The organism is Psychrobacter sp. UBA3480, assembly GCF_002377945.1.
Classification (GTDB): Bacteria; Pseudomonadota; Gammaproteobacteria; order Pseudomonadales; family Moraxellaceae; genus Psychrobacter.
Genome location: NZ_DFQV01000009.1, coordinates 57,672 through 102,931, shown reverse-complemented (window position 1 = coordinate 102,931; position 45,260 = coordinate 57,672). Strand labels below are relative to the sequence as shown.

The following is a 45,260-nucleotide window of genomic DNA, read 5'->3' as shown; positions in this document are numbered from 1 at the left end:
TGCTCACCTGTCTGCATGTCTTTAATACTAATCGTATTATCATCCAGCTCTTGCTGGGCGATGATGACTGTCAATGCCGCGCCTGACTTGTCTGCCTTCTTCATTTGCGCTTTTAGACTCGTGGCACTGGCCATCTTTACTCGTACATCTGGACGACTGTGACGTAAGTTCTGTGCATAGCTTATACCAGCACTATACACCTCAGGATGGGCCACCACGAATACATCACAAGCAGGTATGTCAGCAATCGGCGCTACCGCTTCTATCAGTAATAATAGACGCTCAAGCCCCATTGCAAAACCAACACCAGGCTCAGATTTGACTGGTTTATTGCCATCTGTACCGATTGATTTCAATTGCCCTACTAGCCCGTCATAACGACCACCCGCACAAACAGTAGCTTGGCTTCCAAGCTTATCTGTTACCCACTCAAATACCGTTTTATTGTAATAATCAAGGCCACGTACTAAGTGCGGATTGATTTCAAAATCAATATTAAGCGCAGTCAAATAGGCTTTGACTTGTTCAAAATGCGCCACACTCTCTTCACCCAAAAAGTCAGCAAGCTTTGGCGCATCTGCTAATACTGCTTGCGTGCTCGCCTCTTTACTATCTAAGATACGTAAAGGGTTAGTCGTTAAACGACGTTTGCTGTCTTCGTCTAGCTGGTCTTTTTTATCAGTCAAGTAAGTGACCAATGCTTCGCGATAAGCATAGCGCTCATCCAGCTCACCCAAACTGTTTAGTTGCAAACGCATCTCATTGTTGAGGCCTAGCTCTTTCCACATCAAATGAGTCATCGCAATCAGCTCAGCATCAGCATCTGGTAATGCACTACCGAAGCTCTCGACACCTAACTGATGAAACTGACGATAGCGGCCTTTTTGCGGGCGCTCGTAGCGGAACATTGGGCCGATATACCAAAGCTTGGGCGTGTCACCGCGTAGCAAGTTGTGCTCGATAACTGCGCGTACTGCTCCAGCCGTGCCTTCAGGACGTAACGCCAACGGCGTTGGCGGCTCAGATTTATCAGTAAAGCTGTACATCTCTTTTTCGACGATGTCAGTCGCGCCGCCAATAGCACGGGCAAATAGATCCGTCTGTTCAACGATAGGCAAGCGAATATGCTCGTAACCGTACCTACCAAGTACATCAGCCAATATCGTTTCTAAATGCAGCCACTTTGCTGATTGGTCAGGCAAAATATCATTAAAACCTTTGATAGCTTTGATCATGGTACGGTCGTATCCTTAAATGTTTAACAGGTATTCTATTATTGTTTTCTATATATTCAAATAAGCGCTATATGTGATTGATACTGTGACGGTATAGCCTAACGTATCAATCTATTCTATGGCTTATTTTACGCGAATGATTTCATTCTCACGTTTTTTCGCCAAATCTTCTGCATGGGCGCGAACCATACCTTCTATTTCATCAACCAGATTACCTGTATCGATAAGGTGGCTTTTTTCACCCATACGATAGACCAGTGATCGAGGGGCAGCACCAACGATACCGATATCGGCCTCTTTTGCTTCCCCTGGACCATTCACCTTACAGCCGATCACAGATAGGTTCATCGGTTCACGAATATCTTCTAAGCGAGACTCTAACGCTGTCATCACTTTAATCACATCAAACTCTTGACGCGAGCAGCTTGGACAGGCGATAAAGTTTACACCATTCGAGCGGATATTAAGCGATTTTAGAATATCAAAACCGATCTTAATCTCTTCTTCAGGCTCAGCGGCTAATGAGATACGAATAGTATCGCCAATACCATCTAGTAATAATCCACCTAGCGCAATAGCAGATTTGACAGCGCCCGTTCGGTAGACACCCGCTTCCGTCACGCCCAAATGTAATGGGTTATCAATTTGCGCTGATATTAAACGATAAGCATCCAATGTCAAAAACACGTTGCTGGCTTTAACAGATACTTTATATTGGTCAAAGTTAAGACGCTCTAAAATATCAATATGGCGCATTGCCGATTCAAGCATTGCTTCGCCAGTTGGCTCAGTATACTTGCGCTGTATGTCTTTTTCTAAAGAGCCAGCGTTGACGCCAATACGAATAGGAATATTATGATATTTGGCGCAAGCGACCACTTCACGTACTTTGGCATCGCTACCAATATTACCCGGATTGATACGTAAGCAGTCAGCGCCCGCTTCAGCAACGGCCAAAGCGATTTTATGATCAAAATGTACATCAGCGATCAAAGGCACGCTTACCAATTTGCGAATTTCACCAAAGGCTTTAACGGTATCCATCGTTGGCGTTGACACGCGCATCAAATCTGCACCTGCTTCGACACAACGCTCGATTTGAGCGACAGTGGCTGCTACATCACAGGTATCAGTATTGGTCATGCTCTGTACGCTAATTGGTGCATCACCACCAACCGCGACATCACCGACATAGATTTTTTTGGTCAGACGACGATTAATAGGCGATGGCATTGACATACATAAATCCTTGAATCAAAAATAGAAAAGCCCTAGGCCTTTGTACATATAATATAAACTAGCTGAATCGGCAAACACATATGCGCTTTATTCAAATTTGGCGCTTATGCAACTGGCTATGGTGCCAATTCGAATGTGGCTTGCTTATCTGTTGCATACGTATCTAACGCAACTGGTTGTTGATTGAGCATCAAGCTAACATTATCAATATTATCAATTTGCACATTGAACGGTGGCATACCTGACAAGTCATAGTTACCAGCAGACTGAGAACCATTTATTAAACTGTTTCCATAAGCATCCGTGATACTAACCACAGCATCGCTTGTCAATACAAGGTTTAAGGTAGCAGTCGTTGCAGCATCACCTAGATTCAATGCAGAGCCAGAAGCACCAACGCCACTCGCGTCACTATTGATGGCGGCACCTTGGGCTTGCTCTATCGCTGACATGTCTTCAACAGCTGATACAGGCTCTTGGGTGTTTTCTTTGCTAGCGTTACTCACCATGCGGAATAGGAACACCGCCAAGATAATCAATCCGATAACGCCTATGATCAATAGAGGGTTAAAGCGGATGCGGTTATGAGTATCACGCTGCAAAGTCCCCATTGGGCGCAGCGGCGTATCGATATTACTGGCTGATTTGGCCTTTAGCTCATTAGGATAAGCGGCATCGAAGCTACTAGCGATTTTTGCTGAATCTAAGCCCAAATATTTGGCATAGTTAATCGCAAAACCACGAGCAAATGCAGCCTGTGGTAGCTCAGCAAAGTTTTCGCTCTCTAGCGCTTCTAGATGACGCTTTAGAATAAACAGCTCAGCCGCCGCTGCTTCTAAAGTTACTTGCTTGTTTTTGCGGGCTTGCTGCAACACGGCACCAAATGATCCCTGAGCGTTAGATTGAGTGTTAGATGATGGGGTGATCATTTCCATGGTGCCTCTGGATTGTTAAGCCAAGTCTTAAGTTGTTTTGCTTCATCACTTAGCGGATAAGCGGATAAAAGCTGCTGTGCCAATTGCTGGCGCGTTGTTATATTATTTTGTGCTGCTGCAAGCTTGATACCTTGTAAGAGCAAGCGCGGGCTAATACCCTGCCCCTGCACCAATATCAGCGTCTCATCATACAGTCTCTGTGCCTGCGGTACACGCTGTTGGTTGAGCAGCAAATCTACCAGTTCGATATGAGCAATAATACTATTACGATTGCCATCGAGTGCCCGTAAAAACGCTTTTGAAGCAGCACTATTATCGCCTAACTGCAGATAAGTACGACCTAGGTTTTCTAGCGCGCCAATACGGCCTTCATAGCCTAGCGTCGCCCCTGCAATCTCAAACTGTTCTGCTGCTTCACGGTAGCGCTTTGTCTGTGACAGATACACGCCATAATTATTGTGTGCTTGTACAAAGTCTTTATCTAGCGCGATTGCTTTTTTGAAGTATTCATCAGCTTTGGCTAGATTGATACGGCTGCCTTCTTGCTGCAACAAAACGCCCATCATATCATAGGCTGGCGCATAACGGCTATCGGCAGCAAAGGCTTTTTCGAGCTGCTGCTGCGCGGTATCTAGCTCATTTTTTCGGATGTATTGCGCGGCAAGTGAGGTACGCACACGGGCAATTTCCTGCTGATCTAAATTTCGATCATTGCTAGCGCGCGTAGATGTTTGATAAGGAGAGTTACCTAGCAAATCATTAGTCGGGGTGGTCTGACAGCCACTTAATACAAGAACGCCAAACACTGCTGACAGCACTGCACGCTTTGGCAAAGCGGTTTGGGCAGCACTGATACTCGACTGCTTATAAAATTTAGAAAATGATTTTTGATATTTGAACTGACAAGAATTTTTAGAAGTCATCATAGCCGCCATCATAAAACTGGGATTCAATGCGTTCGATCTTCGAGGCCTCAGTTTAATAGATTTAACCCCTATAAGTACAATTTAGTTGTTATTAATTGCCATGTTCTGCAATCTTGACAGTCATTGCTACATTTTCTTACCATTGCGACAGACAAAAGACAGCTAAAACGCTATACCAGTCGAATATAACGTTTATCTTCTAGAGAACTACTAAACGCTTTCACGATCTTTGATGCTCTGCTGCCACGCGGCTGAGCGTCTAGTACGATCGGCAACTTGTCCAACTAACTGACCACAGGCGGCATCGATGTCATCACCACGTGTTTGACGAATCGTACAAACAAAACCCGCTTCGCTCAATATGTTACTAAACGCATGAATACGGTTATTGCTTGATTTGTCATACGGTGCATGTGGAAACGGGTTAAACGGAATAAGGTTAATCTTACTTGGTAACCCTTCTAATAGAGCAACCAACTGATGGGCATGCTCATTGCTATCATTGACCCCATCAAGCATCACATACTCAATCGTAACGTGCTTCTTATGACGTGGATTGACATCATAGACATAGTTTTTTGCCGCTGCAATCAGCTCTTCTAACGGATATTTCTTGTTAATTGGCACCAACTCATTACGCAGCTCATCATTTGGTGCATGCAGTGAGATAGCCAATGCCACATCGATGTCTTGTGCTAGCTGATACATTTTCGGGACGACACCAGAAGTCGATAACGTGACGCGACGCTTTGACAATCCATAAGCATGATCGCTTAGCATCAGCTCCATTGAGCCTACCACAGGCTTATAGTTCAATAGCGGCTCACCCATGCCCATCATCACCACGTTGGTGACGTTATTTTCCCATAGGCTATGGTCAACGTTTTCTAAACTTTCATTTTCATCTGTCATATATGACGCATTAGCGACCCATAACTGACCGATAATTTCAGCTGCACTTAAGTCACGCTCGAACCCTTGCTTGCCTGTACTACAGAAACTACAGTCTAGTGCACAGCCTACTTGAGAAGACACGCATAATGTCTTACGGCCATTTAACTTGCTATCATCTGCAGGGATAAGCACTGTCTCAACCAACGAACCGCCAGTAACTTCAAATACCCACTTACGTGTACCATCATCACTGTATTGACGATGAATTACTTTGGGCGGTATCACACAGGCATTAAGCGATAACTTGTCTCGTAACGACTTACTCAGATTAGTCATTTGCTCAAAATCTGTCACGCCATGCTGATAAATCCACTTAATCACCTGAGTTGAGCGGAACGGCTTTTCGCCAATACTCTTGAAGTAATCAGCCAGTTGCGCTTGCGTCATACCCAATAGATTGGTTTTGGCATGTGCCTCATCTACTAGCTTAATGCTATCAGTAATCTTAGCAGGTACGTGCTGAGTAGGTGCTTGAACAGTTGACATAATAGGTAACCTTTTTGCAGAAGCTTAGATAAGCGGTGCAATTATTTATATGGGCTTTGCCATACATACATGGGTGCATGAGCAATCCGCTATGAGCGCAGTTTTTCGAATTAATGAAAACATGCTGATAAGGGATTGATAACGCTAAGTAAAATTAATAATGAGGCAAGTCACTAAGAATTTCAATGAATAATATAATTATAGAACTCTAAAGCGGATACAAGGCAGCCGATTGCAGATTGTACAAGTAGTACATCTGATGAGGGTGACGCCCTAGCAGTTTAGTAATTCTTGGACTATAGGATGATTATAATAGCTAAAACGGCCTATACCCATAAGATATAAGCCGTCTCGCAAACCAATTATAAACAATCAATGTTGTAAATAATTCGTCTATAGTCAATCAAGTATAAAACTTATACAGGTAAGATCAGTTTAAATCGTAGCTGTCTTATTATAGCAGTTACCTCAAACAAATCGCACGCCGTAAAAGCTTATAGTTTATTTACTATATTAGCGTGTACGTGCACAAACTTCATCATCGCTGAAGAAGTAGCTGATTTCACGTGCTGCTGATTCAGCTGAATCTGAACCATGTACTGCGTTTTCGTCGATGCTGCTAGCGAAATCAGCACGGATAGTGCCTTCGGCAGCTTCTTTTGGGTTAGTTGCACCCATGATTTCACGATGCTGAGCGATAGCGTTTTCGCCTTCTAATACTGATACCAATACTGGACCTGACATCATGAAAGATTTTAGGTCGTTGTAAAATGGACGCTCAGCGTGCTCAGCGTAAAAACCACCTGCTTTTTCATCATCAAGTTGTAGCATTTTAGCTGCAACAATTTTTAGACCAGCTTGTTCGAAACGGCTGTAGATAGCGCCGATGTGGTTGCCAGCAACTGCGTCAGGTTTGATGATAGATAAAGTACGTTCGTTAGCCATGAGAAGCTCCTAATAAATGATAAATTCAATAAAATATGAAAAAATAATGCGTTGCTTTAGCTTTAGCCACAATGTTGACTTGGACTGTTTTACACAACTCATGGTATATCAGTGTATAACCATAAGCGCCAACATCGGATTGCTGCCTATTATAATGATTAAGGCCATAAATGATAGGGTTAATTTATGACCATACCTTGCATAAAAGTAAATTTATTGTGCATTAGTCGTTGATAATGCTATAAGTTCTAACAAAAGCAAAAACCCCAACGCTCAGCATCGGGGTTTTTTTATTGATACTAAAAACTATTTAATCAAGTTTGTAGTAGAAACTAAGCGTCGTACGGATCACGCAATACGATAGTCTCTTCGCGATCAGGACCAGTTGAGATAATATCAACTGGGCAACCAATCAGTGCTTCGATACGTTTGATGTATTTTTTAGCGTTTTCTGGAAGCTCATCATAGTTAGTGATACCAACGGTAGACTCACTCCAGCCTTGCATGGTTTCGTACTTAGGCGTGACTGACTCATAGAATTCAGCATCATGCGCGCCTGCACACTCAGTCTCAGGTAGGTTATAACCCACACCGATTAGCAACTCTTCAAGACCATCTAGTACGTCAAGCTTGGTCAAGCAGATACCTGACATAGAGTTAAGTACTACTGCACGGCGTAATGCTTCAGCATCGAACCAACCACAGCGACGTGCACGGCCAGTTGTCGCACCAAATTCATGACCGACTTTGGCTAAGTGAGCACCAACATCATCGAACAATTCAGTTGGGAACGGACCACTACCAACGCGCGTGGTGTACGCTTTGGTAATACCAAGCACATAGTCTAAATACAATGGACCGATACCTGTACCCGTTGATACACCGCCAGCTGTTACGCTTGAGCTGGTTACAAACGGATAAGTACCATGGTCGATATCAAGTAGCGTGCCTTGAGCACCTTCAAACATTAGGTTTTTGCCAGCCAGACGTAACTGATTTAGGTCTTCAGTTACATCAGTAACCATACCTTTAATCTCTTCTTTCCACTCTTTACAAAGTTTAAGTGTCTCATCAAAATCAATCGCTTCAACTTTATAGTACTCAGTCAGTTGGAAGTTGTGATATTCGATTAGGTTACGTAGTTTTTCTTCTAGATCTTCACGGAACAAATCAGCAAGTTTAATCGCACGGCGTGCTACTTTGTCTTCGTATGCAGGACCGATACCGCGACCTGTTGTACCGATTTTACCAGAACCACGCTTGGCTTCACGAGCTTGATCAAGTGCCACGTGATAAGGCATGATAAGTGGGCAATTAGGAGAGATACGTAGACGCTCACGTACTGGTACGTTGTTGTCTTCTAGCTCTTTCATTTCCTTTAGTAGTGCATCAGGTGCTAACACCACGCCATTACCGATAAAGCAAGTGACGCCTTCACGCAAGATACCTGATGGAATCAAATGCAAGACAGTGGTTTTGCCATCGACAACCAACGTGTGACCAGCATTATGACCGCCTTGGAAGCGAGCTACTGCTGAGGCTTTTTCGGTAAGTAAATCAACGATTTTACCCTTACCTTCGTCGCCCCATTGGCTACCCAAAACTACAACATTCTTACCCATGATCAATCCTTACCTTTATGTATTGAGGTGTGTGCAATAAAAGCTGAAAATTAAAATGATTTTCTTAGCTATATCTTTTTATCTCAGTGATTTATGAAATAGAAACACTGAGATATCTAACGAATAATTTTGCGTTCTCATAATGTGTACTGAACACTTTTGGCTGCGTGAGCCATTCAATAGCCTACTATTAGACAATTAAACAGTTTGTAGCTGCCATTGGCTGTCATCAGCCATGCTCAAACGATGCGTCACATCATCTGGACTGTCCTGTGCATCTAACGGCATAGTGACGCGATAGCCTTGCTGACGTAGACTCTCTACTTGTTGCAGTAGCGTCTGCATCTCATCTGTGTTTGCATTGGTCAAAGCGGAAAAATCAACCAAGACAACGGTTGGCGCATCTAACTGTGTATGAGCCAACAATCGGCTGACATCCATACTAAAGCCTGTGGCCGCGCGTAACGCTTGCGTCTGGCTTTGCATACCGTCGAAACGTCCACCACGTACGAGTGGCTGCGTTTCGCTATTGATATAACCATTGAAGACGATGCCAGTATGATAGTGATAACCTGATAGCTCAGTCACATCGATACTGACTGGGCACTCCCATTGGTCTTGTAGATAGTTTTTCAAACGCTGTAGCTCATCGATCGCCGTTGCGATTTGGCTGTCTTGCTGCGCCGCATCCGATAATTTGGCTAATAGGTTTGCGATATCGTGACCAAAGCGTGCCAACACATAAAAATCATCACCCATTGGCAAAGCGCGGCAAACACGCTTGAGCTCTGGTAGGTTTTTATTGGCATATAAGTACATCAATTGTTCAGTATCACTGTCTGACAATTCAGCCAACTCAGCCAAACGTTTGAATATCGCTACATGACCCAAATCGATATGGAGCGCTGCACTCATATTGAGTTTATTTACCATCGTAAATAGCACATCTATCAGCTCAATATCTGCCGCTAGTGACGCACAGCCAAATATCTCAGCACCCAACTGTAGCGGCGTACGTGAGCCAAACAGTCCTGATGGCAAGGTATGAATCACATCACCAACGTAGCAATAACGCGCAATACCCGTACCACCATGATGCGCATCTATACGCAAAATCTGCGGGGTAATATCAGCGCGGACGCCCATTAGGCGACCGGTCAACTGATCGATAATCTTAAAGGTTTGGCGTTTCAAATCTTCTGACGCATCACTTAGCAAAGACTCAGTAAACTCGATCATCGGCGGACAAACTAGCTGATAACCATGAGTAATAAGCTGCTCGATTAACTGATGTCTAAGCACTTCTTGCTTATGCGCATCTTCAAACAGGACATCAACCACCCCATCAGGCAATAGCCAACTATTGGCAACATCACTGCCAAAGTTACTCAAATATGGCATGCGATTGGGTGCAGCACTGTTTTCGGCAGGCTGAGACACTGTTTCGTTGGTAGAATTTGGCTGGGCAGGTTTTGCAGAATCAGAACTAACAGACACAATAAATCCTTGTTTGGCGTATCGCTTACCAAAAACGCGGTACTGATGCGGTACTTAAAGGGTGATTTGCCGGGTATTGACGCTGTGTGTGTTTATTTTTAACGCGCAACATCATTGACCCAATTATTTATAAACAAACCAGGTAACCGCAAAAGGGTGAATAATAAGTATAATTTAGAATGATAAGACGAGTATCTTTATGCGCTAAAAAATTGCGACAAATAATCAAGGCACTTTATGCTTTAGTTTAGCATAGCACTCAAGGTTCGCCTAGTGACAATTAGCCACAATCACTATCTAATTACAGTTCAATTGCTGCTTATTAGCTTAGCAGATGTAACAGTCATCGTTGATGTATTTGGCTCAATATTGGGCGAATAGCCGAGAGGTTTATTTTTTGTTATCCATAAGATAATGAGCGCGATTACGGCAGCGTCATCAACACAGACTCATGATACACTAACACATATTTTTATCTCGGAAGCCTTATGTCATCTGATTACCACCCAAACCCTGCCATCAACCAAACCAACGTCTTAGGCACCGCACTTGCCAGCTGTTGTTTCGATCCAATTACTGGCTACTATCGCAATGGTTTTTGTCATACTGGCAACCATGATGTCGGTCAACATACCGTCTGCGCCAAGATGACCAGCGAGTTTTTAAACTTCTCTGCCAGTCGCGGTAATGACCTGATTACCCCACTACCTGAATACAACTTTCCTGGTCTCAAACCTGGTGACTACTGGTGCATCTGCGCGTTACGTTGGGTTGAAGCATTGGACTTTGATATTGCACCGCAAATCAAACTAGAAGCGTGTCACGAAAGCCTATTGGCATTGGTAGATATCGATACGCTAAAAAGCTATGCCCTATAGAAACCTATGCCCTATAGATAGTATTGGCACACGATAAAACCGTAGCAGCGTTCACAGTATATTTGGATTATTGAAGTTTTTTATTATATGACAGGAAAGTATATGGAAAATGATAATAATCAATTGATTAAAAAAACGGCTCATATTGCGCCTGATTCCAATATGAATCATATCTACGCCAATATGAATGACAAGCATCTCTATTTGGACGATGATGATAGCTATATCTATGGTGATGTGGACGCCACTACTGAAGATACTATTGAGACCATGACGGTCTACGATCCTGACTCTGAGCGCTATGAAGATATTGATTCATCAAGCGCAGGTGAAGTGGTCAATTGCTACGCTTACTCACGTAAAACAGGTGAGAACCTTAATAGAGTGGCGCTCAATGATGTGAGTCGTACGCTAGGGAACAACGGTCAATTTATTTGGCTTGGGCTATATGATCCAAGCTTAGAAACCATGGTCAAAGTAAAAGAAGCCTTTGACCTGCATGAGCTAGCGATTGAAGATGCCTTTGCTGATCATCAACGCGCCAAGGTCGAAAACTATGATAATGACATGGTCTTTGTGGTGCTACGTACGGCCAAGCTCGAAGACAATGTCATTCGTTATGGTACTACTGCGATATTTATGGGTAAAAACTACCTCATTACGATTCGCAATGGCCCGTCAAACTCTTATGCGCCAGTACGTGAGCATTGCCATCGCCGTCCTGAAAAGCTACGCATGGGGCCTATATTTGTATTACACGCTATCCTCGATTTTATCGTTGATAACTATATGCCAATTACCGATCGATTGGGCCGTTACTTGCGCGAGCAGGAGCGCTATGTATTTACCTCTGAGTTTGATAAAGGCACGCTAAAAAACCTCTATGAGCTTAAATCGCAACTGGTACATATGCGCGCCATTATCTTACCTGTGCAGGACATCTGTAGCTTTTTTATCAATCATAAAAAAAGTGAGATTGTCTCTGGTTTTTCTCAAGCCGCTAAGCCGTATTTTCGCGATGTCAACGATCACCTCTTACACTCACTAGATGCTATTAATGGTCTCAATGAAATGCTGAGCGTGGTGATGAATACCTATATGGCGATGGTCAATATGGGTCAGAATGAAGTGGTGCGTAAGCTTGCGGCATGGGCAGGTATTCTGGCAGTGCCGACAGCTATCGCTGGTATCTATGGCATGAACTTTGACTTTATGCCTGAGCTGCATTGGAAGTATTCTTACCTTGTTATAATGGCCATAATTATCGCCTTATGTAGCTATCTGTACTACAATTTTAAAAGATTGAAATGGTTGTAATGTCAAACGATAGGCATAAAAAAAGAGCGACCAGTGGTTGCTCTTTTTTTATGCCTATCGTTTTGTATTGCTATCTAATTATTCACGGCGATGCTTATTATTCACGGCGATGCTTGGTATGGCTATCAGGCGCTTGAGCATTATCAGGCAACAATGCTTTAACCGTTAGGTTTGCATGCTGCTTATCAAGATTATCCTCTGGACGACCAAACGTTTTTGCTGTCCAAGTCAGGATTACAATAGAGCCGCTTAGTAGCATGATGGCCACGGAAATTGTCGCTAGCAGCCATAAATGAAAATAGTCTGAAACAGCCTGCACATCAACCACCAAATGTCGTGACAAGGCCGTTATAGCAATAAATATCAAAAACTGTACTGGCAGTCGGTGGGTTTTAAAATAAATCCCTATCATAGCCAGTAGCTCAAGGTAAATAAATAACATCAATATGTCTTTTAGATCCGCTGAACCCTTTTGGACAATATAGATAAACTCTTTTCCTGCGGTCCAAACGACAACCACACTGATTAGAAATAAAATAACGTAATGACAGATATCGACAAACTCTCTACCAATACTTTGTAGTCGCTCATGAACACCTACGTTTTTTTTAGCCATGTTTAGGTCCTATCAACTGAAATGTGGTTGATTTAGCCTGAGTCTATGTTATCTCAGGCCCCTTATATATCGGCAATCAGTATTCGTATGACTATTTTTTTAGCCTTTATTCAAACCCGCTGATTTTTCAGCAGCATCGACCGTTTGGCGAATAAGCGTGTTAATAGTCATTGGGCCAACGCCGCCTGGTACTGGCGTATAAGCGCTGGCAATGTTTTCCATACCTTTCATTTCGATATCACCAACACCGCCATCATCTGTAGGATGGAAGCCTGCATCAATGACAACCGCTCCTGTTTTGATCCACTCCGCTTTAATCAGCTCAGGTACGCCTACCGCACCAACCACGATATCTGCACGCTTAATATGTGCTGCCAAATCTTGAGTTCTTGAATGGCAGATCGTAACCGTACAGTTAGCATTCAATAGCATCATCGCCATTGGCTTACCTAGTATAGCACTACGCCCTACGACCACTGCTTCTTTACCTGATAGCTCAATATTATGATGCTCTAACAAATGCATGATGCCCTGCGGTGTACATGATCCATAAGCTGACTGCTGCATGGCCATACGACCAAAACCAAGACAAGTCACACCATCGACGTCTTTTGCTAAGTCAATCTGCTCAAAACAAGCACGCTCATCAATATGCTCAGGAACCGGATGCTGTAGCAAAATACCATGTACATCTGGATTGCTATTTAACTCATCTATCTTTGCCATGAGCTGCTCAGTGGTCGTAGCACTTGGCATCTCAACGCGTATAGAGTCCATGCCAACACGCTTACAGGCGTTGCCTTTCATACGAACATAAGTAGCAGAGGCCGGATCATCACCAACCAATATCGTCGCTAAGCTTGGGGTGCGGCCAGTCTTTTCCTTAATCGTATCTACGCGCGTGCGCAGATCCTGTTCTATTTGTTTGGCAAGTGCTTTGCCGTCCAAAACGGTGGCGGATTCTTGGGCAGTAGACATAGTAACTCCAATAGAGGGTACGATATAAAAAAATAAAGACAGCGCGCGCAAATACTTTGCATGCCTGTCCTTTGCTTCGTCAATCTTTGACTAAGAGTAATATTGTACCTGTGTACGCTACAAAATCCTAGCGTAAGATAAAGCCTGCACACTGATAATTTTTTATAATAAGTGAATTAAACAGTATTGTTTATATATAGGCAAATGCATCTTGTGCTTTCATCAAGAATAGCATCGACTGAGGGATGACTTCCTAAAAATAATCATTCATTGCCATTTTATTCGACTATCGAACCAAACACACTATCGATCGCCTGTATCGTCAGTTCAATTTCAGCCGCCGCAAGCGTAGGATGAACCAAAAACATTAGACTACTCTCTCCTAGCTGCTTTGCCATTGGCAATCTAATGCTTGGACGCAACCCAGTATTATCAAAGGCCTTCTCCAAATAAACCTCTGACGCAGATCCAGAAAAGCAAGGCACACCTTGATTGTTAATTGCTTCAATAATACGGTCACGTGTCCAGCCATCAGGTAGATTATCGGACTGCACATAGATATATAATTTGTAGTAAGCATGGTTAGTATTTGAGAACTGCGCTAAATGCTCTAGTCTCGGCACACAAAGGTAGCCTTTGGACTCCCATTTGCTACAGGCCTCTAGTATGGCTTGCGCATTAGCAGTCCGTTTGGCTGTCCACTCACTCATTTTTTCCAGTTGAATACGCCCCAGAACACCTTGCATCTCAGTCATACGCCAATTGGTGCCAAAGCTCTCATGGAGCCAATTGTAGCCAGATGATTGCTCCATTTCATAGACTGCCGCATAGCTCTTACCATGATCCTTATACGCCCACATTTTTCGCCATAGCAGCTCGCTATCAGTGGTGACCATACCGCCCTCACCTCCTGTGGTCATAATCTTATCTTGGCAAAAACTCCATGCCCCAACATGACCAATACTGCCAACGCTTCGCCCTTTATATCGTGAGCCATGAGCTTGCGCGCAATCTTCAATGACATATAGGTCATGCTCATCTGCCAGTGCCATAATGCTGTCCATATCGCATGGCCAGCCAGCTAAATGGACGCACACGATACCTTTCGTCTTGTCGCTTAATACAGCTGTGATGGTCTCAGCGGTGATATTGCCAGTTGCTTTATCGACATCTGCAAATATGGGCGTCGCACCTGCATTGACGATTGATGAAATACTGGCAATAAAGGTACGCGGTGTGACAATGACCTCATCACCTGCACCTATATCGAGTGCTTGTAACGCGACATCCAATGCCAAGGTGCCATTACCCAATGCTATTGCGTATTTACTACCTGTCCAGTCAGCAAACTCTCGCTCAAACTGACGACATTCTTCGCCTGTCCAATAATTGACTTTATTAGATAATAGCACTCGACTGACAGCATCAGCCTCATGTTGCGTAAATTTTGGCCAAGGTGAAAAAGGGGTATTTAGCATATGTTCCTCTATGGTACTTATGTCTAATGTTGTGTCACGCTCTACAATAAACTGCTCACTATGTTATTAACCTTCCTATCTATTATGACTCTCTTGATGCCTAATATCTTTTGATTAACTGTATTGCTATCAGCAAAGAGTACTTTTAAAGCATTTCTTCATTAATACTATTGCCCATGAATTTACTCATAGTTGCTTCGCCCTCAGCACTGATGCCATCTTTAATAATAACTTTTTTCACTGTTTTAAATAAAATCTTGATATCCAGCCACAGCGACTGATTGTCCACATACCATGTATCTAGTGCAAACCTCTCATCCCACCCGATAGCGTTGCGACCATTGACTTGAGCATAACCTGTAATACCTGGACGAACGTCGTGTCGGCGCGCTTGTTCATCATTATATAAGGGCAAATATTCCATCAATAATGGTCGCGGGCCCACTAGACTCATATCGCCTTTTATGACATTCCAAAGCTCAGGCAACTCATCAAGGCTGGTGTTACGCAGCGCTTTACCAAACGATGTCAATCGCGCGCCATCTTCCAAAGGATTGCCATCTGCGTCTATATCATCCTTCATTGAGCGAAACTTTATCATCTCAAATGGCTTGCCATCCAGACCTGGACGAATCTGACGAAATAGAACAGGCGCGCCAAGATTTTTACTCACCTTGTAGGCAGTTGCAGCATAGACAGGAGATAGCACTACTAACGCTGTTGTTGCACCTACAATGTCAAATAGTCGTTTTATCATTTATAAACCCAACATATTTATTAGTCGTTTATTGACTTTATCTGCATCAAATTTCTCTTGTGCTAGCTTGTAGCTTTCATCACCCATCTCTTTAATTTGTTCAGGATGTTCTATAAAGTAAATCATTTTCTCTGCCAAAGCTTTTGGGTTCCATTTTTCTACTAAAAACCCATTTACTCCATCAATAACCGTCTCACGGCAACCAGGTACATCAGTAGTGATAATAGGTCTTCCAATTGCCATCGCTTCCTGAGTGCTGCGAGGCACCCCTTCACGATAAGACGGCAGTACAAACACATGATGATTTGCAATCCAGTCTTTTACATTATCAACATGACCAGGATAGTTTACGATGTTCGATGCAATCAACTCATCTAACTCTGATTTCTGCAATGCACCCATATTAGAAGCATCTATCTCTCCTAAAATAGTGAAATATGCTTCAGGATATATTTTCTTTACTATTTTTATAGCGGAAATAAGATCATGGACACCTTTTTCTTTCAATAAGCGACCAATAAATAAAAATTTGATAGGTTCTTCGATATTTATTATGGATTGATATTTGTACTGGCTTAGATTTAAGCCGATACCACCTAGCACATTTACCTGTTTCACTTGTATTTTATACCGCTTCAATAAATCATTAGGATCATCAGTATTTAAAAATATAAGACGATTTAACCGTGGCAAAGCAATTTTATACAATAAGACCTGGATACCTTTAATCACTTTTACCTTCTTGCTGAGGCCTTCAGGTTGATCTGTAAAACAATAACCCAATCCTTCGAGCATACCTACAACCTGTGGAACCTTTGCTATTTTTGCTGCTAATGTGCCAAAGATGACGGGTTTAGAAAAGTAAGAGAACACAACATCTGGTGCTATTTTCTTAATAACTTTGGACAGATGATAAGCTGCTGTGATATCCGCTAAAGGATTTAAACCACCTCGATTTAAACTATAGGTTACAGGTATGGCACCCAACATTTCTATTTTCTTTAGCTCATCTTGAGTATACTCAGAAGTAAACGCATAGACAGTATGCTGCTGTCTGACCAACTCCTGAATAAGGTCAGCGCGAAAGCCATAAAAACTATAAGCAATGGTGCCTAAAATAATTATTTTCATCCATTCACCACCTATACTCTACTTGAGGAGGACTTCCTAAAAGACGATCTTTTAAGCCTTAAGATATAAAAAAAACTGATATATATAGCCAAATAGTTGTATATCCTTAAACGTACTGCGGTGCCTAAATTATCGTTTCCGATCAGCCAAACACTGCCGTAGAACACGAAAAATATAATGAGAAAACGTACAAAGCTGTCTGCTAACTTAATGTTCTTTAATACATATATGAGCATGAAAAAGAAAGGAACGGTTTCGAGTACAAATAGTACAAGCGCTAGCGGGTTAGTAATGTACAAGCCTAGCATCTGCCCCAAAAAGCTAATTATAAAATTAGGTATAAACAGTATAGGATTAGAGAAGCTGAGACCTAGAGTCGAGCCACCTTCCGACTCTTCAAATCCAGACCGATACTCAGTTAGCAAGTCCAAAACGCCTAAATAGTTTGCTGCAAACAGAAGTCCAAGATAGAGAAGACCTAAATAAAAAGCTCTACTTTTAGTAAATTTTATTTTTAAGAAAAGTAAACTAAGCAAGTAGGCATACCCTAAATAAGGTCTTATCTCTATTAAGAAAAATCCAATCGCCACAGATAATAAAAAATAAAAGACAGCACCAAAGATACTATGACTATTTAAGAACCACTTTACTGTCAGGCATCCTAATAGAAAACTAAAGGCCATAAATATATCGCGAAATATATCTGTTGAAAAAAAGAATATCGTTGGATGAATCAAGCAAACTAAAAGAGCGTATAAATAGTATTTTTGATTTCTTTTGAACGTTATGCCTGAAAGTCTAACTACCATAATGGGAAGGGCTATTAAACTTAAAAAAAATAAGAAATAAGTAGTCAAATCACGCGAATACAAGCCAAAATCGTTTAACCACCTTAGTAATACTGGCCAAATATTTACTGCGGTATCTGTAAAGCCTTCAGCATAAGAGTTATAGTAATTAGCATCGCTGCCACCGCCCAAGTTTATTATTAAAATATCGTATTCCATCAGTACAAATGCAATTATTTTTGAGAAAAAGATAGCGGTAACTAATAAAAATATATTAGAGTTAGAAAATCTCTCGAATAATTGCTGTTTATTTCTCATGGTATATTTCCACCCATTCATCAGAAATAATCTTTATATCAAATTTGTCTTTGGCATATTGTCGACCTAGAATGTTCTTCTGTTCAATTAATAAATTAGCTTCGATGGCCTTTGCTAAAGCTTCAGGCTTACGAATAGGTACGATACTTCCATAACCGTCTAATATCTCACGGGCGCCGCTAACATCAGTAGAAACGACGTTTGCTTGACAAGCTAAAGCTTCAATCAACACTGTCGGCAGCCCCTCATAATCAGATGATAAAACGAACGTATCACAAGCACTCATCAACGTTGATATATCACTCCTTCTACCTAACAAAATAACTTCTTTATCTAATTCTAACTCTATAATATGCCTTTCGATTTCTGACCTTAATTCACCATCACCTGCAATAATCAGTACAAAAGCAATAGAATTAGCGTTTTTTAAAAATCTTATGGACCTCAAGAGATTAAGGTAGTTCTTTGCTTTATTAAACCTACCAACTGCTAAGATTACTTTGCAGTTCTGATCTAGCCCGAGCTCATCCTTTATTGCGATTTTTGCTTGCATACTATAACTAAAGTCATCAAAATTCACTCCGTTATATATAGCTTTCATTCCTTTTTTTGGTACTGCATATCTTGATTCAAAAGAGGCAACTGCCGTGTTGCTGACATTGGTGCTTACATCGGCCAAGCGGTTGGTCAGTCGATAAGCTAGCATACGTAGTGTACCGCCCTCATTGCTACTGTGGGCGGTGGATATCAATCTATTTATTGGAGTTACTATTTTGACTAAGCGCGTCAAAATGTTTGCATGGACCATATGCGAGTGCACAATGTCAGGCTGATAACTTTTAATTATTTTTGATAGCAAAATATATGCAGCAGGTAGAGAGATTATATTGGTCAAGCTAACTTTCATTAACTCAATACCTTCACATGTTGGTCTAGTAAGTACCTCACCTACAAAATACACAATTCTAACTTGATGTCCTTTTTGGACCATGGCATCCGCCAAGTCACAAACAACTCGTTCAGCGCCTCCTTGTCCTAAGCCTGTAATAACATATAGTATTTTCATTGTTATCCTATAGCTATAAAATTGTTATATGAGTAGGCATACATCCATTATTTTAATTCTATTTATTCTATAATTAGTCACTCTTTTCTAATAGCTCAATCCATTGCCCTATTATTTCTTTAGGTTGATATTTTTTAGATTTCTCTTTTCCTCGTAAGCCAATTATTTTTCGATCTTCTTTATTATTCATCAGTTCTATCAAGGCTGAAGCAAGCTCATCGATATTGTTTTTCGATACTAAAATCGAACCTGTACCTTCTAATATTTCTGCAGGGCCTGTATCACAATCAAAGCTAACAATAGGTAGTCCAAAAGCTAACGCCTCAAGCAGCACCATTGGAAAACCTTCAAAACGAGAGCTTAAACAAAATATTTCTGCTTCTTTATAGTATTTACTTACATCCGAAGTCCTACCCACCAAGCACACTTTTTCAGTTAACTCATTCTCTTCGATAAATTTTGTGAGTTTGTCTCTTTCTTTCCCTTCGCCAACTATGACTAGTTTCCAATCTGGCATAAAGTCACTTACCTTAACCCAAGCCTCAAGCAACATATCGAAACCTTTCACCTGAATCAACCTACCTACTGCCAATACGGTTCTTGTGTTTTCTCGCTTGATATAGTCTTGTGGTGGGAATGGACAAGCATTTTCTATTGCTAAGATTTGCGATTTATGATGCGTGCCGTCTAACCAATACTGCTTATCTCTTTCCGTTAAAGTCACTACTGCATCACAATATCGTGCGGCTAATTGACGAGCGACTCTTCTACTTCTAACTCCTAAATCGTGATTAAAATTCAAGTGCTCCCAACATATATGCTTGACTGGTAAGCCAATGGTGGCAGGTATAGTAAATTGAGAGCATAACGTCTCTACTACTATCAATGCATCAATCTCCTCTTCTTTTAGTAGCTTCCTTAATTTATAAATAGTATTAGGAATACGGAGCAACCTATGGTCTGAAAAACTCATTAGAGACACTAGTTTTATTTCTTTATTTATAGGAAAAAAAGGTTTATCTCCATAGGATATGCTAGCTAGTATTACTTCATACCCTACTTCAGATAAGCTATTTGCAAGTATACATCCTACTCGCTCAGTACCACCCGAGCTATTGACACTACTAATTACTATTAGAACTTTCATGTCGCTCTCCTTATTATTTATTTCTAAAGGCTATAATATAAATGGATTTTATATAAGTAGCTTTTATGAATATGCACGAGCTAAATATTGATCATATCTCATACTATTAATGTTTATACTAAAACTATATTGATAATTATTACCCGCCCAAAAAACACTTAATTTCTTATCGGATTTAATATAGTCATATAAAAACTAATTTTATTTTTTTAGACCCTCTAACAAAAAAACCCACTGGTTTATTATTTCTTTAGGTTGATATTTTTCAGATTTCCCCCTACTTTTTATGCCAATCATGTTTCGATCTTCTTTATTATTCATGAGCTTTATCAATGCTGAAGCCAGTTGCTTAGTATTATTTTTTGGCACTAAGAGAGAACCCGTACCTTTTAATATTTCTGCAGGGCCTGTATCACAATCAAAGCTAACAACAGGTAGTCCAAAAGCCAGCGTCTCAAGTAATACCATTGGAAAACCTTCAAAACGAGAGCTCAAGCAAAATATTTCCGCTTGTTCATAATATCTACTTATATGAGAGGTATTACCTACTAGGCACACGCTTTCTGTCAATTTGGTCCTTTTAATAAATCCTGTTATTTTATTTCTATCCTCTCCCTCACCAACTATGACTAGCTTCCAGTCAGGCATAGAGCTATTTACCTGCACCCAAGCCTCAAGTAACATGTCAAAGCCTTTTATTTGAGTCAACCCACCAACTGCCAATACGATTTTGGTGTTTTCTTTTTTGATATATGTCTGCGGTGGAAATGGGCAGGGGTTAGGTATTGCTACTATTTGAGACCTATGATGTGTGCCATCTAACCAGTACTGCTTATCTCTTTCTGTCAAAGTCACTACTGCATCACAATATCGAGCGGCTAATTGACGAGCTAACCTTCTAACAGGTTTTCCTAAGTCATTTTTAAAATTAAAATGCTCCCAGCAAACATGATTGGCATTCAAACCCACTAGCGCAGGTACTGTAAATATGCATGAAATACTATCAACCACAACGAGCGTATCGATTTTTTGTTTTTTTACAAATTGACGTAACTTATAAATTGCTTGCAAAATCCTTTTTTTAAAAGACACACTCTTAGAATATAAAAAGTGGTTTTCTATATTATCATTTAGATTAAAAAAAGGATTGTCGCCTCCTACAAGGCTTAAAATTGAGATGTTATAACTTCTTTCGGCAAACCCATTTGCAATTAAACTGGTTACTCTTTCAGTACCACCAGCGTGATTAAGATTACCTATAAGAAAGCATATATTTTTCATATTTTATCTCTCGAATAAATCCATATACTCTATTGCGTTTATTGTTAAAACTTCATAATCGTTATTTACCATAGAAAATAGTGATTTATGAAAATAATTTTTTATTATTTCAACTATGAATACATAGCCATTTTTTCGAACGTTGGGTTGCTATTTATCAACTGTTGATAAGTGCCTTGTTCAATCACTTTACCTTTTTCCATAAAATAAATAATATCGCAATTTTTTACTGTTTTTAGACGATGGGCTATCATTACGATGGTCTTCTGCCCACTTAACTCTTGAATAGCGTCCATTATGACTTTTTCAGTAATACCATCTAAGGCACTTGTTGCTTCATCAAACACCAATACATCAGCTTGATTGTATAAAGCTCTAGCTATGCCAATACGCTGTCGCTGTCCTCCAGATAGTTGTACGCCTCGTTCACCGACTTTAGTATTTAAACCTTCAGACAAACTGTCTACTAAGAACTCTAAATGGGCAAGCTTAATTGCCTGTTTTACTCTTACTAAATCAATATCTTCACGACATATGCCAAAAGCGACGTTTTCAGCGATACTACCTTCACTCAAAAATATACTCTGCGGTACGAAACCTATGTATTGCTGCCAAGCCTGCTTGTTTTTTTCATCGATAATTAAGTCATCAAGCATTAACTGTCCGGTAGTTGGTGCAATAAGACCTAGTAATAGATCGATAGCTGTAGATTTACCAGACCCCGACTCACCGACAAAACCAACTGTAGAATTGATAGGTATATTTAGATTTATATTATCTAATGCTGGCATTGCTTTATTAGGATAGGTGAAGCTAACCCTATTCAGTCGTATAGTCTCGATTTTTGCTAAATCAATTGTTTGACCGCTCGCAATATCTAAAGCAGCACCCTGCTCACTATCTACGGTCAATGATGCAAGCAAGTCTTCTTTTATAGAATCAAAAGCAGCCGTATTGCCTCTAATCGTAGCAACGCTATGGTATATTTGCTGCAAAGCAGGTAATAACTTAAAACCAGCAAGAGCATAAACGGTTAATATAGGTAATACTTGGCTCAAATTCCCTTCACGTGTTGTCAACAAAACTAAAACTAGCCCAATCATTGCACCAAAAGCTAACAACTCCATTAAATATCTAGGTGCTTGGCTTAATGCTGTATTTACTCCTTGAGCATGCGCAAATAACTTTCCACTTGTCTCAAACTGATGTACAAAATCATGTCTACGATTGTAGAGTAGTACATCTTTGATCCCCCCAAAACCTTCATTCATTAAGCGAAACCGATCAGTTGAGGTAGTAGAAACGTACTCTCCATACAAGGCGATACGCTTACGAATCATTCTGTATATAATTACGTAACCGCTAGCAAACAATACAACCCCTACGGTTGCTATCAATGGGTTATAAATAAAGATACTAACTGAGATAAATACTGCTAATACTAGACGAGCATTCATCTGTATAAATGGCAAAATAATAAAGTTTGTTACTCTTAATGCCTCAGTTGCAATTTGCTTCGTCAATTGAGCGCTGCTTCCACTGGCATGGAACAACCAGTCTTTTTGCAAATAATAATGATACAAACGATCACTAATCTCTGTACCGACCGAATAAGCAAATAAAGACAAACGCCATGTCGTAATCATCGACAAAATAGACGCTAAACTAAGCATCAACAGTACAAATAGACCCGTTATGAACAAAAAATCTGTATGTGTACTCACACCGCTGGCTACATATATACGATTAAGAATTGCATTGGTTTCAAGCAGCTGCATATCAGCCACTAAGGCCATGAAGGGCCCTATAGAAGCAATTCCTAGCAGCTCCATAAATGCCATGAACACCATCATGATCTGCAAAGACAAATAACGTCGTCGCTGGTCTACAGTTAACAGGGCAAACAATTCTTTGGCTAATCGCAACATACTTTTAACCACTCTATTAGTTTACTTACTTCAATTTTTTATTCTATTGACTCACTACGTCCATCAGTTCTATATCTATCTTTTCGACATCAGTTTCATCGCCTTCTCGGTAGCCTTCAACGAAGGTCCTAAACTGTGCTTTCAACCATTCAGTATCGTGCCGCTTTGATCTTTCGATAAACTCAAACAAGATAGCTTCGATATCTTCCAATGGAAAACTATGTTCCATTGCTTGCATAATGAGTGGATGAAACGTGGTCTCTATATTATCAGCACCAATGATTAGCTCTTCATAGAGTTTTTCACCTGGTCTCAATCCAGTAAATACAATTTCGATATCACCATTAGGATTGCTCGCATCTTTTAGCTCACACCCTGTCAGACGAATCATACGTTTGGCAAGATCCACGATTTTGACAGGTGCACCCATATCAAGCACAAATACTTCACCACCGAACGCCATGGCCCCTGCTTGGATAACCAAACTGGCCGCTTCTGGTATGGTCATAAAGTAGCGCGTGATGTCTGGATGAGTGATGGTAATCGGACCACCTTGTTCAATTTGTTTGGTGAATAGTGGCACCACAGATCCTGATGAACCCAAAACGTTGCCGAAACGCACCATACTAAAACATGTATGACTGTTGCTTTGGCTCAGTCCTTGGCAGACGAGTTCAGCTAAGCGTTTGGAAGCTCCCATCACGTTGGTCGGCCGCACTGCTTTGTCAGTAGAGATCAGTACAAACGTATCAACATGAGCCTTTATCGCAGCACAAGCACAATGATAGGTGCCTTTAGTATTGTTTATTGTGCCTTCAAATGGATTGGACTCGACAATCGGTACATGTTTATACGCTGCAGCGTGATAAATCGTTTTTATATGGTATTTTTCGAATATATTAATTAATTTTTTTTCGTTACCCACGCTTCCAATGATGCTGACAATCTCAGTATCTTGATATTCAATATTACTAATGACATTACTAGCGACAAGGCTTCTAAGTTCCTGATCGATTGTGTACAAAGCATATTCAGACTGCTCGTATAACACCAAACATGCAGGTTTATTTTTCATAATTTGTCTGCATAACTCACTACCAATAGAACCCCCTGCCCCTGTCACGAGTACGTTTTTACCCGTAATATTTTTTTGAAGGAGCTCAGCAACTGGCTCTACAGTCTCTCTTTCAAGCACATCTAATATATCGACTGGCCGTATATGGCTGACTGTTACGATCTCATCAGCAAGCTCTCGTAAGCTCGGTAAATCTTTTAATTTGACAGAAACGCCTGACAGGCTATCCATAATCTGTTTTTTACGACCACGGCTCATAGAAGGCATTGCCAAAATCACTTGCGCGACATTTAATTTTTCTATCAACCAAGGTAGCGCATGAGCGGCATATATTTTTTTACCATGTAGATAAGCCCCTATCAGCTGCGGATCATCATCGATATATGCCACTACATTGTATTTATGAGAATGTCTCAAGCTCTCTAATAGCTCTCTACCAGCCGATCCTGCGCCATAAATAATCACGTTATCGCAGCAACTATCTAGGCGACCTTGATTTTCTGGTTTCTGTAGTCGATTCAGCAACCTGCGAATTATTAACCGACTGTTCCATAACCAAATAAAGAATAAGAATAGGAATATAATTGGCGCTGAACGCGGCATCATTGATACTGGATTCACATAAATGATGAACTGATAAACGATAATAAGTAATAAAAATAACTGTAGCACTCGACCCATCGCCGCATCGAAAAACCCTCTAGAGGCGCCTCTATAAAAGCCAATCAGATATAAGCTGACGACAGGTATCAATGCATAAAAAGCTAACACCATAGGGCCAATTTGATCATCAACATAACCCTGACGCAGTGCCAATGCCGCCACCAAGCAAAGGACAGCAACCGAAAAGTCGATACCAAATAAGATAGAGCATTTCGCAAAGCGTGGTAAGGCTAATAAAAACAGCGTCATACGCTTCGACCATCGATTGATATCGCTTGGCGTGTGATAAGCATTGTTAGACTCTGTTTTTATCAACATAAGATCCACCTACTTAAGTTATGACGCGCGTTTGCCATGGACAGTAACTAACTACGAATTGTGTCCATAAGCATAATGGTAGTGATAGCTGTACCTATTCAGAATACTTTGCTGTATGTCATTTAAGATGATGCCATCGACTTGTACGTTTGCTTTACTCATCTGTTTGATGGCATAGACCAGCTGGCCTTCTACTGAATGATCAAATTTGGTGACGATCAGTACTTTGTCTGCGTGCTGTGCTAATACCATGGCGTCTGATGCAGCCAATATAGGCGGCGCATCGATAACGATATAGTCGTACTTCGTTTTGAGCGCTGCCATCAAATGATTGAACCTCTCTCCTATCAATAATGAAGTCGGATTATGCGACGGTCGTCCCCGCGATATAAGGTCGATATGCTCCATACCAGTTGGCTGAATAAAGCTTTCAAGGTTTAACTTAGCCATGTCAATATCTAACCGAGGCTCATTATCTGATAGAGAGCTATCTTTATCTTGCAGTAAGTAATCTGTGAGACCACTGTCTGGATTCATACCAAACATTTTGTGCAGCTCTCCTAAACGCATATCTCCATCGATAATCAGCACTTTTTTGTCAAGCTGTGCAAATACCTCAGATAAATTAGCCGTAATAAAAGACTTACCGACACCCGGGCTTTCTCCAGTGATTAATATGGTCTGAGCGGATTTCTCATCTATTGTCTTCGTCGTCTTACCGAATAAAAGGTTTGTCCTTAAATTTTTAATTGCTTCATAGCTCAAGCCGTTGTGATCAACGTGCGCAAGCATCCGGCCAGTATTTTTTTTGTTCCTACCTAGCTTAGATATCGAGGTCGAACGTGGAATCGTTGCAATGACAGGAATTCCCGTTTTAGACTCTAGATGCTCTGGGTCCTTCACGACATTTCTAATTAAGTTTCTGATTAGAACCAGCATTACCCCAAGTACAGTACCTACGAGTAGCGCCAACAGCATAATTTGGAATTTGTTTGGTGCAATGGCATCGAAGGTACTGGTCGGTCTATCTAGAATACGGGCATAACCAACCTGACCAGCTCTAACGATTTTTAGTTGTTCATAATTTTTGAGCAGCGTGAGGTAAATCTCTCTGTTAATGGCTGTATCTTCCGATAGCTTTAAGAATTCTCGCTGTATTTCAGGCAGTCCTGCCACTGTGCTACCTATCGCTCCTATTCGACTGTTGAGGACTTTTAGTTGCTCATTTATCTGGATAACGAGTGGGTGCTCATTGGTATAGTAAGTCGTTAAATCCGCTCTCTTTAATTTGAGATCATTGAGCTGCTCATCGATTCGAGATTTTTCATTTAGTAATAGCTCAGCCTCTTTACCTACATCGATGGTGCCGTGCTTTTTACGAAACTCATTGAACTGAGCTTCAGAGGTGTCTAATTTTTCTTTTAATGCTGGAATCTGCGTCTCCATAAAAGCCAATGTTTTGGTCGTTTCTTCCGTACCACGAGATTGGTTTTGATCGATATAAGACTGGACTATCTGATCAAGTGTGGTCGTGATTTGCTGTTGGTTTGTGCCTGTCATCGACAGCTGAATAATATTGGTTTTATCGCCTTTTTCTTCCACAGACAAGGCGCTATTCATTGCATCTGTCGTGGTCTTTAAGGTCTGCTGAGTGATGCCAATAGGGTAACCGTCTGCAGGTAGCTCAGTCACCGTAATGTTAATCTCACCGTTTACCCCATTAAACTGATGCGGCTGACCTAACTGTCCTTTGAAATCATCTAGTCCATTGCTCAGGACAAATCCTGTGTCAGACTGTGACAGCGTAAAAGACTGGTTTAAATACGCTGGTGACACATCGAACTGATTGATTTGAACGGAACCGTTTTTTGTGCTCAAAGACACACCATCATTCGTGTTCAACTGAGGGTCAATGCGGTCGTTTGTTATTTTATCGAGATAGCCAATATTAGGATCGGTCAGTTTGATGTCTAGATGTAGCATATCGACAACTGGCTCTAGTATCATCCGAGACCGTATGAGCTCAGCTTCTGCCTCAGCTTTGCTCGCTTCTTCTCCGACCAACTCTGAGATGTTTGCACCAAGCGCATCGACTCCTTGGGAATTTTCTTCAATTTGGATCAGCGCATCAGACTTGAAAGTCGGATTAATATAACGTGTATAGAAAAATCCTATTAAGAGTCCGATTGCTGCCATGAGCGCTATGACTTTCCAGCCACGCAACAAAACTAAAACCAGCACCGTTAAGTCGATGTTGTCATTGTCGTTGTCACCCTTAGGTGTCGATAGGTTTTTTGAATCTATATTATTCATAACCATATACCCATTATTCAATGTTAATCACTTAATAGCTTCCGCTTAGCTTCAAGTCCCTAACTGCCCTTGACTGCAGTTAGATTGCTCTCTGGCTTATCGCACCTTATAAAACCTATCACTCTACTTTCTATTCTTATCTCACTTAATTTCAGTATTAAAATTCAAAGCACATCCAGTGTTTTCACTAGCTATTATTTATAACCCTGATATCACGTTGATGGCAGAGGTTGACGGTAGTATCGCGCTAATCACACGATTCCAGCGAGCCAAGCCTGTTGGATCTACATAAAGAATGTCATTGGCTTGCATGTCAAAGCGACTGGCTAATGCCAAGCTTGTAATGCTCTGCATATCGACGTAATAAATATTGGTATACTGGTACTGAGGGTTGTCGCGCACGATATATACTTTGGCTGCATTAGCCGTATTGGAATTTAGCCCATTTGACTCGCCCAATACATGCGCTAAGCTCAGCCCTTGTTCTGGAATCGCAACTGGCTCAATTTTGCCAAATTCACCCAACACGTAGACCTTATTGCGGCTTTGGCTATTGACGTGAATAGAGTCACCATCTCGCAGATAGATTTGATTGGCAGATAGCCCCATTTTATGTAGTGACTGCACTCCTAAGCGATAGCTGTTGCCCTGACGATTTAGCACAATATTATTCGAATCGCCTGTCTCAGTGGTACCACCTGCCATAGAAATAGCGCCATATACCGACACTGGCACATCAGCAATAGCAAACTCACCAGACTGCTTCACCGCACCATCTACGAAAAACTTGCTGCCACGGTAATTGATGATTTTGACTTGGGGATCTGAGTACTTGAGATAGCGCTGTAGTTTGCTTTGCAACGTAGCGGTGAACTGCGGCACGCTCAACCCACTGGCTTGAACTCTACCTATCAATGGAAACTGTATATACCCTTGTTGATCTACCGTTAAACTAGCAGTTGACGCATTAATATCCGGATAATTGGTAAGGATGACATTCAGCATATCCCCTTTCGCAATACCGTAATTGACTCGTCCAGAGGTTTTGATTAAATGAGCGAGATCTTGAGTCACAATAGGCGGCGCTGTACGCGGTAAAGTTGCCAGACTTAAAGGCTGAATGTGAAATTGAAGGCCGTTTTCTGCGGTAAAGGTGCCAGATTCAGGAAGATTTCCTGACTGAAGTCCTGAGTTGATCGTACAGCCACTAAACAATCCCATTAGAAATAAGCAAAATATGCTCATTACCAAGAAGCGTCTGTGTACAAAAATGAAATATTTATTAACCATAACAGTTACTCATATTTATATTTGTGAATCAAACCAAGAAACCTCACCACAGTATTTATATTCGTAAAAAAGAATATATTTAATAAATATACACCTAAACTATATTCAGTGCAATACATATAATCTATCATAAAATAATTAAGTGACTATTTTGCAATTTCTTATCAAGCCCTTTATTTGCGGCTAATTGCAAATATTCATATCAACTTTCAGATTGCTGAGCGTTAAAAAAACGGAAGTAAAAACAGCTTCGTCATAAATAAAATTTTTATTTTTAATTTGAAAAAATCCAATTCAATGAAGGATTATTTCGATTGCATTTATAATTGGAAATAACCTTTTAGTGCCGAAATAGTGTAAGTATTTGTATCTATGTATTAACTTATATAGTTAGTCACTGAGAATCTTCGAGTCTATATTTCGTATACGACTAATAAACTTTTATTGATTAGCACCATGTTCGTTTATGCATTAATAACCAGTAAAGTATTGGTTTACGTGCTAAATTTGTTAAAATAGCGTAGAATAGTCAATCCAATTTTTTACATTGAGAAATGTAAACCCACCGACTCAAGGATATTATGATGAAAGACGAAAAATTACAGAAAGCACTCGCCCGTATGGGACTGGGTTCACGCCGCCAAATGGAAGAAGTCATCAAATCTGGCCGCGTAACGGTTAATAACGGTCCTGCGACCATTGGTGATCGCGTCTCGCAAGGTGATGAGATTCGCGTTGATGGCCGTCAAATTAAATACACCTCTGAAAATGAGAAGCGTCGCCGTGTTATCGCTTACTACAAGCCTGAAGGCGAAGTTTGCTCTGCTAAAGATCCAGAAGGCCGCCCAACTGTCTTTGAACGTTTGCCAAAGCTGACTCATGACCGCTGGGTAATGGTTGGACGTTTGGACATCAACTCAACTGGCCTATTGTTATTTACTAACGATGGCGAAATGGCGCATCGCTTGATGCATCCATCTGGTGAAGTTACTCGTGAATATGCCGTACGTGTATTGGGTGAAGTAACGCCTGATATCGCCCGTGCATTGACCGCTGGCGTCATGCTAGAAGATGGCCTTGCAAAATTTGAAGACATCAAAGAAGGCGGCGGCGAAGGCGTCAACAAGTGGTATCACGTCCAGCTAAAAGAAGGCCGAAACCGCGAAGTACGTCGTTTATTTGAATCACAAGGTCTAAAAGTTAGTCGTCTACTACGTACACGCTATGGCACGATTGTTCTACCAAAAGAGCTACGTACTGGCCGTTTCTTAGAGCTTGATAAAAAAGAAATCAATACGTTGACGGATTTGGTCAGCTTGCGTCCACGTTATGGCACAGGTCTACATGGCGCAGCTAAAGAAAAGCAAGAACGTATCAGAAACAAGCCGCTTAAAGCGCGTCGCACTGACACCCGTAGCGATAACCGCAACAGCAGCGCGAAACCTAAAAGTAGCGCTAGCCCTGCTAGCCGCGGTACACGCAACACCCGTGATCGCAATGATAAGCGCTAGTTAAATTGGTTTAACATTATTCTAAGTCTTAAATAGATTTAGAGTAAACATAAAAAAGCGGTCAATGATGAATAGTCATTGACCGCTTTTTTTGTGTTTTTTTATAGGCTTCACAGTTTACAAGCGTCACAGTTGCTCAGTATAGATATAGCGGCTCAGCTATCGTGACTATTAATATAGTGCTTCATGACTCGCAGCTCTTGTAGCTGTTCCTCATCCATTTGCGCCAGTAATTTATCTAAACGCTGCTCGATATTATCTAAAACACTCTGCAATAACTCATTAGCTTCCAATCTCTTGTCGTTATTCACGTTAGTGACATTTATATCTGTTAATTGATAGTGAGTAGCCAGCATCTCGGGTAACCGTGTTTGCAACATTTTATTCAACACAAACTGCGCTTCTGTTATCGCTGGTGTCTTATGTTGAGCATGTAATGCTGCTTGATAAGCGTGATAGCTGCTTACTTTTTCATCGATACGTTTTAACTGACGAAGTTGCTGCTCTGACAATGTTTTTAAGTGCTGTTTATTTAACGTTAACTGCTGCAAGCTTAATGTGGCTAATGACAAGGGCGCATTGTAATCCTGATAAGTGAGTACGCCAGGTGAGATACCGACGGCTTTATGAAAAGCCTGCCAGCCTTTTTTACCTAGATAGAAGGTAGTGACGGTCGTTACAATACCAATGCCTATTAAGATACTCATATACGCTTGCTCTTTACCCTTTCACCATTCAACTTTGTATTTACAGCTTAATGTCTTTAGCACTCACATCTTCACCAGTCGGGCTTTCAATCGCTTGAATATTGACATCACTACTGACATTGCTATCGGGCTTTAGAATATCTGTATTGCTAGCAGGACTGTCAAAACGTTTTTGGAGATAGCGATTGGTCGCAAGTAGTTTTTGACCGTCTTGATGATATGACGCGTTGAGCAGGTCATCGAACTGTGTGTTAATTGTCTTAAGCACGTCTAACAAGGCTTCTTTGCCCGTGACATTAGAATGTTTAATTTTGGTAGTATCAGCAAGCGCGCTATCCGTCACATCTAAATCATGTAAGCGGCGATAGTCGGCGACTGCTTGTGGCACATGCCTATCCATTAAGTTTTGAATCATAATATAAATTTCGTTGACAGTATCTTTGTCATCAATCTTGCCATCATTATTGGTATCGCCATACATGACACGCAGCTTCTCACCCTTTGTATTAATTTGATCAAGAGCAGTCTTAACGTCGACGGGTAGGCTTTTTTCAGGTATATAACCCAGTTGCGGCATTGCCTTATATTCGAGCATTTTGGGTGCTGTGACTTTTTTAATGCCACGGTATCCTAGATATAACCCAGCCGCTGGCAACAGCCCATACAAAACAAACATTACGAACATTGCAGTCATTTGGGTCATTATATTGTCCTTATTACTTATCAGAATGTCGTGGCTGATTTTTTATGGTTGTTATTATTAAACAAAAAAATAAGGCTCTATTAAAGCCCTATATTGTTATGCACTAGGTCGATTGTGTTTTTTGATAATACTTAACCTTTGCGAGTGTACGAGAGAAAGTGTCATCAGCGAAAATTTAACTTTGCGTACGGCTCTTAACATAACGGTGGGTTGAGGCAAGGCGGTTCAAAACTGTCTGATGCAATTCATCTAACAATTCGTCAAGCTCATAGTCTATCTCTAAAAACAAATCTGTCAGCATATCACCAGCAGTCATCTTGCCCTGCACCATATTATTTTTGGTACGATGCGGACTAAAGCGTTGTAGCTGCTCATAATGATGTAATGCTTCAGGAATACTTTCGGACACCAACTTATCGATGACGAACTGACGCTCGTTATGTTGCTGCTGTTGTTGTTCGTTCAGCTCACTACTCCACTCACGATAACGCTTTAGCTTACCGTTGATACGATCTAATATCGCGACAGCTTCAATAGGCATGGCATTTAGGGTGGCCTCATCGACCACATCAACAAGCTCAGTCATAATCGGACAACGTCCATGTTTGAGATACCACAAAGTATCTGGGTCAAAAGGCGGTCTATTGGTTGGGCGCATTTGAGCACGATTACTCAGATAGCGATCAGTCAAAGGCGTGAACGATTGGCTATCACTCACTTGTGCCAACGCATCACATATACGGTTTACACGTTCAGGCGGAGTTAGTGTAGAACGCTCTTGTACTGCGTGATTGCTATCGCTATTGGCAGCAGCATCTTGTTCATGATTGACGCTCATCTCCTGAGCATTCTTTGCTGCCAACGTCGGTAGGTCATCTTGAGCTTGCCCAAATGACTGTAGCATTCTTGTCAAACTGACTACCATGACTTGCTCTGCCCCTCGTCTATTACACTCACATTGTGCGCATATTGCATACATTCATTCAATAGCGTATCTTAGCAGGTTTTTGCTGGCCTGCCAGTAAGCAAAATGTCACCATTCCTACACGCCAACCGTTAAGCACCGTATTATGAATGCTCCTGATTATATTTCTGGTTTCCTACTTGGGTTATCTCTCATCATTGCTATTGGCTCTCAAAACGCCTTTGTACTCAAACAAGGTCTCAAACGCGAGCACATATTTTTTGTTTGCTTGTTTTGTGCGGTGAGCGATGCGTTTTTAATTTCAGCAGGCGTTGGTGGTTTTGGTGCAGTTACGGCCCGCTATCCTCACGTTATAGATATCGCAAAAATAGCAGGCGTTATATTTTTATTAGGGTACGGCTTGCAGAGTTTGTATGCCAGCGTACGTGTGTCACATGCTTTGACTGTCGAAGGACAAGTCGTCACTAGCTTAAAAAAAGCCTTATTACTATGCTTTGGCTTTACTTGGCTAAACCCGCACGTCTATCTAGACACATTGGTACTCGTCGGCATGGTCTCTACGGGTGCAAGCAGTAAATTGACGTTTGCCGCAGGTGCAATTAGCGCTTCGTTCTTTTTCTTCTTTGCGCTTGGGTATGGTGCGCGATTACTCAGGCCTCTATTTGAGAAGCCTAAGGCATGGAACATACTGGATGCTTTGGTAGGATTGTTAATGCTGTATCTGGCGTGGCATTTGTATCAAAGCTGATAGAAATATAACTAGGAAATGATAGATAAGCTGAGTGTTGAATAAACTGAATATCAAGTAAACAACGTATTAGATAAACCGAAACACGTTGATAACCGCTAACCGGTATATAAATATATGTGGTTAGCGGTAATATTGTATTGATCATTTACATCAAGCTAGGAAAGAGCGTACGCAGACCATTAACGATAATCTCGATAGAAACGGCTGCCAATAGCATACCCATGATTCGGCTCATGATGTTCAAGCCAGTATCGCCTAATAAGCGACTGATACGACCTGCCGCCATCAATGCCAAATAGCAAAACAGACTGATGAATAAGCCAGCAATCAAGATGGCAGATACCTGCAAAATACCTGATACTTGTGAAGAATAAATGATAACCGTGGAGATACCACCAGGCCCAATCATCATCGGAATCGCAAGGGGAACCACGGCAGCTGCCATCGAGACTGGCGCATCTTTCACATGATCAACATCGAAGTTCTCTTGATCAGGTTTAACTGGGTTACCCTCTCCATTCATCATATTTAGGGCAATTAAAAACACCAATATACCGCCTGCCAATTGGAACGAGCCGATAGAAATACCAAGTGTTTTTAGTAACGTCTCACCTGCAATCGTAAAAAAGCTGATGGTGATAAAAATGGTCAGACAAGCAACGCGCGCGACCTTACGTCGATTGTTCATCGAATAGCCGCGAGTCAAATCTAAAAATAACGTCAATGCGCTAAATGGATTGATCAATACCATAAAGGCTAGGATTATCTTGATAATTTCAGTATTCACTGAGCGCTCGCTTGTCTATTGATACCGCTTGTGCAAAAAGATAAGGTCATCGTGCGAGTGCAACGATGACCCAATAGGCAACTAAAAATAGCATTGTAGCATAGGCAGATAAGCTAATAAAATCATTAACTTTGCGCCGTTACGCCTACATGTCACCTTAGTAAAGCTTCAGTGCAAAAACAAGCATTTAACAGGTTGTTAGTAAAAGCTATCAGTATAAATTACCGATCTATTAACTCGGTGATAGCCCTTGTCATAAAATCTAGCGTATGTATCGCTATTGGTCTTTATTACGTCTGTACTTAGGCACTAAAATCCAGACCGATATCCAAAGCAGTAGTACTATGCGTCAAATAACCCATCGCGATAAAATCAACCCCTGTACTTGCTGCCGCTTGTACCGTTTCAGGCATAATACCACCTGAGGCTTCAGTCTTTGCTCGACCCTGACACATAGCAACCGCTTTCGACAACGTTTCAGGCGACATGTTGTCTAATAGCACTAAACTCACACCTGCATCGAGCGCTTGCTCTAATTGCTCTAGCGTATCGACTTCGACCTCAATAGGAATCAAATGCCCAGCAAACTTCTGTGCTTGCTGAATGGCTGTTTTTATATCACCAGCAATGGCGATATGATTGTCTTTAATTAAAATCGCATCATCTAACCCCAAGCGATGATTACGTCCGCCGCCGCAGCGTACGGCGTATTTTTGTACAATACGTAAGCCTGGAATGGTCTTACGCGTACAAGTAATTTGCGCAGGATATTGCGCCACACTATCGACAATTTGACGTGTCGCTGTCGAAATACCGCTGAGATGGGTCATAAAGTTCAGTGCCGTGCGTTCTGCTGTCAACAAGTGACGCGCGTTACCTTTTACGGTTGCTAACACTGCGCCAGCCTCTACTGTTTCTCCATCCTGTACTTGTGCAATAAACTCGATTTGTGCATCGACTAAGGCAAAAGACAAACGTGCCAAATCGATACCACATATCACGCCCGCTTGCCGCGCCTTGATCTGTAGCTGCGCTTGCATATCAGCTGGGATAGTAGCTTGTGAGGTTACATCACCACGCCTACCCAAATCTTCAGTTAGTGCATTATCAACCAATGGTTTAAGCAATACGTCATCCAATGCTGGCTCTTTTTCAATTGTCATCTTTGACCCTTATCTAGGCATGATATTGATAGAAACTGCTCGTTATTTAAACTCAAAATGAGCATAAATATAGCGTAAAGTTAGCGCCCCTGCAAGGAAAGGTGACAAATTTTTCGTTTTACAAACCGATTTAGAGACAAAACGGACTGGTTTGAAACGACTACTTGCGCTTAGGAAGTTTGCTGTCCATCAATAAACTCTGTAATTCAATATCATGACGGAAGCGATATAGCTTGGCAGGACGACCGCGCTGAGCAGTGCTACTTTCTCCTGTCTCCATTACCAAGTTTTGTGAATCAAGCAAACGACGAAAGTTTTGCTTGTGCAAGCGCACTCCTGATAATGCCTCAACACTCTGTTGCAACTGCGATAAGGTGAAGACGTCTGGCATCAGACCAAAAATAAGCGGTCTATATTCAATCTTCGCACGCAGTCTTGAGATAGCAGTAGCAATCACGCGACGGTGATCGTAATACATGGGTACACCTATGCGCTGTGACCAGTCCTCTGGCAAGGCAACAGCCTGATAATTGGGCGGATAATTAGGGGCTTCGGGTATCAGACCTGCTTCATAAAGCATCTCATAGCGTAGTAATACATGCTCTGCAATCCATTCTCTACTTTCATTATCGTGTTCGTGGACTGATTGACTGTCAGTGAGTTTACCACTTGTCAAAAACGCTTCGTCCAGCCCCCAACACAGGCCAATGCGCTGACGCCTGCGCTGTTGGACAATCGAGTCGTTGGCAGTATTGGCCCATTCGAGTAGTGCTGGCACGATAAAGTCCATAATGATACTGGGCATACCGTCCAGATGATTTTCCCATGGGAAGTAATCATACCAATCTCGCCAGAGTGCTTTGCTTTGGAGTGCTTGTATTTGCGTCTCTTGCACCAAGCCCAAATAACTCACATACACCAACGCATGACCGTCGATGTTACGTCTATTGGTATCGACAAAGGTATACAACTGTTCCAAATATCCGAGCGGTTGCTGTGTTTGCTCCTCTACCCACTGACGTACGCCCGCTTGTAGCGAGCGATGTAGCGGCATAAGTGGGCCATTTGGCAATAGCTTGCCTTGGTCAACGGTTAGAACGCGCGCGATATGATCAGTGATAGCGACCAATACGGCGACCACTTCTGTCGTGCCGCTACCTTGCTGGTGCGCATGTGAATAAGACAACGTCATGGCTTTGAGAATTATCCTTTTTTTCTGAAATGTGAAAGGCTATTGGGGTTAATAGCTATGGTATGGCTTAGTATAGCTCGAATCTAAAACTATCATAGTCTGTGGTTGTAAGTATGAAAAATCAATAACGATAAATAGTCATAAGAGGCATGAATTAGCACTATGTTTAAGCTCAATACGGCTTAATTACACATCACTTTGAGCACTAAACCTAATCTTTTGACTTATTGAGTATAAAAAACCACTTGTAATTATGCTCAAAATGAGCATAATTAAGACAACTTATAAATTTGCTATTCCCAATTATCTATTTTTTAGCTCATACATTTATCGTTATTGCACCAACAAAGGCTGCCATTATGAAAAAATATCCTTACGACGCACCTATCATGAGTACGGACAATCGCATCGCCACTCAGATGAATATTGAATATGCTAAGGCTAAAATGCCAGCAGATTTGCCTCGCGCTGAACGTATCATGGTTGAAGAAAATATCAAGAAGCTACTGAAAGAGAATAATGCCGTACTGGTAGCACACTACTATGTCGACCCTTTTATCCAAGACTTGGCATTGGCAACGGGTGGCTGCGTCGGTGACTCACTTGAAATGGCTCGGTTTGGACAAGCTCATAGCGCCCAAACATTGGTTGTCGCTGGTGTACGCTTCATGGGTGAATCAGCAAAAATATTAAGCATGGAAAAGACCGTCCTCATGCCAGATTTGGAAGCCGAGTGCTCGCTTGATTTAGGCTGCCCTGCTGATGAGTTTTCAGCATTTTGTGATGCTCATCCTGAACGTACTGTGGTCGTCTATGCCAATACCAGCGCCGCGGTAAAAGCGAGAGCTGATTGGGTAGTGACCTCATCTGTCGGTATCGACATCGTTCGTCATTTACACGCCCAAGGTGAGCCGATTATTTGGGGACCTGACCGTCATTTGGGCAAATACATCGCTCGTGAGACTGGCGCAGATATGCTGCTTTGGCAAGGGTCTTGTTTGGTACATAACGAATTTAAAGCCACTGAGCTAATGCAATTAAAAGAGGAACATCCAGAGGCCAAAGTCTTGGTACATCCTGAGTCACCTGATAGCGTGGTGGCACTCGCTGATGTGGTCGGCTCGACTAGCAAGCTTTTGCAATCAACGTATGAGATGGATGCTGATACCTTTATCGTCGCTACTGATTTGGGTATATTGCACGAGATGCAAAAACGCTCGCCAAACAAGCGATTCTTGGCCGCACCAACTGCTGGTGAAAGTGCAAGCTGTAAGAGCTGTGCGTTTTGTCCTTGGATGGCCATGAACGGTCTAAAAGGAATTGAGCAGTGCTTAACTAATCAAAGCGGTGAAGTGCTAATGACACCTGAGCTCGCGACTGCAGCAAAAAAACCATTACAACGGATGCTCGATTTTGCTGAATCACAAAAGCAACGCGTAGCCGCCAGTGGCGACATAGTAAAAGACCGTACACTGTTCGCTAACGTTGGGGCAGCCTAGCATGAGTCAGTCGTATTCAGTTGATCGTTCCAGCACTACTCGCTATAAAAATAACAGGAGCAGCAATGATATGAGTAATATTATAAAAACTGATGTTCTTATTATTGGGGCTGGTCTGGCAGGTTTGAGCACCGCACTATTTCTGCCAAAATCGCTGAATATCACTGTTTTAAGCAAAGCGGCACTTGAGGTGTGCTCAAGTCACTACGCTCAAGGTGGTATCGCAGCTAGCTTAGACAAAGCAGACTCTGTGACTGATCATGTCGCTGATACCTTAATTGCTGGTGCAGGATTGTGTGCGACGGATAATACTGCTCGTATCTTGGGTGCTGGACAGCAAGCGGTGCAGTGGTTATGCGAACAAGGTGTACCATTTACTCAATCTAATTTAACTAAAGAAAATGATAATACACCTGATTTTTCAGTCTTAACAACCAGTGACTTACACTTGACCAAAGAAGGCGGTCATGGCTGTAGACGTGTGGCTCATGCGGATGATGCAACGGGTCGGCACGTGATGGACGCATTAACCGTCAAAGCACAGACTGCGTCCAATATCACCATCTTGCCTTATCATGAAGCGTTAGAGTTACTGACTTCACCTATGATTAGCAGCTCCTCTTTTAGCATGAACGATAGCGAGATTAAACATTGCCGAGGGGCGCTGGTCTTTGATCATGTCAATGAGCGCCAACTCACCATTCATAGTGCGGCTGTTGTACTCGCTAGTGGTGGCTTAGGTCAACTATTTAAGCGTGCCAGCGCACCTAAGGTCTGTGTCGGTGATGGCGTCATGATGGCATGGCAAGCAGGCTGTCGTTTGGCAAATTTAGAATTTATTCAATTTCACCCAACGGGTCTGGCATTAGATGATAGCAGCTTTTTGATATCTGAAGCGTTACGCGGTGAAGGTGGACGACTCTATTGTCCGCAGACTGGTGTGCGCTTTATGCTAGACGTTGATGAGCGCGCTGAATTGGCGCCACGCGATATCGTCGCTCGAGCAATAGCCAATCAGATTAGTAGTAACGGACTTGGCTACGTGCATCTTGATGTCAGTCACTTGCCAGCCGCATTTATACAGGCACATTTCCCGCAAATTTATCAGACGCTGCTAGCACTCGGCGTTGATATGACCACAGATCCTATTCCAGTCGCTCCGACTGCCCACTATAGTTGTGGCGGCGTGGTGACTTGCGCCAATGGTTTGACTGATATTGCAGGGCTATATGCAGCAGGCGAAGTTGCTTATACAGGGCTGCATGGAGCCAATCGTTTAGCAAGCAATTCATTGTTGGAGTGTGTGGTGGTTGGTCGTAACATCGCCGCTAATTTGCCTCGTTACCTAACAAAATTAAAATGCTTAAAGAACTTAGAAGCTTTAGAGGAAACGGCACAGCCACATACGACTGCCTATTATGGACTGCATCAGTTAGCTGCCGATATTTGGCAATATCCGACATTAGAAAACACGCAATTTGTCATCTTGCCCCCTTCTAAGCAGTCATCGTATCCAACTTATAAGGTCGATAAGGCGTTTCATTCTGACGTAGATATTGCAGGGATAACTATAGCATTGAAAGCTCTTTTGACCGCAAATATGGGCATTACACGTAGTGCCAAACAATTAGAGCAAGCATTGCGACAAATTGAGCAGTGGCAAGAGTCAATGGAACATAATAAAACCATGCTATCTGATATGAGCAGTAACGCCCCTACTACTGACAGTGAGCTTGCCATTTTTCAATTGGTGAGGCAATTAGCGTTAGCAACGATGATTGTCCAATCGGCTTATCAGCGCTTTGAGAGTCGCGGTGGACATTATCGCGAGGATTATCCTAACTTAGCTGAAACGCCTTTAACCAGTATCATTCTGCCATTAAGAAAAACTACGCTTAGCTCCTTTTCTCACATTATAGAAAATGAGCGTTGTCCGATACCAGTTACTGACCACATTTAAACCTACGACAGATAACAGATAATAGCCAAACCCATCAAGAGGATATCTAACACTATAGTTAAAGAAGCATTTAAGCTATCATTATGGATAGGCTTAAAATATTACCTCTTCTTTGAGTGTCCATGGTATGGCTTCTGATATTGTGTTTGTGATTGCCTTGATGATAATTGTCAGCTTGGCTTGGGGTGTACTTGCCGTACCTCGTCTGCGCAAACGTTTGCCAAAAATCTACCTGATAGCCCGCTCGTGGTGGTTGATGCTAGCCGCACTCTGCACTTGCTATGTGATTGCAAAAATAACAAACGATACGCAAGGTTCTCATTTGCAAGTATATGTCTATCAATGGCTGCTCATTTTATTTTTTATATTAATTGGTTTACGCGGCAGCTACGAGATTAAACGCCTATGGTGTTTACGCAGTAAAGCCGTACTCATTCATAAACTCCAAGCGCAAGGCTTACAGCCAAGTACTCCCCTGCTACCAAAAACCTCTCTCAATCTGACTCAACACTATACGCGGCTTAACTCCTTAGACCTGCTACTGAGTATTGCATTCATCTCACTCATTATTAGTCTTATTGTCTTACAGCAATTGACCTGGCAACGCGAACAATATGGCGTTTTACTCTTCGTATTATTTGCCAGTCAGTTCAACGATATTGCCCAATATCTATGTGGAAGACTGCTTGGACGTAAGCTGTTTAAACGAGGTCTAGCGCCGACTATTAGCCCGAATAAAAGCATTGAAGGTGCTATCTTTGGCAGTTTAGTTGCGGCAATGTTGGCAGCAGTATTAGGTCTTTGGCTCACCCCTTTTGATTGGTGGATCTGTCTATTAGCTGCCTATGGCTTGGCTGTAAGCGGTATATTTGGAGACTTATTAGAATCAGCCTTTAAGCGCCAGCACGGGGTAAAAGACACTGGAACGATGCTCGCTGGTCATGGTGGGGTGTTAGATCGGATAGACAGTTTACTGATTGGAGTGCCAGCATTTACTCTACTCTACTGGTTATTTGGTTAAATACAATCAAAGCACAGATAGCAGAGTCATTTGGCTTTATCCAGTTTACTGCGCAATATCCAATTGAGCACAGGCTTAGGTAAATAATTTAAGGCACTCGTGATATAGCGCATTGAGCGTGGAAATATCGCTAGTTCTATATTATCGTCAATCGCTTGCATAATATGATCAACCGCTGCTTGCGTGCTCATGATAAATGGCTTATGGCTAGCATCGCCATCGTTTAAATCACGTAGTGCTTGAGTATTGATATAGCCTGAGGCAATACAGTTTACTTGGATGTTATAAGGTATAAGTGCTGCTCGATAAGCGCTAGCCGTAGCAATCATTGCACGCTTGCTTTTTGCATATAGACTGGCATAAGGATAATCTATCGTGCCTGCGATAGAGGCAATACAGATGAGGCTAGGTCTATCACCTTTAGTCATATCTAATGCCTGACATGACTGTTTTAACTGCTGCTTTAACTGACTGCTTGCCCATCTAAAAACTTGCTCAAACGCCTGTAAGTTAATCACTAACATCTGGTCGCTATCTGCTTGATTTAAGTGATGGATACGCTCATTGGTGTAACTACCCGCACTATAGATCAGCCTTTGAAATGGAATACCTGACAAATTGTCTAATAACGTTTGCGTTTGATTTGGGTCAGTTAAGTCGCATACATAAGTCACAATAGCAGGATGTAAGCTGTTGATATCGGCTATCTTTACTGCGCTACTTCCAACAACGCTTACTTGCCAGCCGAGCATCTGATGATGCAACGCCAAAGCTAAGCCAATGCCACTTGTACCACCAACGATAATGATATGCGGCGCATGGTTTTTAGTGATACCTTTTGCGAGGTTTTTCATAATTTATGCTGCTGTATATAAACGGCTGTGCGCTGATAGCCATATTGCCATTGCGCCTGCATTTTCTGCACAAAACCGTCATAGTCGCTATGTATTAGCTCAACGGTCATTTGCTTTAGGTTAAAACGCTTTTGCACATTTTGCCCTCTCAGTTGCTGCTCATTATCTGCAAAGGGTAACCAATGTAGCTGATAGTTTTTATTAGTGGTGTCAGTGCGAGGCGACACGCTGATTGTTTGATAACCGTGTACTGCTGCTAATCGCCTATTGGGATCAAAACCAAAAACGCGCTGAATCGCGGGAGCAGCCAGCCATGAATCATAACCTGCCTTGGTCTCTGCAAATACGCTGTTACCCAACTGACAGGCTAGCTCAATCGGTGTCAGATTGATCACCCCACCTAAGCACCAGCCAAGCTCTGTGATATGTGTTGGCGGTAGATAGTACATGTCAGCCATAGACGCGCGAATCACTGGGGCAAAATCCCATTGTGTTTCTACCTTTACGGACGGGTGTATGCGTCCGTTTGCAAATGTGTGCGCTGGTGATGTTATTTGCTCGTCAGCCAGACCTAATATAGAATCTGGCAAACTTGCTAAGCACGGCGGCGCAAATAACAACTCTTGCAGTACAGTTTTTTTATTACATAAGCCATCAGCAGGTGCTTGATACAATCGACTGGCAATGATGGCTATCTCTGGCGTTGCTTTATCAGTATTGCTAATATCATTATTACTAGTAGCAAACTGCGACAGTTCATCTAGCCAATACTGCTCGTTATCGATACGAAACATTGCCAACTGCTGTAGCTCATTTAACAGTCGCTCGTAGCTGTCTGCTTGACGTTGTCCTTGTCCGTTATCCCTTTGCTTTGATAACCGCCAACGTTTGAGTGCATGGGTCATATAACGCAGCTTTAGACGTTTATTGGCTTCATCTGGCGCAACATGTCTGATCGCAGTGATGACACGATACAACTCACGGCTGCACATCAACGCTTGCAAATCTTTAGGGTCAGGCGCAAGTTGTACTAAGTAAGCAGACAAACTACCACCGCAAGTACCAACGATAATATCTGGCGTCAAATCATGCGCTGCTAGTGCTGCATAACTGCCCAAATAGTAACCAAAACGTGACCCTCCCCCTGAAAACAGCTGAACACGCTTATAAGGCTTAACCTGCTGATTATTCATTTATCACTCATCATCAGCTGGTACAGTTTTAATCGCTAATGACACGGTAAATATCCCAAAGCGATCGATACGCATGGCAACCTTTTTAAAACCTGCACGCTCAACCAGTTGATCCATCTCCGCTTGCGAGCGACAGCGCATCACCCAACTACTACCACGGTGATTGTTTAATGTTTTACTGATAAATTCCTGTTCAGGGTGCCACGGTTGGTTGGTATAAATTAGATAACCGCCCGATTTTAAACTGTCATAAATACCCGCTAAGGCTGTCGCTGGTAGCGCATTATCAGAGAAAAGTTCAAATAACCCTGAAGCAATAGCAAGATCTGATTTTTTAGTATCGGTACTAGTGTCATTCGTATCTGCATCGATATAACTGGCAGGATCAAAGGCATCCGTTTGACTGGTCACGACTCGACTGCTCATGGCCAAACGCTCCGCCTTTGCTTGCAATGCCTGTATATTATGCATCTCATAATCACGTAATTCAGCATGTAATTCTGTAAACTCTGTCAGCAGATCAAATGCATAAAAACCATGTCCACTAGCGATATCTAACAGTTTTGGTTGGTATGACTCAATGCTACTTTGGTTTTTATCTTCGATATCTGCAAGTGCTAAGCGTGCCAACTCCAATATATGCTCACGGCGAATACGAATACCTTGCCAACCGATATTATTTAAATAAAACCTATCAACTGCTTGTCCAAACTTATTCTGACCGCTAGGCTTGTTGTAATAGACATGATCCAGTGAATGACCTGAATCAAATCCATGCTCAAGCCCTGTCGCAATCGCATCGCTGACATGACCAAACTTCTGCATCGCAAAACGGGTAATTGCAAAGTTTGGATTGAATGGTTTAATCGCCAAACGATCCACTTTATCTTTACTAGCACTATTTAAGTGAGCCGTACTCAAATCAGGTGCTTGGACTGGTGCGCTAAATACTTGCTCAGCAAACTCAATACAGTCGGCGAATACATCGGCTTTATTGGTCTCATGAAAAATTGCATGATAGCTATCTGGATACAACTGCCAGCGTTTGGTCGGTGTGTTAATCGCTTCATAAAAGGTGCGCTCAGCCTGTTTATCGACCACATAATCCTTACCCGCGCATAAGACAAACGTCGGTACGGTGATAGCACCAGCATCATCGAGTAGACGCTGACCCGTTGCATGGGTATCAATGAGTAAATCGGTCGAGATACTGTTGGAGATTAACGGATCAGCATTGTAGGCTTGCTGCGCGTCTTTATCATGGGTCAGTACTTGTGCTTTAACGTAGCTGCTGACACGTGACATCAGACCTAGCGTACGCGCCACCTTCAATGACGGTATGGCAAAGGGCAAATACAAGCGAATACTGAGCGCAGGCGTGCCAAGTATCATGCCGCGAATATTAGGCGCATAATCATGTACCCATGCTGCTGCCAATACCGCGCCGATACTGCTAGCGACAATCAATGTATCTTCGATAGCAATACCTGTTTGCCCAATCACCAGTTGTACGAAACCTTCTAAATCTCGCTCAAGCTCGGTAACGCTCTCAGCATGATCTTTGATACCCCCTGAACGCCCATTACCACGCGCATCCCAAGCAAACACTTGATAGCCAGCTTTTGCAAACTGCTCTCCCAGCTCTGCCAATCGTCCCGAATGCTCATGTCCTCGGTGCAATAAGATAACTTGGCGCAACGGTTGGTTGGCTTGCTTGATATCTTCTAAAGGCGTCGTTAGCCAATAGCGATAATAAATAGCCGTGCCATCATAAGCGTTATGACAGCTTTCACCATTGATGATTTTAGATGCA

At 42.0% G+C, this 45,260-nt stretch carries 37 protein-coding genes (1 of these 37 only partly in view); 7 read left to right on the top strand and 30 right to left on the bottom strand.

Annotation, left to right across the window (positions count from 1 at the left end):
• From hisS to B2863_RS03095, 8 genes are all read right to left on the bottom strand, one after another.
• Positions 1-1,235, bottom strand: a 1,235-nt coding sequence (hisS, locus tag B2863_RS03130) for a histidine--tRNA ligase (RefSeq protein WP_296207444.1), incomplete at its 3' end; no start/stop codon positions are given.
• Between the two features lie 123 nt (positions 1,236-1,358).
• Positions 1,359-2,474, bottom strand: a complete 1,116-nt coding sequence (gene ispG, locus B2863_RS03125; protein WP_057759039.1) for a flavodoxin-dependent (E)-4-hydroxy-3-methylbut-2-enyl-diphosphate synthase — start codon at positions 2,472-2,474, stop codon at positions 1,359-1,361.
• Between the two features lie 116 nt (positions 2,475-2,590).
• Positions 2,591-3,403: a helix-turn-helix domain-containing protein gene (locus tag B2863_RS03120; protein WP_296207566.1), complete on the bottom strand. Its 813-nt coding sequence runs from the start codon at positions 3,401-3,403 to the stop codon at positions 2,591-2,593.
• Positions 3,400-4,335 (bottom strand): type IV pilus biogenesis/stability protein PilW, encoded by a 936-nt coding sequence (gene pilW, locus B2863_RS03115; protein ID WP_296207441.1) that lies wholly within the window; start codon positions 4,333-4,335, stop codon positions 3,400-3,402. Before pilW ends, B2863_RS03120 begins: the two co-directional genes overlap by 4 nt.
• Before the next feature lie 210 nt (positions 4,336-4,545).
• Positions 4,546-5,775, bottom strand: coding sequence for a 23S rRNA (adenine(2503)-C(2))-methyltransferase RlmN (rlmN, locus tag B2863_RS03110; RefSeq protein ID WP_201567107.1), 1,230 nt, complete (start codon positions 5,773-5,775; stop codon positions 4,546-4,548).
• 513 nt (positions 5,776-6,288) lie between these two features.
• Positions 6,289-6,720: a nucleoside-diphosphate kinase gene (ndk, locus tag B2863_RS03105; RefSeq protein ID WP_057759031.1), complete on the bottom strand. Its 432-nt coding sequence runs from the start codon at positions 6,718-6,720 to the stop codon at positions 6,289-6,291.
• A 332-nt stretch (positions 6,721-7,052) separates the two neighbouring features.
• A complete protein-coding gene (locus B2863_RS03100) occupies positions 7,053-8,342 on the bottom strand; it encodes an adenylosuccinate synthase (RefSeq protein WP_057759029.1) in 1,290 nt (429 codons plus the stop codon).
• A gap of 198 nt (positions 8,343-8,540) precedes the next feature.
• Positions 8,541-9,839, bottom strand: a complete 1,299-nt coding sequence (locus B2863_RS03095; RefSeq protein ID WP_296207438.1) for an ATP phosphoribosyltransferase regulatory subunit — start codon at positions 9,837-9,839, stop codon at positions 8,541-8,543.
• A 488-nt stretch (positions 9,840-10,327) separates the two neighbouring features.
• Here B2863_RS03095 and B2863_RS03090 point away from each other — a divergent pair, with 488 nt between their 5' ends.
• Together B2863_RS03090 and corA are read left to right on the top strand one after the other, a co-directional pair.
• The gene (locus tag B2863_RS03090; RefSeq protein ID WP_057759025.1) at positions 10,328-10,717 is read left to right on the top strand and encodes a DUF2237 family protein; all 390 of its coding nucleotides are present in this window, start codon (positions 10,328-10,330) and stop codon (positions 10,715-10,717) included.
• Positions 10,718-10,879: 162 nt separating this feature from the next.
• Positions 10,880-12,034 carry a magnesium/cobalt transporter CorA gene (corA, locus tag B2863_RS03085; protein WP_371546973.1) on the top strand — a complete coding sequence of 385 codons (1,155 nt, stop codon included), beginning with the start codon at positions 10,880-10,882 and terminating at the stop codon, positions 12,032-12,034.
• A gap of 97 nt (positions 12,035-12,131) precedes the next feature.
• On the opposite strand, the gene B2863_RS03080 is transcribed toward corA, so the two are convergent.
• The 13 genes from B2863_RS03080 to B2863_RS03020 form a co-directional block, all read right to left on the bottom strand.
• Positions 12,132-12,650 (bottom strand): phosphate-starvation-inducible protein PsiE, encoded by a 519-nt coding sequence (locus B2863_RS03080; protein ID WP_296207436.1) that lies wholly within the window; start codon positions 12,648-12,650, stop codon positions 12,132-12,134.
• Between the two features lie 99 nt (positions 12,651-12,749).
• Positions 12,750-13,628 carry a bifunctional methylenetetrahydrofolate dehydrogenase/methenyltetrahydrofolate cyclohydrolase FolD gene (gene folD, locus B2863_RS03075; RefSeq protein WP_296207434.1) on the bottom strand — a complete coding sequence of 293 codons (879 nt, stop codon included), beginning with the start codon at positions 13,626-13,628 and terminating at the stop codon, positions 12,750-12,752.
• A 278-nt stretch (positions 13,629-13,906) separates the two neighbouring features.
• Entirely contained in the window at positions 13,907-15,106 is a 1,200-nt protein-coding gene (locus tag B2863_RS03070; RefSeq protein WP_296207432.1) for a DegT/DnrJ/EryC1/StrS family aminotransferase, read from the bottom strand.
• Between the two features lie 145 nt (positions 15,107-15,251).
• Positions 15,252-15,863: a sugar transferase gene (locus B2863_RS03065; protein ID WP_296207431.1), complete on the bottom strand. Its 612-nt coding sequence runs from the start codon at positions 15,861-15,863 to the stop codon at positions 15,252-15,254.
• On the bottom strand, positions 15,864-16,994 hold the full coding sequence (locus B2863_RS03060; protein ID WP_296207429.1) for a glycosyltransferase family 4 protein: 1,131 nt from the start codon (positions 16,992-16,994) through the stop codon (positions 15,864-15,866).
• An 11-nt stretch (positions 16,995-17,005) separates the two neighbouring features.
• Positions 17,006-18,100, bottom strand: a complete 1,095-nt coding sequence (locus tag B2863_RS03055) for a hypothetical protein (RefSeq protein WP_296207427.1) — start codon at positions 18,098-18,100, stop codon at positions 17,006-17,008.
• Positions 18,090-19,166 (bottom strand): glycosyltransferase, encoded by a 1,077-nt coding sequence (locus B2863_RS03050; RefSeq protein WP_296207424.1) that lies wholly within the window; start codon positions 19,164-19,166, stop codon positions 18,090-18,092. Before B2863_RS03050 ends, B2863_RS03055 begins: the two co-directional genes overlap by 11 nt.
• Positions 19,167-19,239: 73 nt before the next feature.
• A complete protein-coding gene (locus B2863_RS03045) occupies positions 19,240-20,313 on the bottom strand; it encodes a glycosyltransferase family 4 protein (RefSeq protein ID WP_296207422.1) in 1,074 nt (357 codons plus the stop codon).
• A gap of 201 nt (positions 20,314-20,514) precedes the next feature.
• A complete protein-coding gene (locus tag B2863_RS03040) occupies positions 20,515-21,594 on the bottom strand; it encodes a glycosyltransferase family 4 protein (RefSeq protein ID WP_296207418.1) in 1,080 nt (359 codons plus the stop codon).
• Between the two features lie 113 nt (positions 21,595-21,707).
• Positions 21,708-23,522, bottom strand: a complete 1,815-nt coding sequence (locus B2863_RS03035; protein WP_296207417.1) for an ABC transporter ATP-binding protein — start codon at positions 23,520-23,522, stop codon at positions 21,708-21,710.
• Between the two features lie 43 nt (positions 23,523-23,565).
• Positions 23,566-25,578, bottom strand: coding sequence for a nucleoside-diphosphate sugar epimerase/dehydratase (locus B2863_RS03030; protein ID WP_296207416.1), 2,013 nt, complete (start codon positions 25,576-25,578; stop codon positions 23,566-23,568).
• A 51-nt stretch (positions 25,579-25,629) separates the two neighbouring features.
• Positions 25,630-27,891, bottom strand: coding sequence for a polysaccharide biosynthesis tyrosine autokinase (locus tag B2863_RS03025; protein ID WP_296207415.1), 2,262 nt, complete (start codon positions 27,889-27,891; stop codon positions 25,630-25,632).
• A 198-nt stretch (positions 27,892-28,089) separates the two neighbouring features.
• On the bottom strand, positions 28,090-29,136 hold the full coding sequence (locus tag B2863_RS03020; protein ID WP_296207413.1) for a polysaccharide biosynthesis/export family protein: 1,047 nt from the start codon (positions 29,134-29,136) through the stop codon (positions 28,090-28,092).
• 629 nt (positions 29,137-29,765) lie between these two features.
• On the opposite strand from B2863_RS03020, the gene rluB reads away from it, so the two are divergent.
• A complete protein-coding gene (gene rluB / locus B2863_RS03015; RefSeq protein ID WP_101206234.1) occupies positions 29,766-30,692 on the top strand; it encodes a 23S rRNA pseudouridine(2605) synthase RluB in 927 nt (308 codons plus the stop codon).
• A 155-nt stretch (positions 30,693-30,847) separates the two neighbouring features.
• Here rluB and B2863_RS03010 read toward each other — a convergent pair whose 3' ends face one another.
• The 3 genes from B2863_RS03010 to B2863_RS03000 form a co-directional block, all read right to left on the bottom strand.
• Positions 30,848-31,399, bottom strand: coding sequence for a hypothetical protein (locus tag B2863_RS03010; RefSeq protein ID WP_296207411.1), 552 nt, complete (start codon positions 31,397-31,399; stop codon positions 30,848-30,850).
• Positions 31,400-31,439: 40 nt separating this feature from the next.
• Positions 31,440-32,102: a hypothetical protein gene (locus B2863_RS03005; protein ID WP_296207409.1), complete on the bottom strand. Its 663-nt coding sequence runs from the start codon at positions 32,100-32,102 to the stop codon at positions 31,440-31,442.
• Between the two features lie 175 nt (positions 32,103-32,277).
• Positions 32,278-33,006, bottom strand: a complete 729-nt coding sequence (locus tag B2863_RS03000) for a hypothetical protein (protein WP_296207565.1) — start codon at positions 33,004-33,006, stop codon at positions 32,278-32,280.
• Between the two features lie 166 nt (positions 33,007-33,172).
• On the opposite strand from B2863_RS03000, the gene B2863_RS02995 reads away from it, so the two are divergent.
• On the top strand, positions 33,173-33,775 hold the full coding sequence (locus B2863_RS02995) for a LysE/ArgO family amino acid transporter (protein WP_101206238.1): 603 nt from the start codon (positions 33,173-33,175) through the stop codon (positions 33,773-33,775).
• Positions 33,776-33,923: 148 nt separating this feature from the next.
• On the opposite strand, the gene B2863_RS02990 is transcribed toward B2863_RS02995, so the two are convergent.
• From B2863_RS02990 to B2863_RS02980, 3 genes are all read right to left on the bottom strand, one after another.
• Positions 33,924-34,565 (bottom strand): MarC family protein, encoded by a 642-nt coding sequence (locus tag B2863_RS02990; RefSeq protein WP_082624565.1) that lies wholly within the window; start codon positions 34,563-34,565, stop codon positions 33,924-33,926.
• Between the two features lie 302 nt (positions 34,566-34,867).
• Entirely contained in the window at positions 34,868-35,728 is an 861-nt protein-coding gene (gene nadC, locus B2863_RS02985) for a carboxylating nicotinate-nucleotide diphosphorylase (protein ID WP_296207407.1), read from the bottom strand.
• 160 nt (positions 35,729-35,888) lie between these two features.
• A complete protein-coding gene (locus tag B2863_RS02980) occupies positions 35,889-36,920 on the bottom strand; it encodes an NUDIX hydrolase (RefSeq protein ID WP_296207406.1) in 1,032 nt (343 codons plus the stop codon).
• Between the two features lie 359 nt (positions 36,921-37,279).
• Here B2863_RS02980 and nadA point away from each other — a divergent pair, with 359 nt between their 5' ends.
• The 3 genes from nadA to B2863_RS02965 all read left to right on the top strand — a co-directional run bounded on the left by nadA (position 37,280) and on the right by B2863_RS02965 (position 41,400).
• Positions 37,280-38,419 carry a quinolinate synthase NadA gene (gene nadA / locus B2863_RS02975; RefSeq protein WP_296207404.1) on the top strand — a complete coding sequence of 380 codons (1,140 nt, stop codon included), beginning with the start codon at positions 37,280-37,282 and terminating at the stop codon, positions 38,417-38,419.
• A gap of 70 nt (positions 38,420-38,489) precedes the next feature.
• Positions 38,490-40,379, top strand: a complete 1,890-nt coding sequence (nadB, locus tag B2863_RS02970; protein WP_296207402.1) for an L-aspartate oxidase — start codon at positions 38,490-38,492, stop codon at positions 40,377-40,379.
• A gap of 127 nt (positions 40,380-40,506) precedes the next feature.
• A complete protein-coding gene (locus B2863_RS02965) occupies positions 40,507-41,400 on the top strand; it encodes a phosphatidate cytidylyltransferase (RefSeq protein ID WP_296207400.1) in 894 nt (297 codons plus the stop codon).
• A 26-nt stretch (positions 41,401-41,426) separates the two neighbouring features.
• On the opposite strand, the gene B2863_RS02960 is transcribed toward B2863_RS02965, so the two are convergent.
• The 3 genes in view from B2863_RS02960 to B2863_RS02950 are tightly spaced (at most 3 nt apart) and all read right to left on the bottom strand, a layout consistent with a single transcriptional unit that may run on beyond the window.
• A complete protein-coding gene (locus B2863_RS02960) occupies positions 41,427-42,254 on the bottom strand; it encodes an SDR family NAD(P)-dependent oxidoreductase (RefSeq protein ID WP_296207399.1) in 828 nt (275 codons plus the stop codon).
• Positions 42,251-43,447, bottom strand: a complete 1,197-nt coding sequence (locus B2863_RS02955; protein ID WP_296207398.1) for a patatin-like phospholipase family protein — start codon at positions 43,445-43,447, stop codon at positions 42,251-42,253. The genes B2863_RS02960 and B2863_RS02955 overlap by 4 nt, the downstream gene beginning before the upstream one ends.
• A 3-nt stretch (positions 43,448-43,450) precedes the next feature.
• Positions 43,451-45,260: the 3' portion of an alpha/beta fold hydrolase gene (locus B2863_RS02950; RefSeq protein ID WP_296207397.1), read on the bottom strand. The gene runs 962 nt beyond the window's last position; the window shows 1,810 of its 2,772 coding nt (coding positions 963-2,772); its start codon lies beyond the right edge, outside the window — the gene reads right to left on this strand; its stop codon occupies positions 43,451-43,453.

Bases quoted from the DNA above. Each gene is read 5' to 3' on its own strand.
- ispG (WP_057759039.1), bottom strand. From the start codon at position 2,474: ATGTCAATGCCATCGCCTATTAATCGTCGTCTGACCAAAAAAATCTAT.
- B2863_RS03120 (WP_296207566.1), bottom strand. From the start codon at position 3,403: ATGATCACCCCATCATCTAACACTCAATCTAACGCTCAGGGATCATTT.
- pilW (WP_296207441.1), bottom strand. From the start codon at position 4,335: ATGATGACTTCTAAAAATTCTTGTCAGTTCAAATATCAAAAATCATTT.
- rlmN (WP_201567107.1), bottom strand. From the start codon at position 5,775: ATGTCAACTGTTCAAGCACCTACTCAGCACGTACCTGCTAAGATTACT.
- ndk (WP_057759031.1), bottom strand. From the start codon at position 6,720: ATGGCTAACGAACGTACTTTATCTATCATCAAACCTGACGCAGTTGCT.
- B2863_RS03100 (WP_057759029.1), bottom strand. From the start codon at position 8,342: ATGGGTAAGAATGTTGTAGTTTTGGGTAGCCAATGGGGCGACGAAGGT.
- B2863_RS03090 (WP_057759025.1), top strand. From the start codon at position 10,328: ATGTCATCTGATTACCACCCAAACCCTGCCATCAACCAAACCAACGTC.
- corA (WP_371546973.1), top strand. From the start codon at position 10,880: ATGAATCATATCTACGCCAATATGAATGACAAGCATCTCTATTTGGAC.
- B2863_RS03080 (WP_296207436.1), bottom strand. From the start codon at position 12,650: ATGGCTAAAAAAAACGTAGGTGTTCATGAGCGACTACAAAGTATTGGT.
- folD (WP_296207434.1), bottom strand. From the start codon at position 13,628: ATGTCTACTGCCCAAGAATCCGCCACCGTTTTGGACGGCAAAGCACTT.
- B2863_RS03070 (WP_296207432.1), bottom strand. From the start codon at position 15,106: ATGCTAAATACCCCTTTTTCACCTTGGCCAAAATTTACGCAACATGAG.
- B2863_RS03065 (WP_296207431.1), bottom strand. From the start codon at position 15,863: ATGATAAAACGACTATTTGACATTGTAGGTGCAACAACAGCGTTAGTA.
- B2863_RS03060 (WP_296207429.1), bottom strand. From the start codon at position 16,994: ATGAAAATAATTATTTTAGGCACCATTGCTTATAGTTTTTATGGCTTT.
- B2863_RS03055 (WP_296207427.1), bottom strand. From the start codon at position 18,100: ATGAGAAATAAACAGCAATTATTCGAGAGATTTTCTAACTCTAATATA.
- B2863_RS03050 (WP_296207424.1), bottom strand. From the start codon at position 19,166: ATGAAAATACTATATGTTATTACAGGCTTAGGACAAGGAGGCGCTGAA.
- B2863_RS03045 (WP_296207422.1), bottom strand. From the start codon at position 20,313: ATGAAAGTTCTAATAGTAATTAGTAGTGTCAATAGCTCGGGTGGTACT.
- B2863_RS03040 (WP_296207418.1), bottom strand. From the start codon at position 21,594: ATGAAAAATATATGCTTTCTTATAGGTAATCTTAATCACGCTGGTGGT.
- B2863_RS03035 (WP_296207417.1), bottom strand. From the start codon at position 23,522: ATGTTGCGATTAGCCAAAGAATTGTTTGCCCTGTTAACTGTAGACCAG.
- B2863_RS03030 (WP_296207416.1), bottom strand. From the start codon at position 25,578: ATGTTGATAAAAACAGAGTCTAACAATGCTTATCACACGCCAAGCGAT.
- B2863_RS03025 (WP_296207415.1), bottom strand. From the start codon at position 27,891: ATGAATAATATAGATTCAAAAAACCTATCGACACCTAAGGGTGACAAC.
- B2863_RS03020 (WP_296207413.1), bottom strand. From the start codon at position 29,136: ATGAGCATATTTTGCTTATTTCTAATGGGATTGTTTAGTGGCTGTACG.
- rluB (WP_101206234.1), top strand. From the start codon at position 29,766: ATGAAAGACGAAAAATTACAGAAAGCACTCGCCCGTATGGGACTGGGT.
- B2863_RS03010 (WP_296207411.1), bottom strand. From the start codon at position 31,399: ATGAGTATCTTAATAGGCATTGGTATTGTAACGACCGTCACTACCTTC.
- B2863_RS03005 (WP_296207409.1), bottom strand. From the start codon at position 32,102: ATGACCCAAATGACTGCAATGTTCGTAATGTTTGTTTTGTATGGGCTG.
- B2863_RS03000 (WP_296207565.1), bottom strand. From the start codon at position 33,006: ATGCTACAGTCATTTGGGCAAGCTCAAGATGACCTACCGACGTTGGCA.
- B2863_RS02995 (WP_101206238.1), top strand. From the start codon at position 33,173: ATGAATGCTCCTGATTATATTTCTGGTTTCCTACTTGGGTTATCTCTC.
- nadC (WP_296207407.1), bottom strand. From the start codon at position 35,728: ATGACAATTGAAAAAGAGCCAGCATTGGATGACGTATTGCTTAAACCA.
- B2863_RS02980 (WP_296207406.1), bottom strand. From the start codon at position 36,920: ATGACGTTGTCTTATTCACATGCGCACCAGCAAGGTAGCGGCACGACA.
- nadA (WP_296207404.1), top strand. From the start codon at position 37,280: ATGAAAAAATATCCTTACGACGCACCTATCATGAGTACGGACAATCGC.
- nadB (WP_296207402.1), top strand. From the start codon at position 38,490: ATGAGTAATATTATAAAAACTGATGTTCTTATTATTGGGGCTGGTCTG.
- B2863_RS02965 (WP_296207400.1), top strand. From the start codon at position 40,507: ATGGCTTCTGATATTGTGTTTGTGATTGCCTTGATGATAATTGTCAGC.
- B2863_RS02960 (WP_296207399.1), bottom strand. From the start codon at position 42,254: ATGAAAAACCTCGCAAAAGGTATCACTAAAAACCATGCGCCGCATATC.
- B2863_RS02955 (WP_296207398.1), bottom strand. From the start codon at position 43,447: ATGAATAATCAGCAGGTTAAGCCTTATAAGCGTGTTCAGCTGTTTTCA.